The organism is Cypionkella sp., from assembly GCF_030652235.1.
Taxonomy (GTDB): domain Bacteria; phylum Pseudomonadota; class Alphaproteobacteria; order Rhodobacterales; family Rhodobacteraceae; genus Cypionkella.
The window spans coordinates 56,836-105,388 of record NZ_JAUSBA010000016.1 but is presented as its reverse complement, the minus strand read 5'-3'; the positions used below and the strand labels follow the sequence as shown (position 1 = coordinate 105,388).

Here is a 48,553-nt window from a genome sequence, read left to right as displayed (position 1 = left end):
AGATCGACTTGGTGCTGACCCCAAGCCTCTCGGCAACCTCGCGCACAGGATAGCCCCGATCCTCGACTTGGGCCACTGCATCGCGCTTGAACTCGTCTGTGAATTTGTTTGCGGACATCTCGTCCTCCTTGCTTCCAAAATTACCAAGCAAGGCGTCTACAAATCTAGGGGCTATTCAGAATGCCGAAGCGAATAGAGGCTATGGGCGGGCGTCTCACGCAGGTTGTTCGCTGTCATGTAGTCGCTTTATGCCCTTCGATAGCCCTTCGCTTTCCCGGTAGTGCGGGAAGCCCTCTGCGAAGCCACGTATGGCCTCTAGGCTGGCACCCACAAGCGGAATTTTCCGGCGCGCATGTTTGGTTTTCAGTTTTCGACCATCCGGTTCGATGCTGATGTGTGGAACATTGGATGTAAGGTGGATCGTGCTTTTTGTGAGGGCGCGTATCTCGGAAGGCCGCGCGCCGGTGTTCACCATGATCAGCAAAATCGCGCGCGCTTCGGCGTCCAACCCATCCAATGCACCCTGCTTCAAGAGTTCGTTCTTGATCCAGTCCTCCGAGAAGGGCGGGCGAGTGTTCTTTTCGCCTTCCTCTAAGCGCAGCCCGCCAAGGGGCAGCACCAGTTCAAGGCGCTTTTCCTCATTCACCAGTTTCAGCACCTTGCCGAAGTGATCCATATTCTTGTTCACGTTGGACGGGTTCAGGTCTTCCGTTTCGATGCGTTCAAGCCACCAGTCGCGGAACGACCGAACGTCATCGCGGGTTATTTCATGCAACGCCTTATCGCCAATCACGGCGATGAAGTCGCGGATCGCCTGCTTGATCGGGCTTTTCCATTTCTTAACCTGCGCCTCTGACTTCCCGAGAGTCTTGGCCTTAGCCAGCGTCCAGAACAATTCTAGCGCACGGGAAACGGTGATCGCAGGTTCTGCCACCATGCCCAAGATCGCAGCCGCTTCGGTCTTTACAGGTGCATCGCCCGAGGTCTGGACGGCTTCTATGCGCTGCAACAGTTCTTCCCGAGGCAGCTTTGCCACGCGGGCAGCGGGCAGGTAGCGAAAGCCCCGCATCGCCGCGAGTTCTTTGGCCGCTTCAAGCGAGATTCTGCATCGGGGGAATCGCCAGCTAACCGCGCTTCCCATGCCTCAATCATCTGCGCCCAAGCTAAAGGCGCTTTGACCTTGGCAGCGGTTTCGCTGTCGGTGTGCAGGCTGATCCAAACGGTTTCGCGCGCCTCTACCGGCTGGTAGCGCCGGGGGACACGTTGAACGAGTTGGTATATATTGCCGCGTTTCTTGATTTCCGTGTGCAAGAAATGCACAGGAATCGCCAAATAATCAAGGGAGGGTGTTTAGAAGGGTGTGCAGCAAAACACTCAGCACTTTTGGCTTCGATGGCCGGCTGGTTCTTGCGAACCAGCCGTAGGCCATTGATTTTAGATGGTGGGCGATCTTGGAATCGAACCAAGCATGAGTCGCCTCGGCGGAGTTACAGTCCGCTGCCGCACCTTGCAGCATATCGCCCACTGCGGCGGTGATTACCCAAGGGCCGCGGGGGCGTCAAGGGCGGAAAGCGGGATTTCTGAAAGCTTTCACCTTGCGCCCAAACCCCGCAGCCCGCATTGTCGCGTCCGGATGTACGGGGGCTGAAACGCGATGTCGGGCGACAAAAAACCAACTTGGGTGGTGGATAAAGAACGCAACCGCCGCGCGGAAGCGCGCGAAACCGTCTGGCTGTTTGGTCTGCATGCGGTGCGCGATGCCCTGATGAACCCCGCGCGCGAAAAAATCCGTCTGGTTGTCACCAAGAACGCCCTCGACAAGTTGGAAGAGGCCGTGGCCTTCGCCAAGATGGAACCAGAACTTTCCGATCCGCGCAGTTTCTCGGTGCCGATCGACGAAGGCTCGGTCCATCAAGGCGCGGCACTTGAAGTCAAGGCGCTGAACTGGGGCAAGCTGGCCGATGTCGCAATTTCGGGCGCGGGTGAGCCGCTGATCGTGCTTTTGGACCGCGTCACCGACCCGCACAACGTCGGCGCGATCCTGCGCTCGGCCGAGGTGTTTGGCGCGCGGGCTGTCGTTGCCCCCCGCCACCATTCCGCCCCCGAAACCGGGGCTTTGGCCAAAACCGCCAGCGGCGCATTAGAGCGGCAACCCTACCTGAAAGTCACCAACTTGGCCGAGGCGATGCTGGAGTTGAAAGCCATGGGCTACACCCTGATCGGCCTTGATGGCGACGGCACGGTGGAGCTGTCCGAAGCGATGGTCAGCGTCGGCAAGCGCCCGGTTGCTTTGGTCTTGGGCGCCGAAGGCCCCGGCCTGCGCGAAAAAACCCGCGAAACCTGCGATATGATCGCCCGCATCCCGTTCGTGGGCGAATTTGGCAGCCTCAACGTGTCGAACGCCGCCGCCGTGGGCCTCTACGCTGCCGCCACGCGCTGAACTATATCTAAATCTGTTATCTTTTGCGCGCAGATATCCTTGGGTGGTCGTTGGTTTCGTCAATGGTTCGAGAAACCAACGGCGTGGGTGGCTAGCCCCCAAGGCTTTGCCGCAACTGCATCATCACAAATGCGCGACCGCCTCTTAAATTCGCTGCTGTGGTATCCATATCATAACTACGCGAGCCGGAACTCTCGCGGTGCCTGTTTACTGTCCCTCGTTCCACACCTTGACGTCCGGCCCACGGGTTGATCCTGTGACCCGGACGTCTTTTTATCCGCAGCCTACATTCTGGAGCCTGCCATGCTGCACAGCACCGATGCCGAAATCCGCGATATCTTAAGCGCAGTGCAGACCATCGCCGTTGTTGGCTGGTCGCCAAACCCAGACCGCCCAAGCCACGGCGTGGCGCGGTTTCTGGCGCAGCAGGGTTATCGGGTGATCCCGGTCAATCCGGGGCAGGCGGGTCAGATCGCCTTGGGGGAAGTGGTGCGCGCCAGCCTGTCCGAGATTGAAGACGGGGTTGATATGGTGGATATTTTCCGCCGATCTGAGGAAGCGGGTGCCGTGGTGGATCAGGCTTTGGCGGCTTTCCCGAACCTGAAAGCCGTCTGGATGCAGCTGGGCGTGACAGATGTCGAGGCTGCCAAGCGCGCGGAAGCCCGTGGGGTAACGGCGATCATGAACCGCTGCCCCGCCATCGAAATTCCCCGTCTCGGCACTGTGCGTAAATCTTAACAAGCGGTAAACGTCGCACCCGTAACCTGTTGTTTTTATCAAGGTGAAACCTCTGTCCACGCGGGGACACCTCGACGCGCACAGCGCCTACACCGCCGATAGCCAGCCGCCTCGGCCTGCTCTGCGGCTGCAAAAATCCGCAAATTCTTCCGCAACGGCGTGCGCGACGGGCAGCCGAAATCGCAATAAATCCCGGTGCTTGCCACCCCATAAACCCCCGCCCGCGCGACCTTACCCAGCACGTCCAGCCAGTCCTGATCCCCGGCCTCGCGCCCGTCTGTCAAAGCCATTTCAAGACCCGCCCATCCAGTGCCACCAACCCCGCCGCGATCAACCCAAACCCTGCCAACTGCCGCCCCGATATCGCATCCCCCAGAAACACCGCCCCCAGCAGGCAAGCCGACACCGGCACCAGAAATGTCACCAACAGCAGATTGGTTGGCCCGGCTGACGCCAGCAGCCGAAAATAGATCAGATAAGCCAGTGCCGTGGAAAACGCCGCAATCGCCAGCACCGCCCCGATGATGAGAAGCCCCGGCACGGCAAGGCTCCACGGCCGATCTACCAGCAGCCAAATCGGCAGCAACATCACCGCAGCCGACATCACCTGCCCAAAGGCGGTGGCAAGCGGCGGCACCCCCAAGCTTCGAAACCGCCGCCCCCAGATCCCCGCCAGCCCATAAGAAAACGCTGCCCCCAGACAGGCAAGGCTGGCCCAGATATCCGCCAAAGCAGCCCCGCCCATCATCACCACCACGCCCGCAAAGCCACAGGTCAGCCCAGCCGCCTTCGGGATGGTGATCTTTTCCTCGGTCAACAGATGCGCCAGCAGCACGCCCCAAAGCGGTGTCGTCGCGTTCAGGATCGAGGCCATGCCGCCAGAAATTCGTCCCTGCGCCAACACAAACAGCGTGAAGGGCACCGCGTTGTTCAAAAGCCCCATCACCGCCAGCGCGCGCCACACCGGAATGCCTTTCGGAAATGCCGTGCCACTGACCCACAAAGCCAGCGCCAGAAACCCGGCACCAAGCCCAACGCGCGCCCAAACCACGCTCAGCGTCGGCAGGCCTTGTAGTGCCACCGCCACAAAGAAGAACGACCCGCCCCACAGCAGGGACAGGATCGCCAGACGAGTCCAATCTTTAGCAGACATCAGCGGCTCCTATTCTGGCCGCCAGATAATCCGGGTCGCCCGACAAAGGCGACCCGGTTTATGCTATTTCACCCGGCTCCAGGTGCCACCATCGCGGCAAATCCCGAACACACAACCCCGCACCGACAGCTTGTTACCCGCCAGAGTCATGTCCGAGTTATAGATCTTGTCGCGATCCGGCGACCAGATCTGGCCATCGTCGTAAAGCCCATCCGAATAGGCGACCATATCCCAGACAATCTTCTTGCTAATATTTTCGCTAGGTTTTTCCTTGCCTGCGGAATCAAACGCCTTGATCAGCGTGCCACAAAAGGCAGCGCCACAGGGCTTGATCTGCACATAGCCGAAATTGCCATTGTCATCGGGCTTGGTCTTCCAAATCCCCTCTACCGGGTCGGCGAAAGCCGCGCCGGCGCCAAGGGCCAGCGTGGCGGCGAGTATCAGTGTCTTCAGCATGGTTTCCTCCCTCAAAGTCTGTCACAGGTTTGCGCGCAATTTTGGGCAAATCAACACTGACGTCGGGTCGCGCGGGTCTTGGCAATCGCGCCGCAGCACCCTAAAGCCTGCGGCAGAGATACGGAGGCTGCGATGATCCTATACCCGGCGATTGATCTGAAAGACGGCCAGTGCGTGCGGCTGTTGCGTGGCGAGATGTCAGCGGCCACGGTGTTCGGCGATGATCCTGCGGCGCAAGCGCTGAAGTTTCAGGACGCGGGTTGTGCTTGGCTGCATCTGGTCGATCTGAATGGGGCCTTCGCGGGTGTGCCGGTCAATGCGGCGGCGGTTGAGGCGATTTTGGCCCGCCTGCGCGTGCCTGCTCAGTTGGGCGGCGGTATCCGCGACATGGCGACGATTGCGATGTGGCTGGAGAAGGGCCTGTCGCGGGTGATTTTGGGAACGGTGGCGGTGGAGAACCCGGATCTGGTGCGCGAGGCGGCGAAGGCGTTTCCCGGCAAGGTCGCCGTCGGCATCGACGCCCGCAAAGGTTTCGTCGCGACCAAAGGCTGGGCGGTGGAAACCACGGTGAAAGTCACCGATCTGGCGCGCAGCTTTGAAGATGCAGGGGTGGCCGCGATTATCTACACCGACATCGACCGCGATGGTGCGATGCAGGGGCCGAACATCGATGCGACCGAGGCCCTCGCGCGGGCGGTGACGATCCCGGTGATCGCCTCGGGCGGGGTTTCGCGGATGGAAGACCTGATCGCGCTGCGCGACACCGGTGTGATTGCCGGGGCGATCTCGGGGCGCGCGCTGTATGATGGCGCGATTGATCTCAGCGCGGCGCTGAAAGCCCTGAGCCTCTAGGTCATCCTCTGTGCTCAAATATCCTCAGGGGGTGAGGCGAAGCCGAGGGGGCGGGAACGCCCCCTTTCCACCGAACAGCCGCCGCGCTAAGGTTCCAAAATGCTCAAAACCCGCCTGATCCCCTGCCTTGATGTTGCCGATGGCCGTGTGGTCAAGGGCGTGAACTTCGTATCTTTGCGCGATGCCGGTGATCCGGTGGAAGCCGCGCGGGCCTATGATGCGGCGGGGGCGGATGAGTTGTGTTTTCTCGACATTCACGCCACCCACGAAAACCGCGGCACGATGTTTGATCTGGTGACGCGGACCGCCGAGGCTTGTTTCATGCCGCTGACGGTGGGTGGTGGGGTGCGCACGCATGAAGACGTGCGGGCGCTGTTGTTGGCGGGGGCGGACAAGGTGTCGTTCAATTCGGCGGCGGTGGCGAACCCGGATGTGGTGGCGGAAGCTGCGGATCGGTTTGGGTCGCAGTGCATTGTGGTGGCGATTGATGCCAAGACCGTCAGCCCCGGCAAGTGGGAGATTTTCACCCATGGCGGGCGGAAAGCCACCGGGATTGATGCGGTGGAATTTGCGCGGCTTGTGGTGGCCAAGGGGGCAGGGGAGATTCTGCTCACCTCGATGGACCGCGACGGCACGCGGGCGGGATTCAATCTGGGCCTGACGCGGGCGGTGTCGGATGCGGTGTCGGTGCCGGTGATTGCGAGCGGAGGCGTGGGCACGTTGGAGCATCTGGTGGAGGGCGTCACCAAGGGTGGCGCGTCTGCGGTACTGGCGGCGTCGATCTTTCATTTCGGCGAGTTTTCGATTGGCGAGGCCAAGCAGCACATGGCGGCGGCGGGTATTCCGATGAGGTTGACATGAGCGCTTTGGAACGCTTGAGCGAGACGATTTTGGCCCGCAGATCGGCAGATCCGGAAAGTTCCTGGACAGCGAAACTGCTGGCCAAAGGGCCGGAGAAATGTGCGGAGAAGTTCGGGGAAGAAGCCATTGAGGCGATCATCGAGGCAGTGAAGGGGGACCGCGTCAAGCTGACCTCGGAGGCGGCGGATGTGGTCTATCATTTGCTGGTGATGTTGGCGTCTCGGGATGTATCTCTGGAGGATGTTCTGGCGGAACTGGAGCGGCGCGAGGGGGTCTCGGGGATTGCCGAGAAGGCGGCGCGGTAGGGTCCCGAGTTGGGACCTTGGGGCGTAGCGAACAATAACAATGGGTTGTGATCTCGATTTAAGAGATTTTTAACGATTGCGCGGACTGATGCGGCGAAGCCTCCGGCGGGAGTATTTAGGCCAAGATGAAATTGTGAGGGACGTTCGGGTTTTAACCAAACACCGACCAGCCCATGCCGCGTGCCAGTTTTTCCACGGCGATCGAGCCGAGTTTGGAATTGCCATACTCATTGAGACCCGGCGACCAGACCGCAATCGAGGCTTTGCCGGGGGCGATGGCGAGGATGCCACCGCCGACGCCGGATTTGCCGGGCAGGCCGACGCGGTAAGCGAATTCGCCGGAGGCATCGTAGTGGCCGCAGGTCATCATCAGCGCGTTGATGCGGCGGATGCGGGCGATGGACACCAGTTTCGGGCAACCGGGGGCGCCGAGCAGAAAGCGGCCAGCGCGGGCGAGCTGGCTGGTGGTCATTTCAACCGCGCATTGGTGGACATAGGTGCCGATGGCGAGGGCTGTGGGGTTGCGCAGGTTGCCCATCGCGGCCATGAACTCGGCCAAAGCGATGTTGCGGTGGGCGGTGGCTTGTTCGGATTTTGCCACGGCTTGGTTGATGGTGATGGTGTCATCCTCGGCGGCGGCTTGGATGAAGCGCAACAGTTCGGCCAGTACTTCGCGCGGTTGGCGACCTTGCAGGATGGCATCGGTGACGGCGATCGCGCCCGCATTGACGAAGGGATTGCGCGGGATGCCGTTTTCTTGTTCCAGCTGCAGGATCGAGTTGAACGCAAGGCCAGAGGGTTCGCGGCCCACACGCGCCCAGATCTGATCGCCCAAGCGGCCCAAGGCGATGGCGAGGGTGAAGACTTTCGAGATCGACTGGATCGAGAATGGTGTGGCGGCATCGCCTGCGGTGAGGGTCTCGCCGGAGGGTAGCGCGACCGCGATGCCGAAGTGCTGCGGGTCGACTTTCGCCAATTCTGGGATGTAGTTGGCGACTTTGCCGCGATCTGTGGCTTGCGCCATCTCGGCCGCGATCTGGTCGAGCAGGTCCTGCATCTATGGCTTCCAGCGCAGGAAATTGCCGATCAGGCGCAGGCCGGTGGCTTGGGATTTCTCGGGGTGGAACTGCATCCCCAGCATGGTGTCGCGGCCAATGATCGCGGTGATCTCGCCCGCGTAATCGACATGGGCAAGGCGTTCGGCGGGGTTTTGCACGCGGAAATGGTAGGAATGCACGAAATAGGCGTGGTCACCGGTTTTGAGGCCTGCGAGCACGGGGTGCGGGTGGTCGATTATGAGGTCGTTCCAGCCCATGTGGGGGACTTTTAAGCTGGGGTCAGCGGGGGTGATCTTCACCACCTCGCCGGGAATCCACGCAAAGCCTTTGGTGTCTTCATATTCGCGGCCCCATGTCGCCATCATCTGCATGCCGACGCAGATGCCAAGGAAGGGGCGGGCGCGGGTGGTGACGGCTTCCTCAATGGCCTCAAACAGCCCGCCGTAGGTGCCCAAGGCGCGGCGGCAGGCCGGGAAGGCGCCGTCACCGGGCAGCACGATGCGGTCGGCGCGGGCGACATCCTCGGGGCGCGAGGAGACCAGCACTTCGCCCGCATCGGACTCCGTAGCCATGCGTTGGAACGCCTTTTCAGCCGAGTGCAGGTTGCCGGAATCGTAGTCTACGAGGACGGTGAGCATTTTGACGGGCCTGTTCTGCCGGAAGCGTGGGGTGCTTCCGGCGAGGATATTTGAGCAGAGAGGATGACCTGAAGGGCAGAAAACAGGAGTTAGAGTGCGCCTTTGGTGGAGGGCAGGACGCCTGCCATGCGGGGGTCAGGCTCCACCGCTTCGCGCAAGGCTCGCGCGACGGCTTTGAACGCGGCTTCGGCGATGTGGTGGCTGTTGAGGCCGTGGATCAGATCGACATGCAGGGTGACGCCGCCATGGGTGGCCAGTGCCTGAAAGAATTCACGCACCAGTTCGGTGTCGAACGTGCCGATTTTGGCGGCGGTGAAGGGGACGTGCCATGCGAGGAAGGGCCGCGCGGACAGATCCAGCGCGCAGGCGACCTGCGTGTCATCCATCGCCAGCCGGAAATGGCCGTAGCGGCGGATGCCTTTCTTGTCGCCCAAGGCGCGGGTCAGGGCTTGGCCCAAGGCGATGCCGGTATCCTCAACCGTGTGGTGATCGTCGATGTGCAGATCGCCCTGCGCCTGAACGGTGAGGTCGATCAGCGAATGGCGGGCGAGTTGATCGAGCATATGGTCGAAGAAGCCGATGCCGGTTTTGATCTTGGCTTGGCCGGTGCCGTCAAGGTTGATGGCCACGGCGATGCGGGTCTCATTGGTATTGCGGGTGATCTCGGCTGTGCGCATCGCGGGCTCCGGTGTCAGGGTTGCGGCCTTATAGGGCGGGGGGGGCGGTTTGGAAAGGCTTTGGCTGCTGGACCTTTGCCACAAGGTGCCTATTGTGGCGCGGATATTTGGCGGCAATTTGGTGTGATATGACAGCGTATACCTGCTTCAAGGCCTATGACATTCGCGGCAAATTGGGGGAGGAGTTGACCGGCGATATTGCGCGGCGCATCGGACGGGCGTTTGCTGAGGGGCTGGGCGCAAAGCGCGTGGTGCTGGGGCAGGATTGTCGGGCCTCGTCGGCGGAGCTGGCGACGGCAGTGGCCGAAGGGCTGGTCGCGGCGGGGGTTGAGGTGATGGACCTTGGCCTTTGCGGCACCGAGGAGATGTATTTTGCCACCACGGCGCTGGACGCGGATGGTGGCATTGAGGTGACGGCCTCGCACAATCCGATGGATTACAACGGCATGAAGCTGGTGCGGCGGGGGTCGGCTCCGTTGGACGCGGGCACGGGGCTGGCGCGGATCAAGGCTTTGGCGGAGAGCGGTGCATTTGCTGAGGCGTTGCCGGGGGGCTCGGTGGTGGATGCCTCTGCGGTGCGGGCGGAGTTTGTCGCACGGGTGTTGTCGCTTGTCGATCTGGGCGCGCTGCGGCCTTTGAAGATCGTGGTGAACGCGGGCAATGGCGCGGCGGGGCCGACGTTTGATGCGATTGCCAAGGCTTTGGCTTTGGCGGGGGCTCCGCTGGAGTTTGTGCGGATGCACCATCAGCCGGACGGCAGTTTTCCGAACGGCATCCCGAATCCACTGCTGCCGGAAAACCAGCCGGTGACGGCTGCGGCGGTGGTTGCGGCAGGCGCGGATATGGGCGTGGCTTGGGATGGTGATTTCGACCGCTGCTTCTTGTTCGATGCGAGCGGTGGTTTTGTGGCCGGGGAATATTTGGTGGGGTTGTTGGCGGAAGTGTTTTTGGCGAAAGAGCCGGGGGCTACGATTGTCCACGATCCGCGGGTGATCTGGAACACGCAGGATGTGGTGGGCCGCGCGGGGGGACGAACGGTTGCGGCGCAGACGGGCCATGCGTTTTTGAAGCAGGCGTTGCGCGACACCGGCGCGATCTATGGCGGCGAGATGTCGGCGCATCATTATTTCCGCGATTTCATGGCCTGCGATTCCGGCATGATCCCGTGGCTGTTGGTGGCGGAGTTGATGGGGCGCTCGGGGCTTTCGCTGGCCGATCTGCTGGCGGCGCGGCGGGCGGCATTTCCGTCTTCGGGTGAGATCAACTTTCGGGTGAAGGATGCCAAGGCTACGGTGGCGCGGATTGAAGCGGATTATGCACCGAAAGCGCTGGCGCGCGATGATCTGGACGGGCTGTCACTGGAGTTTGGCGCGTGGCGGTTCAATTTGCGCGCATCAAACACCGAGCCGTTGCTGCGGTTGAATGTGGAATCGCGCGGGCGGGTGGATTTGGTGGAAAAGGCCGTGGCAGAGATTTCGGCTTTGATCGGGGCAGTCGGCTAAGGGGGCGGATGCCTCCGGCGGGGATATTTGAGCCAATGTGAAAGCCCCGAAGGGTTTTGCTCTTTTTGAAATACTCCCGCCGGAGGCTTCCGGCATTTGCGGCCTAAGCAGGGTTTGGACGCTTACATCACCGCCCCGATTTGCCACGGCACGAACTCGGCGCCGCCAAAGCCGAGGTCTTCGGAGAAGGTGCGCGCACCGGAAGCCACGGCGATGACTTTCTCAAGGATTTCAGCACCTTTCGCGGCGATGCTCACCCCGTTTGTGAGGATATCACCGCAGTTGATGTCCATGTCTTCCGACATCCGGGCATACATTTCACTGTTGGTCGCAAGCTTAATACAGGGGCTGGGTTTGTAGCCGGACACCGATCCACGCCCGGTGGTGAAGATGATCATCGTCGCCCCCGAAGCGATCTGGCCTGTGACGGAACAGGGATCGTAGCCGGGGCTGTCCATGTAGGTGAAGCCGGGGGTGGTGATGGGCTCTGCGAATTTATACACACCAACCAACGGCGCGGTGCCGCCCTTCGCCACAGCGCCCAGTGACTTTTCAAGGATGGTGGTCAGGCCACCCTTCTTGTTGCCGGGGGAGGGGTTGTTGTCCATCTCGCCGCCGTTGCGGGCGGTGTAGTCTTCCCACCATTGGATGCGCTCCAGCAGTTTTTCGCCGACCTCGCGCGACACCGCGCGGCGGGTCAGCAGGTGTTCGGCGCCGTAGATTTCAGGGGTTTCCGACAGAATCGTGGTGCCGCCCATCTGCACCAGCAAGTCGGACATGTGCCCCAGTGCCGGATTGGCGGTGATGCCCGAATAGCCGTCCGATCCGCCGCATTGCAGACCGATTATCAGCTTGGAGACAGGGGCGGGCGCGCGGGCGGTGTGGCTCGCGACCTCAGCCATTTCGCGCAGAACCTTTAGCCCTGCCGCGATGGTGGCGCGGGTGCCGCCGGTTTGCTGGATGGTCATGTAGCGGAAATTGCCATCCGGGCGCAAACGGCCTTGGCCGACCAGGTCCGGCACTTGCATGACTTCGCAACCCAGACCCACCAGCAGGATGCCGCCAAAATTGGCGTTTCGCGCATAGCCTTTCAGGGTGCGCATCAGGGTGTCGTACCCCTCATTCACCCCCGACATGCCGCAGCCGGTGTTGTGCACGATCGGCACAAAGCCGTCGATATTCGGCATCGCCGACAGGACGGGGTCTTTCTCGGCCGCCTCGGCGATGAAGCGGGCGACCGAGCCCGAGCAGTTCACCGAGGTGAGAATGCCGATGTAATTGCGGGTGCCGACTTGGCCGTCGGCGCGGTGGTAGCCCATGAATTCACGCGGCGGCAGACTGGGCAAAGCATGGCTTTCGCTGCCGATGGCGTAATCGTCGGTATGTGGACCCATGCCAAGATTGTGGCCATGGATATGCGCGCCGGGGGCAATATCAACCAAAGCTTGACCGATGATCTGGCCGTAGCGGATCACCTGTTCGCCCGCCGCAATCGGCCGGGTGGCTATTTTATGACCACGGGGAATCGGTTGGGTGGTCGGGGTGTCCAGACCGCCCGGTTGTGCGCCCGCAGGCAGATCGACCAAGGCGATCACCAGATTATCGGCTGGATTCAACCGTATCACACTTTGATTGCTTTGTAACATTTCGCTGTCACCTTTGCTTGATCCCGAGGCCTGGCTCGGCTAACATGTTAGCATGTTACAGTCCGATGATACCCTCTCACAAGACCCGATCGCGGAAAATCACCGCTTGCAACCGCTTGAAGCGTTCTCGGGATCGCTGGGCGCGAGGGTCTATCAGACCTTGCGGCAGGCGATTTTATCGCTGAGTTACCGCCCCGGTGAAATCCTGCGCAAGCCCGAGATTTGTGCCGAATTGGGCGTCTCACGCAGCCCGGTGTCGGATGCGGTGGCGCGGCTGGCGGTTGAAGGGCTGGTCGATGTGGTGCCACAAGCCGGCACCTATGTGGCGCGGTTCTCGATGGCCGAAATTCGCGAAGGCGCGTTTCTGCGCGAGGCGATCGAGTTGCAGGCGATAGAGATGGTCGCGGGCAATATCAGCGATGAGCAGTTGGTGACGTTGCGGCGCAACATCACGGTGCAGGCGGCGCTGCTGGCCGATGGCGATTTTCCGGGATTTTATCAGTTGGACGGCGAGATGCACGAGTTGATCCGCAGCTTTACCGGCTATCGCAAGCTGTCGGCGGTGGCGGAAACCGCTTGGGTGCATGTCGAGCGGGCGCGGCGATTGGTGCTGCCGGTCGATGGCCGGGTGCAGGCGACATTGGAGGAACATCGCGCGATTGTGACGGCGCTGGAGGCGCGTGATCCAGCGGCTGCTCGGGCGGCGATGCGGCTGCATTTGCGCAAATTGGTGACGTATTTGGAGCCGTTGGAGCGCAGCCACCCGGAGTTGTTTAATCCTTGAGAGGGCGGTCTGCTGAGAGCGAAACACGGGGTTTTCACACCCCCGCGCCGCATTGCTGAAGCAGCAATGCAGCTTCCCCCGTGGAGTATTTTCGCCAAGATGAAGGCAAATTTTAATCAAAGTTTAGTCAGTTGGCGCGTCGGAATGCAGCAGGCCTTGGGCCTTCAGATCGGCCCAGAGACTGGGCGCAATCTCGGTCTGTGCCGCTATCACGTTGCTGTCCATTTCGGCCACGCCCTGACCGCCGGGGATCATCGAGACCACAGCCGGATGGCGCAAAGGGAACTGGAAGGCGGCATCGACAAGGCGGACGCCATGGGCTGCGCAGGCGGTTTGCAGGGCGGTGACGCGGGCGAGGATGTGTTCTGGCGCGGGGTCGTAATTGTAGAATGCGCCGGGTTTTGGCCCGGTGGCGAGGATGCCGGAGTTGTAGGGGCCGCCGATGACGATGCCGACCCCGCGCTTTTGGGCCAGCGGCAGGAAGCTGGTCAGCGGCGCTTGTTCCAGCAGGGTGTAGCGGCCTGCGAGCAGGAACAGATCGAAATCGCCGCGCTCCAGCAGCCATTGGCAGGGTTGCCATTCGTTCACCCCGGCACCGAAGGCTTTGATCACGCCTTGGTCGCGCAGCTCTAGCAGGGCGCGGTAGCCGCCGGACATGAACTCGGACAGTTTGGCATCCAGCCCCGCTTGCGAGCGGTGGTTGGCGACATCCAGATCATGGGCGTAAAGGATGTCGATGCGGTCAAGACCGGTGCGTTCGAGCGACGATGCCAGCGAACGCATCACGCCGTCATAGCTGTAGTCATAGACTTCATTCCGGGCGGGCACCTCGAACCATTTTCCGATGCCGTCGCGCTGATCGGGCGGGCAGGCGCGCAGATGGCGGCCGATTTTGGTAGAGACAATGTAGGTGTCGCGGGGTTTGCCGCGCAGGAAATGGTTCAGCCGGGTTTCCGACAGGCCCAGCCCATAGAGGGGGGCGGTGTCGAAATAGCGCACGCCTGCCTTCCAAGCGCGGGTCAGGATGGCTTGGGCGTCTGCCTCGGAAATTGCGCGATAGAGGTTGCCGATGGGTGCTGCCCCAAAGCCCAGTTCGGTGAAATCCAAGCCGCCATTGCCCAAACGATCCCAGTGTCTGATCCGCATCTTCGCCCCCTGATTTTAACTGACATGCTAGTATGTTTTGCCTTTTCGGCCAATGGCTTTCGCGCTAGCCTTTGCAAAACGGGAGGGTTTTTATGACACGCTTTGCGCAGGTGTTTGGGGCGAAGAAGCCGGTGATTGCGATGGTGCATCTGGGGGCGATGCCGGGGACGCCGTTGCATGATCCGCTGGCCGGGGTAGAGGGGATTATTGCGGGGGCCTTGGCGGATTTGGCGGCGCTGCAGGCGGCGGGCTTTGATGCGGTGATGTTTGGCAATGAGAATGACCGACCCTATGAGTTGAAGGTGGACCCCGCCAGCACCGTGACGATGGGTTATGTGATTGGGCGGTTGCGGGGGCAGATTGCTGTGCCGTTTGGCGTCAATGTGCTGTGGGACCCGATGGCGACGATGGCTTTGGCAGCCGCGACCGGGGCGGCGTTTGTGCGCGAGATTTTCACCGGAACCTATGCCAGCGATATGGGGGTCTGGGCACCCGACGCGGGGGCGGCTTTGCGCTATGGTCAGCGGATTGGCGCGGGCGGTGTGGCGAAATTGTATAACGTTTCGGCAGAGTTCGCCGGATCTTTGGACCCACGGTCTTTGCCGGATCGGGCGCGTTCTGCGGTGTTTTCCTCGATCCCCGATGCGGTGTTGGTGTCAGGGGCGATCACGGGTGAGGCGGCTAAGATGGTCGATCTGGAGGCGGTGAAGCGGGTGCTGCCCCATACGCCCGTGCTGGCGAATACCGGGGTGAAGCATGACACGGTGGCAGAAGTGCTGCGGGTGGCGGATGGCTGCATTGTCGGCTCGGCGTTGAAGCACGGCGGCGATACTTGGGCAGCGGTGGACGCAGGCCGTGCGCGCGATTTCATGGACCGCGTGCGCGCGGTGCGGGGAGTATGATGCGCGCGCTTTTGACCGAATTGATGCTGATCCCCGGCCTGTCGGGGTATGAGGAGCGGGTGGCGGGCTGCATCGCGCGGCATCTTGACGGCTTGGGCCTTGCGCATCGCAGCGACCGTCTGGGCAATCTGATTGCGACCTTGCCGGGTGACCCTGCGGCGCCTTCGGTGATGGTGTTCACCCATATGGACCAGTTGGGCTTTATCATTCGCAAGGTGGAAGATTCTGGCCTGATCCGGCTGGAACGGCTGGGCGGGGTGCCAGAACGGGCCTTGGCGGCGCAGGCGGTGCTGATCTGCACCGAACAGGGTGATCTGCCGGGACTGATCGCCAACAAAAGCCACCACGCCACCACGCCGGAGGAGAAATATCGGGTGGTGCCTTATGCCGAGCTTTATGTCGATGCGGGGTTTGCCAACCGCGCCGAGGCCGAAGCGGCGGGGGTAAAAATTGGCTGCCCGGTGGTCTATCTTCCCCGCGTGATAAATCTGGCGGGCGATCGGTTGGCGGGCACTTCGGTGGATGATCGGGCGGGCTGCGCGGCGCTGATTGATCTCGGGCGGCGGCTGGTGGGGCGGAGATCTGGCCCGACGGTGCATCTGGTCTGGTCGGTGCAAGAGGAATATAACCTGCGCGGCATCCTCCCTGCGGCGACCGCTTGCGCACCCGATATTGCTTTGCAGATTGACCTGCTGCTGGCCTGCGACACGCCGGATATGACCCAGCGCGGCGATGTGACATTGGGCGGCGGGCCGGGGATTTCGTTGTATTCGTTCCACGGGCGCGGCACGTTGAACGGGGTTATTCCGCATCCCGCCCTGGTTAAGCTGTTCGAGACTGCCGCAGTGGCGCGGGGGCTGCCGCTGCAACGTTCCGCCCATACCGGGGCGCTGACCGATCTGTCTTACATCCAGTTCATGGGGGCCGAGGGGGTTGCGTGTTTGGACGTGGGTTTCCCGATGCGCTACAGTCACTCTGCCTTGGAAGTGCTGGATATGGCTGATCTTTCGGGGATGGTCGATTTATTGGAACAAGCTTTGTCGCAGATTGGCCCCGGCTTTGATCTAAGCCGGAGGCCGCGATGAGCTACACCCTTGGCGTTGACATTGGCACGTTCGAGACCAAAGGCGTGCTGGTGGATGCCTCGGGTGCCATCATCGCACAAGCCACGCGGTCGCATAAAATGCTGGTGCCGCAATCGGGCTGGGCCGAGCATCGCGCCGAAGAAGATTGGTGGGGTGATTTTGTCTTTGTTACCAGAGTATTGCTGCGTGATGCTCAAGTAAACTCTGAGGAGATCGCAGCGGTTGCCTGTTCGGCCATTGGCCCCTGTATGCTGCCCGTGAATGCGGCGGGCAAACCGCTGATGAATGGCGTGCTCTATGGCGTGGACACGCGGGCGGCGGCACAGATCACCGAGCTGACCGACCGGATTGGTGCTGATCTGATCATGGCGCGCTGCGGCAATGCGCTGACTTCGCAATCGGTGGGGCCAAAGATTCTGTGGCTGCGGCAGCAGCGCCCCGAGATTTACGCGCAGACGGCTATGGTGTTGTCGGCCACACCGTATCTGACGTGGAAGCTGACCGGGGACTATGTGATCGACCACTACACGGCGGCGAATTTCTCGCCCCTGTATGATGTGAACCGCTTGGCTTGGACGGATGAACTGGCCCCCGAGATCATCCCGTTGAACCGCCTGCCGCGCCTTGCCTGGAGCACGGAAATTGCGGGCCATGTGACAGCGCAAGCGGCGGCGGAAACGGGGCTGGCGGTGGGCACTCCGGTGACGGTTGGCACGATTGATGCGGCGGCAGAGGCGGTTTCGGTGGGGGTGAAAGACCCCGGCGAGATGATGATGATGTATGGCTCGACCATCTTCATCATCCAACTTACAGCGCTTCCGGTACGCGACCCCCGGATGTGGTATGCGCCTTGGCTTTATCCCGGCCAACATGCCTCGATGGCGGGGCTGGCGACGTCGGGGACGCTGACACATTGGTTCCGTGACCAGTTTGCGCGCGAATTGGGTGAAGGCGCGTTTGGGGTTTTGGCACGCGAGGCGGCTGATAGCCCGAAGGGGGCGAGGGCCCTGCTGTGCCTGCCGTATTTCTCGGGGGAACGCACGCCGATCCATGATCCGCAGGCGGTGGGGGCGTTCTTTGGGCTGAACCTGACGCACAGCCGGGGCGACCTGTTTCGCGCGGTTCTGGAGGGCATCGCCTCGGGCACGGCGCATGTGATGGAGGTGTGCCGCGAACTCGGGGCGCAGCCTGTGCGGGTGTTGGCGGTGGGCGGGGGGACGCAGAACGCGGTCTGGATGCAGGCCACCTCGGATATCGGTGGCGTGCCGCAGATCGTGGCAGAGAAAACCATCGGCGCGAGTTATGGCGATGCGTTTCTGGCGGCGGTGGCAGTGGGGCGGGTGTTGCCGGAGCAGATCAGCGAATGGAATCCGGTGGCGCGGGTGGTGCAGCCTGTGGCCGAAGCGGTCTACGCGCGACAATATCCGCTGTGGAAGCGGCTTTATCAGCAAAGCCGCGATATTGCGCAGGAATTGGGGGGCGGGGTGTGAAGGATCGGATGCGAGGGGCGCTGGCGGAGCTGGGCGCGGTGGCTGACCTTATCGATGCGGTGGCGGTGGAGGCGGCTTGCGCGCGGATTTTGGGCGCGCGCCGGGTGATGCTGTATGGCTGCGGGCGTGAGGGGTTGATGATGCGCGCATTTGCGATGCGGCTTTATCATCTTGGGGTTGCGGTTTCGATGCAGGGCGATCTGGCAGCACCCCCGCTGGGGGTGGGGGATTTGTTTTTCGTGGCCTGTGGGCCGGGGGAGTTATCGACCGTCACGGCTTTGGCGGGGGTGGCACGGGCTGCGGGGGCGGGGGTTTTGATGGTGACGGCGGAGGGTTCGGGGGCCTCGCTGGCGCTGGCGGATCAGGTTTTGGTTATTCCGGCGCAGACGATGGCCAGTGATCTGGGGGCGCGGGATGTGCGCGGGAAATCGGTGCTGCCGATGGGGTCGCTGTTTGAGGGAGCGATGTTTTTGGTGTTTGAAATTATGGTTCTGCGGCTGCGGGACATGAAGGGCGAGCCTGCGGAAGCGATGCGGGCGCGGCATACTAATATGGAGTGATGTTCACGCGTGGACAGAGGCGGTATCTTAGGGAAATCAAGCCGTTAGAGTGCAGAGATCTACACTTTGTTAACCTGTGCTCGGGGGAGAAGATTTCAAATCGGATCGGCGTTGGCAGGGGGTGAACCCTCCGGGGGGAGTATTTTGGAAAGAGCAAATATGGGTTCTTTGCATTGCTCTTTTTGAAATACTCCCGCGCGGCGCGCTCCTGCGCCAGCCTAGGGCTCAGGCGTTTTTCGCCAGCAGCGCGTCGATCTCGGCGCGGGATGGCATCGAGGGGGCTGTGCCTGCGCGGGTGACCGAAATCCCTGCTGTGGCGCAGCCGAACCGCACCGCTTCCACCACGTCGCGGCCTTCCGACAGCGCCACCGCAAAGCCGCCGTTGAAGGCGTCGCCTGCGCCGGTGGTTTCCACGACTTTGCCTGCCGACATGACGGGAACATGCACCGAGCGGGTGCGGTCGTGGTAGAGCGCGCCTTTGTCGCCAAGCGTCATCACCACGGCGCCGACGCCGCGAGCCAGCAAAGCTTCGGCCGCGATTTCCGCTTGCGCAATCGTTGTCACCGGCAGACCCGTCAGGGCCTCGGTTTCGGTCTCATTCGGGGTGACGTAATCGCAGAGGGCCAAGATATCGTCGCCCAAAGTGGCGGCGGGGGCGGGGTTTAGGATTGTCGTCACTCCTGCGGCGCGGGCGATTTCCAGCGCGCGTTTGGCGGCGGGAATCGGTTGTTCCAGTTGTGTGACGAAGATCGCGGCAGAGCGGATCAGGTCGGCTTTTTCTTCAACATCTTGCACCGAGACGCGGCCAGCGGCGCCCGGTGAGACGATGATGGCGTTGTTGCCGGTGGCTTCTTCGATAAAGATATAGGCGGCCCCCGTGTAGCTTTCGGCGTCTATTTTGACTTCCGGGATCACGCCCGCCTTGGCCCAAGTCGAGCGGGCGATTTCGGCGAAGGCGTCATCGCCTAGGCGGGTGATGAAATGGGTTTTACCGCCTGCCATCGCAGCGGCAACGGCTTGGTTCGAGCCTTTGCCGCCCGGCCCCAGCACAAAGGAATTGCCCAAGATCGTCTCACCCATTTTGGGCTGACGGGCGGCGCGGTAAGCGGTGTCGGCGACGAAGATGCCAAGGATGACAATGGGTTTTGCGGGGTTGCTCATGTTATTGCGCCTCTGGCGGGATCACGCCTTTGCGGAACATGAAGCAGCCGTAGAAGCGGCGCTCGCCGGTTTGGATCACGGCATAGGCTTGTTTCGCCATGTCATAGAAGGCAAAACGTTCGATGGATTGCATCGGGCGAATGGATCCTTCGGCGGCATTGATTTCGGCTTGCACCTCGGCCTGCACTGCGGGGATTTCATCGGGTGCGCCCACGACTTCCATGCGGCCTGCGAAGTCTGGCACGAAGGTGTCGAGCGGGTAGACCGACAGGATCGCTTGCGCGGCTTCGGCGCAGGTCAGGTTTTCCATCCGCAGCAGTTTGCCCGTCACCGTGGCGCGGGCCACCGAATCCGACGGGAAGTTGGTATCGGCGAGGATCAGCACATCGCCATGGCCCATCGCCCGCAGGCAATGCAGCACTTCCGCGTTCAAGCGCGGGTCAATTCCTTTGAGCATGCTGCCCTCCCATTTTGCGCAAATTGCGCCGGATTTTATGCGGTGGTCAAGGCGCGATCAGGCCAGCCTTTGCCCGCTGGCTTTGTCGAAGATATGCGATTGCGTCGCGTCTGGGGCGAGGGTGATGGTCTCGCCGGGGCGGAAGCTGACGCGTTCGCGGAACACGGCGGTGACTTCGCGGCCTGCGATGCGCACGACGACATGGGTTTCAGACCCTGTCGGTTCGACGACTGCGATGGTGCCTGCAAGGCCGTCATTTCCGGCGGTGAAGGTTTCCGGGCGCACGCCGTAGACGACTTGCTGGCCCTCGGTGGCGGTGGAGCCGGGCGGCAGCGCAAGCCGCGCGCCGTCAACGTCAACCATGCCATCTTTCACCACGCCGTCGATCAGGTTCATTGAGGGCGAGCCGATGAAAGAGGCGACAAAGATATTGGCGGGGCGGTCGTAAAGTTCCAAGGGTGCGCCGACTTGTTCGATGCGGCCACCCTGCATGACGACGATTTTATCGGCCATGGTCATCGCCTCGATCTGGTCATGGGTGACATAGACCGTGGTGGTTTTCAGGCGTTGGTGCAGTTCCTTGATCTCGGTCCGCATCTGGACGCGCAGTTTGGCGTCAAGGTTCGAGAGCGGCTCGTCGAACAGGAACACCTTTGGGTCACGCACGATGGCGCGGCCCATGGCGACGCGCTGGCGCTGGCCACCCGACAAAGCGCGCGGGAAGCGGTCGAGATAGGGGGTCAGGCCAAGGATTTCGGCAGCGCGTTCGACTTTGCTGCGAATCGCCCCGGCCTCCATGCCGCGCATTTTCAGCGCAAAGCCCATGTTGGCGGCGACGGTTTTATGCGGGTAGAGGGCGTAATTCTGGAACACCATGGCGATGTCGCGCTCGGAGGGTGGCAGGTTGTTGACGCGGGCGGTGCCGATGCTGATATCGCCTGCCGAAATCTCTTCCAGCCCCGCCAACATGCGCAAAAGCGTGGATTTGCCGCAGCCGGAAGGCCCGACCAGCACGACAAACTCGCCATCCTTGATATCCAAGTTAAGGCCGTGAATCACCTGAACCCCGCCATAAGCCTTGCGCAGATCGCGGATTGTGACTTCGGCCATGTGGTTCCCCCCAGTTGTTGCTGCAAGAATAGTCATACCGGGCGGCGCTGTCTATCTGCTGATCATACTAACATGTTAGAATCTTGACAGGCGGATTGGGGCAGGCCAAGCTAAGGCCAAGGAAAGTGTTTGCGGTGGGAGGGGAGGCCTGCGTGCAGGGTGTGCCAAACGGGCCACCGAGTTTCCATAAGTACCGGGTTCCAAAGTTTCGACAGATAACAGCTCGGCGGTCTTTGGCCGTGAAGAGCAAAAAGGGAGGAGACGTCTTGAAAGTAGAACTTTATCAGGCCGCTGTTCAGGCCACACTTAGCCGTCGTCGCATGTTGCAGGGGGCGACCGCGCTGACCGCACTCGCGGTGATGCCGAAGGTGATGGGTTACGGCCCCGCCATGGCACAAGACTCGGTGCGCGCACAGATCTTGCAGATCCCTGGTGTGGGCAAAGGCTCGCCCACCGATGCGGATTGGCAAAAGGTTGGCGAGATGTGTCTCGACAGCACCAAGACCAACGTCGCCGAGGGCGAGTTTGCCGGCGTTGAGTTGAGCTTCTTTGGCATCAACAACAACGGCTTGCACAACATCCTGTTCCGGGGCTTGCTGAAAGGCTGGGAGGCTTACACTGGCGCCAAGATCAACTGGATTGACCTTGCACAGGCTGATTACAACCCGCGCTTGCAGCAAAGCATTGCCACAGGCACCGTCGATTTCGACATTCTGGCGATGGGTGCGCCGCTGGAGGGTGATACCGCCAGCAAGGGCTTGCTGGATGAGATGCCGGATTGGGTCAAGACCCAGATCGACATGGATGATTATGTGAACTACCTGAAAGCCCCGGTTGGGACATGGGATGGCAAGACCTACCGCATCTCCATCGACGGCGATTGCCACACCTTCGCCTATCGCACGGATTACTTCGGTGAGGGTGCGATTTCTGGCATGGCAGAGCCGCCGAAGACCTGGCAAGAGGTCAACACCTATTCCAAGGCTATTGTCGGCAAGACCGATCCGCTGACCGGGCAGCCGGCGATTGGCTATCTGGACCCGTTGAAGGGCTGGGGCGGTTTTGGCTTCTACTTCCTGGAAAACCGGGCTGCGGCGTATGTGAAGCATCCGTCCGATCCAGCTTGGCTGTTCGATCCTGAAACGATGAAACCGCGCGTCAACAATCCGGGTTGGGTGCAGGCCATTCAAGACGTGATGGACCTGATCGCAACCCCGGGGGCTTATCCGGCAGACCAGATCAACGCCGATCCGGGCACCACGGCGTTCTCGCAGTTTCTCGCGGGCACCGGATCCAGCCTGATGTGGTGGGGCGACGTGGGCTCGAACGCGCGCACCTCTGATACCTCGGTGGTCGGCGACGTGGTGGGCTTTGGCATCAACCGCGGCTCGGACAAGGTGTACAACGCCCAGACCTCGGCATGGGAGGAAACCTACAACGAGTCGCCGAACATGGCCTTCCTTGGCTGGGGCGTCTATGTGACCAACCGCGTCTCGGCGGATGAGAAAAAGCGCAAAGCGGCTTGGTCTGCGGCGGCGCATCTGGGCGGCAAGGACATTTCCTTGTGGATGGCCGCTTATCCTTCGGGCTTCCAACCCTACCGCAACAGCCAGTTCAACTATGACGAATGGGTGGCCGCAGGCTATGACAAGGCGTTCATCGAGGATTATCTCGGTTCCAACCTTGACAGCTACAACCACCCCAACGCCGCGATTGAACCGCGTATCCCCGGCATCTTCCAATACTATTCGGTTGCCGAGGATGAATTGGCCAAGGGCTATTCCGGCCAATACAAATCGGCCCAAGAAACCGCCGATGCGATTGCGGCGGCTTGGGAGAAGATCACCGATCAGATCGGCCGCGACAGCCAGATTGCGCTGTATAAGGCCAGCTTGGGGATGTGAGTTCGGCGTAGCGGTGGGTTGAAACCCCACCCTACGATCATCGCATAGGGGACTTTTAACCTTATGCTGGCATGACGGTGGGTGCGCATGGTTTGCGCACCCTAATTTTCCCAAGCGGGGCGATGCGGTGAGCGGATCAGGCGATCTTTTACACGTTGTCAGCAATGACAATATCTCGAACAGCCGAAAGGCGTGGGGCCGCGGCATCATCTGGGGCTCGGGCCTGCTGATGGCGCTTGTGGCTCTGGCCCAACTGATGCAGGTGCAGGGTCTGCATGACTTTGGCCTGACGAGTTGGCGGCCGACGCTGTATGCTTATATCTTCTGGGCGATTTGTCTCAGCTGGGGGCAGGTTTTGCTGTATGGTGAGCAGGGCAAGCGCACCTTATTCGTGCTGCCTGCGGCGCTGTTTGTGATTTCGTTGACCGTGTTTCCGCTGCTGTTCGGGCTGGTGATCGCGTTTTCGGATTGGAACCTGTCCAGCCCGGATGGCCGGCAATTCAACGGGCTGGCCAATGTGCGGCAGATGTGGGCCGATCCATTCTACTGGAACGCATTGTTGAACATGGTCTGGTATGTGCTTGCAATTCTTGTGGAATATACCATTGCCTTCGGTCTGGCTTTGGCGTTGAACGCTGAAATCCGGGCGCGGAAGTTCTTCCGGGTGGCGTTTCTGCTGCCACTGATGCTGTCGCCCGTGGCGGTCAGTTGGATGATCGGCAAGTCGATGCTAGAGGCGCGTTTTGGCCCGGTGGCACGGCTGGCCAAGTTTCTAGGCTGGGAGACGCCTTCGTTCTTTGGCACGCCGGGAGTGGCCAAAGCGACGATCATGCTGATGGACGCCTGGACCTTCATTCCGTTTATGATGATCATGATTTTGGCGGGGTTGCAGGCGATCCCGAAGGAATTGAATGAGGCCGCCAAGGTCGATGGCGCGAATGGCTGGCGGGCGTTTTGGGAGGTGACTTTCCCAATGATGCTGCCGGTGTCGATCACCGCGATATTGATCCGGATTATCTTTAAGTTGAAGCTGGCCGATATTGTGATTGCGGTGACGTCTGGCGGGCCGGGCGGCGCGACCGATACGGTGACCTCGTTCATTTTCCGCGAGTATCGCGATCGCTCGAATGTCGGTTACGGCACGCTGCTGGCGATGTTCTATTTGGTGCTGATCATCATTGTGATGACGATTTTGATGAAGCTTGCGGATCGGTTTGCGAGGCCTAGAACATGAGAAAAGCTGGTATGAGTGACGTGCAGATTTTCAAGGATTCTGCGGCAGATCGCAGCTTTCGCCCGAAATGGTTTACGGGGCGGCTTTTTGTCTATGGCCTGCTGATCTTGTGGGCATTTATTTGTTTGTTTCCAATATATTGGACCCTGACCACCAGTTTCAAAATGGCCCCCGATGTGATGAAGGGCAATCTGATCCCGTGGTGGGATTTCACCCCGAAATGGTTGGGTTGGAAATCTTTGGGCCTGTCGCCTGATACGATTGGCGCAGATAGCACGGTGCGCGACGAGTTTATGAAGCGCTTCACAAATTCGGCGATCACCTCGGTCATATCCTCGGTGCTGGCAGTGATGCTGGGGTCACTTGCGGCCTATGGGTTAAGCCGTTTCAGTTATAAATTCCTGTGGATGGGCAACAGCGACATTTCGTTTTTCTTCCTCAGCCAACTGATTCTGCCGCCTGTGGTTTTGGCTTTGCCGATGCTGGTGCTGTATAAGGAACTGGCGCTGCTCGACACCCGTATCGGATTGATTTTGCTGTATACTCTATCGGTGCTGCCGATTGTGATCTGGATCATGCGCGATCAGTTTTCCTCGATTCCGACGGAATTAGAAGAGGCGGCTTTGGTCGATGGCTTGTCGATCTGGGGGGCGTTTATCACCATTATCCTGCCGATTGCGCTGCCGGGCATGGTGGCTGCGTTCATTCTGTCTTTGGTGCTGACGTGGAATGAGTATTTCTTCGCAGCGCTGCTGACCTCGACCCATGCCAACACTTTGCCGGTGATGGTGGCCTCACAAACCGGCTCGCAGGGGATCTCTTGGTGGTCGATGGCTGCACTGTCTTGGGCCGCGATCCTGCCGCTGATCGTGATCGGTGTGGTGTTGGAACGCTATATTATCAAGGGCATGGCGGCGGGGGCGATTAAGTAATGCTCAAAGGTATTGATCGGCATCTGTCGGCGGAGGTTGTGCATGTGCTGATGCGGATGGGGCATGGCGATACCCTGGTGATCTGCGATGTGAACCATCCAGCGGCGACGATTGCGGCGAAAACCACGCATGGCCGGGTGGTTGACATGGTGGGCTGCGATATTCCCACTGGTCTGGCCGCGATTTTGACCCTGCTGCCGCTGGATACATTTGTGGATGCGCCCGTAAGCCGGATGCAGGTGGTGGGCGATCCGGGGGCGGATATGCCGGTGTTTGGGTTGGTGCAGGGCGTGATTGACGCCGCCGAAGGGTGGGCGGTGCCGATGCAAGCGCTGGAGCGGTTTGCGTTTTATGAGGCGGCAGGCTGCGCCTTTGCCATCGTGCGCACCTCTGATCCGGGGCCGTATGGTTGCTTCATTCTGAAAAAGGGCGTGGTGGATTTGGCGAGGCTTTAGGGGGAAAGTCTGCGCCTTGCCCCCTGGGCGGAGCCTCCGGCGGGAGTATTTTTGCCAAGATGAAACTGTTTATACCCAAACTTGGTTCGGGTCGGGCAGCGGGATCGCATCGAGCAACTCACGGGTATAGGCAGCTTGCGGGTTGGCGAACACCTCAGCGGTGGCAGCGTTCTCGACGATTTGGCCTTGGTGCAGCACAAGGATGCGGGTGCAGAGGCGGCGGATCACAGAAAGGTCATGGCTGATAAAAGCCAGAGTCAACCCAAGGTCTTTCACCAAAGATTCCAGCAGGTTGAGGATTTGCGCTTGGCTTGAGACGTCAAGGCCCGAGACGATCTCATCGGCGAGAATAAACGCGGGTTTCAAGGCAATGGCGCGGGCGATGCCGATACGCTGGCGCTGACCGCCCGAGAGTTCATGCGGGTAACGGGTAGCGAAACTGCGGGGCAGGCCGACGTGATCAAGCGCCTCTAAAACGCGGATATTAGGATTGCTCAGGCCGTGCAAAGACAGCGGGGCGGCGATGATTTGGCCAATACGGTGGCGCGGATTGAGGCTGCTCATCGGGTCTTGGAAGATCATCTGAAAGCGGCGCCGCAGCGGGCGTAACTCACGTTCGGCGAGGTGGGTGATATCTTGGCCGTCGAATTTTATCGACCCACCAGAGGGCTCTAGCAGACGCACCAAGGCGCGACCAAGCGTGGATTTTCCGGAACCTGAGCCGCCGACGATGCCAAGGATTTCGCCCTTTGGGATGCTGAAGCTGAGCCCCTTCAGGATTTCCAAGCGCGGTGCTGCCCCAATCAGCGGTTTTTGCGTCATGTCGGCCAAGGACAGCCGCAAGTTATCAATTTGGTAAAGCTTTGCGGCGTAGAGTTCAGACATGCGCGCTCCGATCTGCGGCTTCGACTTCGGCGCGGGTGGCTGCGATCACGGCATCGGACACCGGGGTTAGGCTGCCGTCAGGGTCGGTGTATTTCGGGGTCGCCGCCAGCAATGCGCGGGAATAGGGGTGTTTGGGCGTATGAAAGAAATCAGGTATCGTGCTGTCTTCCAGCACATAGCCCGCATAAAGCACCGACAGGCTTTGGCAGACCTTGGATACCACGCCCAGATCGTGGGTGACAAACAGCAAAGCCGTGCCGTGGCGGGCCTGCATCGCCGCGATCAGCTTGAGGATTTGCTTTTGCACGGTGACGTCCAGCGCCGTGGTCGGCTCATCTGCGATGATCAGCTTGGGTTCAGCGGCAAAGGCAGATGCGATCAGGATACGTTGCCGCATGCCGCCGGAAAGTTCATGCGGATAGCTGCGCATCACCCGCTCAGGATCGGGGATTTGCACCTCGGCCAAAAGGTCGCGGGCGCGTTTTTCGGCATCGGCGCGGGTCCAGTGCAGAATATCGACCAGACGGTTGGTGATCTGGGGCCCAATACGTCGCGACGGGTTCAGCGCTGTCAGCGGATCTTGCGGTATCAGCGCGCATTTCGCTCCGATCAAAGTGCGGCGCTGTGCGGTGGGCAGGCTGAGCAGATCGGTGCCGTCGAGGATGATCTGCCCGCCGGTGATCTCAACCGATTGCGGCAAGGTTCCCAGAATAGCCTTGCCGATCATCGACTTACCCGCGCCGGATTCGCCGACCAGACCGCGCACTTCGCCAGCGGCGACCTCCAGCGACACCCGGCGCAGGATTTGATCAGGCCGACCTTTCAGACGGGCCGACAGATTGCGGATCGAAAGGAAGCTCATCGCAGCACCGGATCGAAGCGGTCTTTCAACCCTTCACCCAGTTGCGAAAAGCTTAAAACGGTCAGGAAAAGCGTGATCAGTGGAAACACCAACACCCACCAGGCTTGGTGGATGCTCGCGCGGCCTTCCGCGATCATGCCGCCCCATGTGGGATCATCGGTGGAGATTGACAGGTTGACGAAAGACAGGATGGCTTCAACGATGATGGAAATTCCCATTTCAAGCGTAAGGAGAACGACGATGGTGGGCAGCACATTGGGCAGAATCTCGGTTATCATGGTGGATAGCCGGGTGCGGCCCGCGACTTGCGCCGAGGCGACGTAGTCCATTGCCCCTTGGGTCATCGCCTCGGCCCGGATGACGCGGGCGAAGCGCGTCCAGTCGATCACCACGATGGCGATGATGATCGAGGTCAAGCTGGGGCCCAGCACGGCGATCAGCAGGATTGAAAATAGCACGGGCGGGAAGGCCATCCAAATATCTATCGCCCGGCTGATCAGGATATCGACCCAACCGCGCAGAAACCCGGCAAGCAGGCCCATGGTGGCGCCGATGATGCAGGTGATTGTTCCGGCTGTCAGAGCCACGGTCAGGGCCAATCGCGCACCGTAAAGGATGCGGCTGAGCACGTCGCGGCCCAGCGAGTCGGTGCCGAGCAGATAGCCGGGCTCGTGACCCTGGACCCAGAACGGCGGCAACTGACCAAGGAACAGGTCTTGGGCGAGGGGGTCTTTTGGCGCGATCAGGGGCGCAAACACGGCGGCAAGCGTCAGCAGGGTCAGCCATGTGGCCGACAAAACCAGCCGCGTCGGCAATTTGCGCTTGATCGCGCTGCGTCCGTCAAGCATGGCGCAACCTCGGGTTCAGGGCGGCATAAGTCAGGTCCACCAACAGGTTAACCCCGGTGAAAATCACCGCGAACAGGATCACAATGCCTTGGATCAGCGGCAAATCGCGGTTGATCACCGCATCAATCGCCATGTTGCCAAGGCCCTCGTAGGAAAACAGCCGCTCGATGATCACCGTGCCGCCGATCAGAAAGGTGAACTGCACGCCAACCAAGGTCAGCGTCGGCAGGATGGCATTCGGCAGCGCCTCGCGCAGGATGACATGGGTTTCTGAATAGCCCTTGGTGCGCGCAAGGGTGACGTAATCCAGATGCATGGTCTCTTTAAGCGATTGTTTAAGAAGTTGGCCGATGATGGCCGCAAGGGGGATCGCAAGGGCAAGGGCTGGCATGAACATATGGGCGGCGATATCCAACCACAGATCAAAGCGCAGGCGCAGCACGGATTCGGTCAGGTAGAAATTCGTGGTGAACGGCAGCGGAAGGGAGGGGGTGACGCGGCCCGAGATGTGAAAGATCGGGATCAAAACGCCAAACGTCAGGATCAGGATCAACCCCCAGAGGAAATCGGGCACCGACAGCGCCATGCCGTTGCCTACGTCTATCGCGGCTTCGGTCTTGCTGCCGCGCAGGCGGGTGCCGGTCAGCGCCATGAAACCACCGAGGATGACAGCGATGATCAGCGCCATCACCGACAACTCTAACGTGGCGGGCAGGCGGCTGAGCACCAGTTGCAACACTGGTTGTTTGGTGGTGATCGAGGTGCCGAAATCGCCCTGCAGCACGCCGGAAACCCAGATCAAAAACTGCTGCGGGATAGATTTATCAAGCCCGTACAGCGCTGTCAGCCGGGCGACATCAGCCTCGGTTGCGCCGGGGGGCAGCATCATGGCGATCGGGTTGCCCGGCACCACGCGGATGACGAAAAACACGATCACCGCCACGCCTGCCAGCGTGATCAGGGTGGTGCATAATCGAAGAAGCACCGATTGAAGAAATTGCATAGGCGGGGGGCTTCCTTGGGGGCGAGGCAACGGTTCAGGCGGCTGCCCGTTTGGCAGGACGATGCCGAAGGGGGGCTGGGGGACCAAAGTCCCCCAGGTATTTACCGGTAAATGAAGTTAAGCCCGCTTCATCAGATGCGGCAGCAGCGCACCCGAAGCATGCGGCGTCACCACCACGCCCTTCGCCGACAAGATCGGCTGCACATATTGCAACAGCGGGATCACCAAAGCATTTTCGGCGATGAAAGCGTCGACCTTTTTCCAGCCGTCGATGCGTTTCGCTTCGTCCTTTTCACCCCAGAGCGGCCCGATCATGTCGATCAGGTCCTTGCCGTCCCAGACCGAATGTGGGCTTGGACCAAACATTGCAAATCCGGTCGAAGTGGTCGGATCGCCCACCGAATTGCCCCAGTTGTAGAAGGCGGCGGGGGCGAGTTGGTCGGCGGCGCGCAACTCGTAATGCTTGGCGATCTCGTAGACTTCGATCTCGGCCTCAATGCCAACCTTGCGCCACAACCCGACGATGGCTTGGATCATCTCATAGTCTTTTGGCTTAAAACCCTTGGTGGTCTGGATTTTGAATTTCACCGGGTTATCAATGGAATATCCCGAGTCCGCCAACAGTTTCACCGCCAGATCAGGATCGTAAGGCACCTTGATGCTGGCGTCATAGGCGTCGTATTGCGGGGTTTCCAGCGTATCTATCGCCACGCCATAGCCCTTGAGCAGACGGTCGATGATGGTTTGTTTGTCGATGGCATGCGCTGCGGCTTTGCGCACATTCGGGTCCAGCATCACCTCGATATCATTCAGGAAAATCATGCCGATGTCGGAAATAGGTGTCGCGGTTCCGGTCAGCGTGGCTTTCAGGCGGTCATATTCTTCGTAAGGCACCTCCAAAGTGACGTGCGAGTTGCCGGATTCGACCTCGGCCACGCGGGCAGCGGCGTCGGTGACGAATTTGATGGTGACGGTTTCAAATTCCGGTTTGCCACCCCAGTAATTCGCGTTGGCTTTCAAGCGCACGAAGGCGTCACGCTCAAATTTCTCGACCATATAGGGGCCAGAGCCGATCGGGGCGGCCTCAAAGCCTTCGGCGCCGACCGATGTGTAATAGGCTTTCGGCAGCACATAACCGGTCAGGAAATACATCCATTTGAAGATCGTGGGGTCAAATTGCGCGACATCGGCCAGCACTTTGTTGCCCTCAACCCGGTGGTTTGTCAGGGTTCCCCAGACGAATTGAATCGGGCTGCCCGTGGCGGGATCGGCGACGCGGGCAAGGCTCCACGCGACATCTTCCGCCGTCAGGGGCGAGCCATCATGCCAAGTGACGCCCTCGCGAACGGTCATCCACACTTGGGTTTTGTCGTCGTTCCAGCCCCATTCGGTCAGAATGCCGGGGGCGGGCTTCAGATCGGGTTGTTGCAGGATGTATTGGTCAAACACCGATTGGTAGATGCCCTGAATCGTCGGATTGACCGCCGATGGCCCGGTGGTCGGGTCCCAAGCGGGCAGGTTGACGTTATAGGCGATCACCAGTTCTTCGATGGCTTGCGCGCGAGCGGGCAGGCTGAAAGCCGCAAGCGACACACTGGCAGCGGAGAGTTGTAAAAGCGCACGACGGTTGAGTTTCATAGCAATTCCCTGTGGTTATGGATGAAGCCGAGGTTATTTCCCGGTCAGTTTTTGGGCAAGAAGGAAGCCTGACCCGGCCCCCAGCCCCGCGCCGGGCCAAACGGCGGCCCCGGTCAGGTGCAGGTTTTGGAGCGGGGTTGAGCCGTCAGCATGGCCGCGCACCGGGCGGAACAGAAAGTTCTGCGCAAGGTGATGGCTTCCGCAAATCTGATCGCCGCCGACCAGATTGGGGTTGTCGGATTCAAGTTCGCTCGGCGGCACGATACGCAGGCCAAGGATTTTGGTCCGGGTGCCGGGGGCGTAGGTCTCCAGAATATCCAGCGCGCGTTGGGCGAAGGGTTCGGCGGCCTGCGGCCAATCCGTAGCGCTGATTTCGCCTTTGGCGTCACCATTGATTGCGCCCGGCGCCATGCGAATTTGCAACCAAAGCGTGTGCTTGCCTTCAGGCGCGCGGCTGGGGTCAACGCTGGTGGGTTGGCCGACAACGACAATCGGCTCGTCCGGCAACAGGCCCGCTTTGGCCTGCTGATAGGTGCGCGCCATCTGATCAAGGCTGGGGGAAAGATGCACATAAGCGAATGATTTCAGATCATTGCCCGCTGTCCAATCGGGTAGATCGGACAAAGCCAGATGGATCATCATCGTGCCGGGGGCATGGGTGAAGGCGGTCAGTTTGGCGTCAAAATCGCTGGTGGTCCCGGTCAGACGGGGCAAAGCACGCGGCGCGACATTGGCGATCACGGCGCGACGGGCGGTGATTTCGCGGCCATCCGCCAGCAGGATTGCGGTGGCTTTGCCGTTGGTGTGCAGGATGCGGTTGACAGTTTGATTGGTTTCAATATGCCCGCCGCGCGCTTTAATCGCGGCAACCAGCGCGCGGATGATGGTATCCGCGCCGCCTTTGCCCAAAACCATGCCAAACGCCTGGCCTGCCATGCCCTCCAGATAAGGAAACAGCGCGCCGCCAGCGGTATCGGGGGCGAAATCGAGATGCATGCCCCATGCGCCCAGCATCGCTTGCACTTTCGGGGATTCGAAGGTTTGCGTTAGCCATTGGCGCGGCGATTGCAGCAGAAAGCGGGTCATGTCCAACGTGCCGCCCAGACCCTTGCTGCGAAGTGTTTTGAACACGAAATATGCAAGCGCATGTAATTTCATGCGTGCGCCAAGCAGGCCAAACAGCTGCGGGGCCTCAGACGCGAAATCCTCCGTCAGCCGCGCCCAAGTCGCAGCATCCGCCAGGGATAGCTTTGCAACACGCGCGCATGTGGCGCTTGCGTCAGTCGAGACGCCGCACCATGTGCCATCGGGGAACACAGAGGCGAAGGGATTGGAAACAGGCGCAAATTCCAGCCCATGTTGTGCCAATTCCGCGCCATAGACCTTCATAAACGGCGATCCGGCGAACAATGACAGGTTCATCGCCGCCCAGTCATGCTGAAATCCCGGCAGCGTATAGGCACCAGATTTCACCGCGCCGCCTGCAACCGCAGCCTGTTCGAACACGGCCACTTTCCAGCCGGAAGCGGCCAGATGCAGGGCAGAGGCAAGGCTGTTATGGCCCGCACCGATGAAGACCGCGTCGTAGCTTTCGGACATATTTCGCTCCGGTTGACCTAAGGATATTTGCAAATGCATTTAATTCTGTCTAGTCTTATTCCATAAGGCGGGGCAGCCGCCGCAATCAGGGAGATAGCGATGAGTTCAGCTGATGTTTTGGCCGGTCTGGCCGGAATGCTCGCCTCGGGCGGGGTCGAAGTGGTCGATTGCACTGGGGTGCTGGGGCCCAAGACGCCGCTGTTAAAGTTACCGCCGGATTTCGCCAAAGACACGCCCGCGGTCGAGATTCACCGGATTTCGGAATACGACGCCGATGGCCCGTTCTGGGCGTGGAACTGGCTGAAAGTGGGCGAGCATTCCGGCACGCATTTTGATGCGCCGCACCACTGGATCACCGGCAAGGATTATGCTGACGGTTATACCGACACGCTGCCTGTGCAACGCTTGGTCGCCCCTGTTAACGTTTTGGACTTTGCCGCAGAATGTGGTGCTGACCCGGATTTCCTTCTGACGATTGAACATGTGAAGGCTTGGGAAGCCAAGCATGGCGCGATTGGTGCGGGGGAATGGGTGGTTTTGCGCAGCGACTGGGACCAGCGCAGCCATGACGAGGCGCTGTTCCTGAACGCCAATGAAACCGGGCCACATACGCCGGGGCCGACTGCCGAGGTCATTGAGTATTTGATTTCAAAGGGAATTGTCGGTTGGGGCAGCCAGTGCATTGGCACCGATGCGGGGCAGGCCGGCGGGATGACACCGCCGTTCCCGGCGCATAACCTGCTGCATAAGAACAACTGCTACGGCTTGGCTTCCCTTGCCAATCTGGACCGTCTGCCCGCAAAGGGCGCAATCCTGATCGCGGCCCCGTTGAAGATTGAGAATGGCACCGGCTCGCCCATTCGGGCCTTGGCGCTGGTGGCGCGTTAACCTATGGCCACCAGCCTGGAGACATTTGATCACGTCATCATCGGGTCGGGGATCAACGGGCTGGTGGCGGCCAGCATGCTGGCGCTGAAAGGCGCGCGCGTGCTGGTGTTAGAGCGTGAGGATCGGATCGGCGGCTGTCTTTTGACCGAAGACGTGACTCTGCCGGGGTTCCGGCATGACGTGATGGCGGCGACCTTTGTGCTGTTCATGACCTCGCCTGCCGGGGCTGCTTTGGGGCCGCATCTGGCGCGGCACGGCTTTGAATATTGCCATGCGCCGCATCCGACGGCGGTGCTGCGGCCGGATGGCACTTCATTGGTTTTGACGATGGATGCGGCGCAGAATGTACGAATTTTCAATGGCTTGTCGGCAGGAGATGGCGATCAGCATGCGCGCGATGTGGGTGGCATTGCAGCCGATGCGCCGTTCCTGTTCGCGTTGTTGGGTGGGAATCTGTGGGCTTGGACCACAGTGAAGCTGTTGTTCGGGCAGGTGCGTAAGCGCGGCTTGCGCGGCCTTGCCGCCTGGATGGGGAGTGCTTTGACCCCGGCGCGGGGGTGGTTGCAGAGCAATTATCAAAGCCCGCTGGTGCAGGCGTTGTGGGCACCTTGGGTGCTGCATTGTGGGTTAACGCCAGAGTCCAGCTATTCGGCGCAGATGTGCAAAGTGATTGCTTTCGCGCTGGAAGCGGCGGGTGCGCCGATCTCGAAAGGCGGGGCGGGGCAAGCGGCGCTGGCGTTTCGGCGGTTGATTGAGGCGCATGGTGGGGTGATCCGCACGGGCGCCGAGGTTGCGAAAATCACGACGCGGGACGGTCGGGTGACGGGCGTGCGGATGGCAGGCGGCGCGGAAATTGCTTGCGGATCGGTGCTGGCTTCGGTCGCGCCGGGTCAGCTTTATGGGCACTTGCTAGATGTGACTCTGCCCCAAGAACAGGCGGCGGTGCGGCAGTTCCGGCATGGGCGTGGCAACTTTCAGTTGCATTATGCGCTGGATCGTCACCCAGAATGGTTAACCGCTGGCTTGGAGGATGTGGCGCTGATCCATCTGGCGGATGGCGTGGATTCGGTGTCGAAATCCGCCAATGAGGCCGAGCGGGGGATGTTGCCTGCAACGCCCACGATCTGCGTTGGTCAACCTAGCCGCTTGGACCCCAGCCGCTGTCCAGACGGCAAAGCAATCTTGTGGTTGCAAATCCCCGATGCGCCGCGCGTGATCAAGGGCGATGCAGGCGGCGAGATTGTGGCGCAGGATTGGGACGGTGCGCGGGAAGCGTTTGCAGACCGGATCGAGGCGATTTTAGGGTGCCATATCAAGGATTTCGACCAGATCAAATTGGCGCGGAAAGCCTATTCCCCGGCTGATTTGGAGCGGATGAATTGCAACCTTGTCGGCGGCGATCCCTATGGCGGGGCCTGCAGCATAGACCAGTTTTTCATCTGGCGACCCTTCGCGCATTCGACCAACGGCACGGGTGCTGTGCGCGGGTTGATCCATATTGGTGCCTCGACGCATCCGGGGCCGGGGCTTGGTGGCGGCTCGGGCTATAACGCGGCAAAGAGGCTGGGCGCATGAACGATGAAACCCCCGCAGTGCCGCGTTTGGGTGAGATTGGGTTAACCAACTTCGCCCCCTATCTGATGAACCGCATCATGGGGCGCTACAACGCCAGCTTGCGTGAGGAAATGGCGGATTTGGGGCTTTCCACGCCGAAGATGCGCGCTTTGGCGGTGCTTTCGGTGATCGAAGGCCCGCTGATCCGCGAACTCGCGATCTATACGGTCGTTGATCCGTCCACCCTTAGCCGCAGTTTGGACCAGTTGCAGGCTGACGGGCTGATCCGGCGTGAGGCCGATAGCGCCGACAGCCGCGCGGTGCGGGTGTTCATCACAGAGGCCGGGCGCGCGACGTTTGAGTCGCTGTGGCCACATATGGCGAAAGCGCAGGCGCGGATGTTTCGCGGTATCCCCGAGGACGAACGGCTGGCTTTCACCGCTACCCTTCAGAAAATGCTAACAAATATCAGAAAGCACGAGATTTAGATGGCAGAGCGTTCTTTCAAAGCCGAAGTCGAAGATCTGCGTTTGGGCGCAGGCGAAACCTTCACCGGCGAGGGGATTTTGGCACTGACCAAGGCGCTGTTGGAAAACGGCGTCGCCTATGTCGGCGGCTATCAGGGCGCGCCGATCTCGCATCTGATGGACGTTTTGGCTGATGCGCAGGACCTGTTGGGCGAGTTGGGCGTGCGGTTTGAGGCCAACGCCAACGAAGCGGCGGCGGCGGCGATGCTGGCGGCAAGCGTGCATTATCCGATGCGCGGGGCTGTGACGTTCAAAGGCTCGGTCGGGGTGAATGTGGCCTCGGACGCGCTGGCGAATTTGGCCTCATCGGGCGTCACCGGCGGCGCTTTGGTGATTGTGGGCGAGGATTACGGCGAGGGGTCCAGCATTATGCAGGAGCGCACCCATGCTTTTGCGATGAAATCGCAGTTCTGGCTGCTTGATCCGCGGCCGAATCTGCCCTCGATTGTGCAGGCGGTGTCGGATGGGTTTGAGCTGTCGGAGGTGTCGAATACCCCGGTGATGCTGATGGTGCGGATCCGGTCTTGCCATGTCACAGGGTCGTTTCAGACGCGCGATAACCAACGCCCGAAACTGACGGTAAAAGACGCACTATCGAACCCACGCAGCGATTTCGCGCGGGTGGTTTTGCCGCCGATGTCCTTCGCGCATGAGCAGGATAAGGTCAAAAACCGCTGGCCTGCGGCGGAGAAATTCATCCGCGAGCGGGGCTTGAATGAGGTGTTCGGGCCGAAATCTGACTTCGGTATCGTGGTGCAAGGCGGGATGTATAACGGGCTGATCCGGGCGTTGCAGCGGCTTGGCTTGGCGGATATTTACGGTGAATCCGCCGTGCCGATCTATGTGCTGAACGTGACTTACCCGTTGATATCGGCTGAGTTTCTAGAATTCTGTGCAGGCAAGGATCATGTATTGGTGATCGAGGAAGGCCAGCCGGAGTTTATCGAAACCCAGCTGGGCAGCTTCCTCTATCGTGCGGAATCGGCGGTGAAGCTGCACGGCAAGGGGCTGTTTCCGCTGGCCGGGGAGTACACGGGTGCAGTGATGCTTGAGGCGGTGACGGGGTTTCTGAAAACCGCAGCGCCTCAGATGCTGGCGGCGGCGGTGCGAAGCCCGAATATCGACCGTCCCGCCATTCCTGATCTTTCAAAAACTGTGCCGATCCGTCCGCCGGGGTTCTGCACCGGCTGCCCGGAACGGCCAATTTTCTCGGCGATGAAACTGGTGGAAAAGGAACTCGGCAAGCATCAGATTGCGGCGGATATTGGCTGCCATTTGTTCGCCAGTCTGCCGCCGTTTGAAATTGGCGGGGCGACGATGGGCTATGGTTTGGGTCCTGCGGCGAATGCGGCGTTTGATGGCGGTGGAGAGCGTCGGCCGATTGCGATCATCGGCGATGGCGGGTTTTGGCACAACGGGTTAAGCTCGTCGTTCACCAATATGGCGTTCAATAAATCCGATGGCGTGGCGATTGTGGTCGACAATTTCTACTCGGCGGCGACGGGCGGGCAGGATGTGATGTCAAGCCGCGCCGACAACGCCACCAAGGCCACCAAGAACCCTATTTCCAAGGCGCTAAACGGCATCGGGATTGATTGGGTGCGCCAGATTGACCACACCTATGACGTCAAAAAGATGCGCGACACCATCCGCGAGGCGCTGACCACCGATGCGCCGGGGCCGAAGGTGATTGTGGCCTCAAGCGAGTGTATGCTGAACAAACAGCGCCGCGAAAAGCCGTTGCGCGCGGCGGCGATCAAGCAAGGTCGTCGCGTGGATATACCGCGCTTTGGCATTGACGAGGCGGTTTGCACCGGCGATCACGCCTGTATCCGGTTGTCGGGCTGCCCGTCCTTGTCGTTGAAAAAGCTGGATGATCCGTTGCGCGATGATCCGGTGGCGTCGATTGACCAATCCTGCGTCGGCTGCGGCAACTGTGGTGAGGTTGCCGATGCGGCGGTGCTCTGCCCCAGCTTTTACCGCGCCGATGTGGTGCATAACCCGTCCGGGTTTGAAGTGCGTTTAGCCGGATTTCGTGCCCGTGTGATCGGCTGGCTGCAACGCCGGCGCGATGCAAAACGTTTGGTGTTCGGGGGCGCGGTATGAGTTTGCATCAGGCGATTCCGGCGGGCGGCAAGGGTATGGACGGCGTGATCAAACTCGCGCTTTTGGCGGTGGGCGGGCAGGGCGGCGGCGTGCTGACCGGGTGGATTGAGGCGGTGGCGCGGGCGAATGGCTATGTCTGTCAGGCCACTTCGGTCGCGGGGGTGGCGCAGCGCACCGGGGCTACGGTTTACTATGTTGAAATGGCACCCGTTGGTCCGCGCGCGCCCGTATTCTCGCTGATGCCCGCAGCGGGCGATGTCGACATCATGGTGACGGCGGAAATGATGGAGGCCGGGCGCTCGATCATGCGGGGCTTTGTGACGCCGGATCGCACCACGCTGATCACCTCGACGCATCGCGCGCTGGCGGTCAGCGAAAAGATGGTGCCAGGCGATGGGATTGCCTCATCCGAGGAGGTGATTGCGGCGGCGGAAGTGGCGTCGCGCAGGTTCATCGCGGCGGATTTCGATGCGCTGGCGATTGCGCAAGGCTCGGTGATTTCGGCGAGTTTGTTTGGGGCGTTGGCGGGGGCCGAGGTGCTGCCCTTCCCACGTGAGGCGTTTGAGGCGGCGATAAAATCGGGCGGCAAGGGGGCCGAGGCCTCGTTGCGGGCGTTTGCGGCGGGCTATGCTGCGGCGCAGGGGCCGGTGAGTTTGCCGAAAGTGGCAGTGGCCGAGGTGGCTGCACCGCGCGGGTCGGCGCGGCTGCTGGCGGAATGGCAGGCGCTGGCGGATCGGGCGGGGCGCATGCCTATGGCGGTGGCCGAGATGGCGGTGCTGGGCTTGCGCAAGGTGGTGGAATTTCAGGATCTGGCCTACGGAGCGGCGTATCTTGATCGGGTGGAGGTGGTGCTGACACAGGATAGCGGCACCTTTGAATTGTCTAGGCAAGCGGCGAAATACATCGCCAATGCGATGGCCTATGATGATGTGATCCGGGTGGCGGATCTGAAAACCCGCGCGGGGCGGGCGGAGCGGATTGCGCTTGAGATGGGGGCGAAGGCTGGCAATGTGGTGCAACTGACCGAGTTTCTGCATCCGCGTGCAGAAGAAATTGTCGGGCTGTTTCCGGCGCGTTTGGGCGCCAAGCTGGAGGCCAGCCCGGTTTGGATGGCGCGCTTCGATCGATGGTTCAACAAGGGGCGGCGGATGCGGACGGACAGTCTGCGGGCCTATCTGATGCTGTATGTTTTGGGCGGGATGAAGCGGCGGCGGTTGGGGTCGCTGCGGCACGCGCAGGAAGTGGCGCATCTGAAGCTCTGGCTGGGGGTCGCGTTGGGATATTTGCCCGGCAATTATGATCTCGCGGTCGAGGTGACCCGGTGCAGACGGCTGGTGAAAGGCTATTCTGACACCCACGCACGCGGGCTTTCCAAGTTTGATCGGGTGCTGGCTGGCATCGCTTTGGTGGCGGGCAGACCCGATGCGGCGGATTGGGCGCGGCGGTTGCGGGAGGCGGCTTTGATGGATGAAGAGGGCAAGGCTTTGGATGGCGCTTTGGCGACGGTGCGGAGCTTTGTTTGATGCGGTCCCAACGTGGGACCTTATTTTTATTAGTAATTACAATGTGTTGATGGTGTGCAGTTAAGAGACTTTTAACGTTCTGGCGGCTGAAAGCTATAAAGCCTCCGGCGGGAGTATCTTGCAAAGAGCACCTTGTAAGGGGAGACTTTTGGGTATTACTTTTTGCAAAATACTCCCGTCAGAGGCCTCTGGATTGAATGCAGCATAGCATCGGCTCAGAGTGAAATAATTTTTCAAAGCTCCAAAATCTCACGGCTTTCGGTTATTCTCTTCTTCGCTTCATCCATGGCACTTGCCCCTGTCGCTGCGTTGCTGCGGGAAAATCCTGCCGGATGCGCCCATGCATCGGTCACTCAAGGCCGTGTGATTTCGCAATGGCTCAGCTTCGCCATTTGCCGTCAATATCAGCAAAAATCTCCTTTAAACTTCGCATTTTACTTATGGTATTATTTTTAGCCTTATCTCGGGCCGGTGAGGCAAGACACCTGCCAAAAAATCCTAGGGAGGGATCAAGTTGGAGTTTTTCGTCGCCGATTAGGGCTTTTGCAGGCGATAGGCGGCGTCGGCGTTAACCATTTCCCACGCGCCTGTCGTGCCGTCGGGCCAGATCACCCGGACCTCGGCCTGCGCCAGATCGCCCAGACCGAAATGACTGGGGCCAAGATTGCCGCCCGCCTGACCGCCGCCGATGGTGATCTCGCGGCGCTGGATGTGATCGGGCATTTTCACCTCGACCCAAGCGCCGAGGGCGTCGGTGTTGGGAGCGGTTTGGGCGAGGGTGAGGCTTAGCCAATGGTTCGGGCTTTGGGTGGTGTTGCGCCAGATCTGCGCAGGCTCGCGGCGGTTGACCACGATGAGATCGACAAGACCATCGGCGTTCAGATCGGCGAGGCCTGCCCCGCGCGACAGGCCGGTGGCGGCGACGCCTGCGCGGTCACCAGATTCTTCAAAGGTGCCATCGCTGCGTTGCAAAAGCAGGTTATTGGGGTCTTTGAGCGCGAAATCCGGCATCGCATCGACGTTGCCTTTGGCGATGAAAAGGTCGGCGAGGCCGTCGTTGTTCACATCTTCAAACTGCGCGTGCCAGCCGGTGGAGGGGTTCAGATCGTCTCCGGTATAGGGACGTTGGGCGATTGCGTGTTTGGCAAACGCCACGTCTTTAAAACCTGCTTTTGCCGCGCCGTCAGCGGGCAATTCTGCCAATGTTTGCAGTTTGTTATCGGCCATCGAGGTGACAAAATACTCAGGAAACCCATCAAAATCAAGATCATAGCTGGCAAGCCCCATGCCCCAGATGCGCAGGCGTTTCCAGCCTTCTTTCTCGGTGTAAAGCGCGGGGTCTTTGCCCGGGTCGATGTGCCAAAGTTGTTCTTGCCCGCCTTTGTAGTATTCGCGGTCGTTGGCGATGCGCAGGCTTGGCGTGCCAGAGCGGTTCCAATCGGAGAACAGCATCGACAGGGCGCAGAAACTGGGCTTTAGCGGGGTGGGTGGGGCGAATTTTACCCCATCGGGGCGGTGCAGCCAGTTGTCGGTGCAAGATCCCCAAGGGAACATGTCTTGGGTGACGTCGATGTAATTGCCAAGGGCCAAGGTGGGCCAGTTTTGGCCTTTTTCCCAAGTGGCGGCGAAGGCGACGGACCAGGCTTTGCCGCCGTCAAAGCCCCAAGCCTCATTCGCGCGCTCAAATTTGCAGTTTCCAAGGCCGCGCATGACTTCGTTTTCGCCTTGGCGCAGCAGCACGATGTCGGGGATGGTGTCGCTGTCGATGTCGATCGGGTAGGCCCCGAGGACGCCCGCGCGTTCTAAGCCACTTTCGGTTTCCCTGAACGCCAGATCACCGCCCTGTTCGCTTTGATTGACGAACAATTTCGCTGGATTGGTGCCGCCTGCGATGATCAGATCGGGGCGAGCATCGGCGTTGCAATCGAAGGTCGAGACACCGCCGCCGACCATAAACTCCCAGTCGCCGGCGTAGATCTGATTGACGCCAGAGGTCGCGGTTTGTTCGGTGAAGCTAGGCACCAAGGCTGCTGCTGGGGTGGTTTCGGCGTAAGCTGCGAGGGGCAGCAGGGCGAGGCTAAGGCTGAGGATTTTCATCGTTTATGCCAGTGTTTTCAGCGCGGTGATGAAGGTGCCGACTTCGGCACCTTGGCGCAGGCCGTTCTCATTTGCGGCGCGGAAATGGATGCCGCCGTAAAGGCGCGACAGCGCGGCCTCGGCGGCGGCGGTTTGGAAATCGCTGAAATGAAGCGGTTTGATGCCATCGTCGGCATGGGTCGCATCATCGAACGCAAAGTTTTCGCCGAATATCGCCGCCAGCACCGCCGCCGCCGCCCCCGATTGGGTCGAGTGGCCCGAGGGATATTCAGCGAAGGGCGGGGTGATCAGCAAAGGCTCCCATGTTTTGTCAATCACCCGCTTGATATAGGTGACCGGGCGCAGGCGGTTGTAGTGGATTTTATCGCCCCAGCAGGCGATGAAAGCGTCGTTCACCGCCATGCCAACCCGCGCCAACGCGTCGGCTGCGTGCAAAGCGTCGGTGCCGTCGCGGTGCAGGATTTGCAGGGTGATCGAAATCCAATGGCCGGGCGGGGTGGGCGACAGCATCGGGTCATCCGACCAGAACCGCGCGATGGCTTTCTGCTCATCAGTCAGGGTTTTGGAGACCTCATAGACCTCCATCGCCTGTTTGTAGAATTCAGAAGTCGGGTCTTCGGAATAGGCGGGCGGATCGCCTGCGGTGCAGGGCGCGTCCGCGGGCATCGCGAAGGGGCGATTTTTGCCCCATTCGGGCAGCAGGGGGGCTTGTTGCTGGACGATCACGCTGGTCGGCACCCAGAATTCGGGGCCTTTTTGCAGAGTCCATTGCATCGGGAAGCCCATGTTTTTCACATCATGGCCACCGTCGGATGTGCTATATTTTTCAATATGTTGGGCGACAGCTAGGCCATAGGCGGCGGAACGGGCGGCCACATCCTTGGCCACACCTTCGGAAAGCTTCGCGCCCAGTTTATTGCGCATCGCGGCCATCGCGCGTTGGCCGGTGGGGCCGGTGTTGCCGAAGAAGGTCTCGACGGCTTCGGACATCACAGCATGCACGACGAGGGAGTCGTCGTAGGTGCCCGACACGCGCGCGGGCAGGGCGGTGAGGCCGTTGATCTGGCCTGCAAGGCTGGTGGCCCCGGTGGCCGAGGCGAGGGATTCGTAAGCCGCCAGCCCAAGATAACCAAAGGCGCGGGCGGCGACCGGCGGGGTGTAGGTGGCGGTGTGGCGGACCAGTTCCAAAACCAGTTTATACCATGTCAGCAGGGTATCGCTGGGATTGGTGGCCGCGTGCAAAGGCAGAGCGGGAAGGGCGAAAGCGGCCCCGGTCAGGGCGAGGAAATGACGGCGCTGCATGGGGGCTCCTGATCCGGGATCGTGAAGGGGCGTAAGAAAGATGGGGCGCAAGGCTACCCCCGCGCCCTGATCTTACACAGCTTGCGGCGGTTTTTTGCCCATGATGATCATGCCAAGAATGTCTTCATCGGTGACTTCATTGACGTTCACTGTCCCGACGCGATGGCCGTTCTTCATCACCACAGCGCGGTCGCACAGATCCATCACGGCGTGAATATCGTGTTCGATCAAGAATATGCCAAGACCTTGCTTTTTCAGCTCTTGGATCAGCTCGGCCACCATCTGGGTTTCTTGCGGACCCAAGGCGGCGGTCGGTTCGTCCATGATCAGGATTTTGGCGTTGAAATACACCGCCCGGGCGATGGCGACGGATTGACGCTGCCCCCCCGAAAGCGCCGACACCGGCACGTTGAACTTGCGGAAGTTCGGGTTCAGCCGGGCCATGATCTTGCGGGTTTCGGCCTCCATCGCCGAATCGTCGAGGAAGCCGCCCGCGCTGACAATTTCGCGACCCAGAAACAGGTTCGAGGCGGCGTTGAGGTTATCGGCCAGCGCCAGGGTTTGGTAGATCGTCTCGATGTTATATTCGCGCGCGTCGCGGGGGTTATTGATATCGACCTTCGCGCCGTTGATGTAGATCTCGCCCGCATCTGCTTTATACGCGCCGGAAAGACATTTGATCAGCGTCGATTTGCCCGCGCCGTTGTGGCCCAAGAGCCCGACGACTTCACCGGGATGCAGATCAATGCTGACATGATCAACGGCCTTGATGCCGCCGAACGCGATGGAAATGTCGCGCATCTCGACCAGAGGAGTGCCTGTGTTTGCCATGGTGTCACCCCTCACTTGGTTTTCTGACGGTAAAGGTTGTCAAGATAGACGGCCAGCACCAGCGCCACGCCAACGGCGATCATCCGGTACGATCCATCGCCATAACCGATCAGCACCATGCCGGTTTGCAAGCTTTGCATCACCAAAGCGCCGATGATCGCGCCGTAAATGGTGCCGACACCGCCCGCAAGCGACGTGCCGCCGACGACCGCCGAGGCGATGACATACAATTCATCCAGCGTTCCAAGCGCGTTGGTCGCGGCGTTCAGGCGGGCAGAGGCGACGACAGCGGCAAGACCCGACAGCAGGCCCATCAGCGCGAAGATTTTCAGCGTCATCCATTTGGTGTTGATGCCGGACAAAGCTGCGGCCTCGGGGTTGCCACCGATGGCAAAGACATAGCGGCCAAAACGGGTGCGGGTCATCAGGATGGTCATCAGGATGCCGACGACGATCAGGATCAGCACCGGGATCGCAAAGCCGGTCGAGATTTGCAGACCGCCTTCGGGGACGACGACGTCGGGGTTGGCCTTGACATAGGCATCGACGATGCCCTTCGGCCAAGTATAGGCATTAACCACCAGAACCGCACCAATCAGCACGCCGCAACCGAGGATCGCCAACACGGTTTCGGCCCACATCGGGCGCTGCGGGAAGCCGTGTTTGGTGCGGGATTTGCGGCCCGCTTGCATAATCCACAGCACTGCGATGCAGCCAAGCAAGCCTACGATCCAGCTGCCAACCGCGCCGACCGATCCGGTTGGACCGCCGCCAAGCAAAGCGAAGGTGGTGTCCATCGGCGCGATGGTTTTGCCGTCTGCGGTCAGAAAGGCAGCCCCGCGCCAGACCAACATACCGCCCAAGGTGACGATGAACGACGGGATCGCGCGATAGGCGATCAGCCAGCCGTGCAGGGCGCCGATCATTGCCCCCAGAATGATGCCGATGATCGCGGTGATGATCCAGATCACCGGGCTGCCAAGGCCCAGCATGGGCGGCAGGATGTTGACCTGCACGATGCCCATCACCATGCCCGTGACGCCAACAATCGAGCCGACCGAGAGATCAATATTGCGGGTGATGATCACCAGCACCATCCCCGTCGCCATGATCCCGGTCATCGAGGTTTGCACCGACAGGTTCCACAGGTTGCGCGGGGTGATGAACAAGCCCGCGCCCATGTTCAGGCCGTTGCCGCTGAACAGGCCCGCGATAATCGGATAAAAGTGAAACGCTGACCAGATCAGCAGCAGCGCGCCGACCATGCCAAGCATCCTGGTGTCAAGTTCGGTGTCGCGGATAAAACGCGCGATGGGGCCAAGTTTGGCATCGCTGCCCTGAGGGGCGTGGGTGGGGGTGTCTGTCATATCCTCGTCCGGCTTGTAAGAGGGGGGCGACGCGGGCTGCCAAATCTGGCTTTGACCCTATGCGAACAGGCCTTTGATCAGGCTGATGCCTTGCGTCTTGGGAAAAGCCCGACGTCAGCACAAAATCTGACGCCGGACCATTGGTTTCTTGCGTTGGCAGACCCGCGCGGGGCAGGTCTGCCTGCTGTGCCGATTATTGGCAGGCAGCAACGCCTTCCATAGCGCCTTCGCAGGCTTCTTCTTTGCTGATGTGGCCGCCGTCGATGGCGAGGTTCAGCGTGTCTTTGGTGATCGCGGTGGGCGTCAGCAGGATTGCGTTCATTTCAACGCCTTTTTCGCCATCGCTGAACTTGGTCGCGCCAGCAATCGCGTCAATCGCGGTGCCTGCTGCCAGTTGTGCCGCGATTTCGCCAGCCGCTTTGCCAAGTTGACGCGAGTCTTTCCACACCGAAACGGTCTGGGTGCCACGTGCCACACGGTTGATTGCCGCCAAATCGCCGTCTTGGCCGCCAAGCGGAACCACAATGCCCTGAGCCGACAAAGCTGCCGAAGCACCGCCCGCCATACCGTCGTTTTCAGCCAGAACGGCGTCCACGGCGTTGTTGTTGGCGGTCAGGATCTGCTCCATGTTCTTCTGAGCATTCTCCGGCTTCCAACCATCGGTGTAGACTTCGCCGACGATCTTGATGGTGCCGGCTTTCACAGCCTCACCAATGACCTGCTCCATCCCTGCGCGCAGGAAGTCAGCGTTCGGATCACCGGGGTCGCCCTTGATGATGGCGTAGTTGCCATCGGGTTTGGCCTTCATGACTTCTTCCGCGATGATCTTGCCAACGCCAACGTTGTCGAAGGTCAGGTAGAAGGCGCGGGCGTCTTCGATCAGACGGTCGTAGCCTACAACCGGGATGCCTTCGGCCACGGCTTTCTCGATGGCCGGACCAATCGCGTCTTTGTCCCACGCGTTGATGATCAGAACATTGGCGCCCTGAGCGATCAGCGCGTCAACGTCCGACAGTTGTTTTTCCGACGACGATTGCGCGTCCGCCGAAATATATTCGTCGCCAGCGGCTTCGATCGCGGCCTTCATTGCGGCTTCGTCGATCTTCCAACGCTCTTCTTGGAACTGCGCCCAAGACACGCCAATTTTCTTGCCTTCTGCCAAAGCAGCCGACGAGAAACCCGCTGCGGCGATGACCGCAAGCATAATGACCTTACGCATTTTTATCCTCCCTATGGATTCGGCCAGCGTATGACCTGTTCCGCAGATTCGCTAGAACTGACGGAAAATTGCCGCGAATAAATTCAGTTGTCAAAATAAAACTGATGCGCGAGAACGGAACGGCCGGAATATCTTGCAAATCTGCGCTGCATTGCAGCAATAATAGATCGTGTGAGAACAATTTCGCCTTGTTTTTGTTCGGAGATCAAATAAATGGCTGGTTTTGGCGGTGCAGCAGAGCCGGATATGGCGAGCATGGGCTGTGGCCCATTGATTCCGCCCTTGTCCGAATCGATGCGGCCTTTGCGCCAGCAGGTGTTTGAACGGGTGCGGGCCTCGGGGCTGATTGCGCGGGTGCAGGTGGCGAAGGATCTTGGCGTCTCGCCTGCTTCGGTGACCACGATCACCTCGGAATTGATCGAGGCTGGCTTGATCGAAGAGGTCAGCGCGCCGCGTGATCCTGAACTGGGGCGCGGGCGGCCTGCGGTGGCTTTGGGGGTGCGGGCCGGGGCGCATCTGGTGGCGGGGATGAAGATGTCCGACCGCGAGCATTCGGCGGTGGTGGTGGATTTCGCGGGCAATCTGTTGGCGAATGAGGTGGTGCCGCGCGGGCCGGGCCCGATGCCGTTGTCAGACATGCTCAACGCGATAGAGGCACTGCTGGACCGGGTCTGCCAGAAGGCCGGGATCGCGCGCGCAGGTCTGGCCGGGGTTGGCATTGGCCTGCCGGGTTTTGTCGATCAGACCGAGGGGGTGGTGCTGTGGTCATCGACCCTGACCGAGCGGGCGGTGCCTTTGGCCGAGGCCGCGCAGGCGCGGCTGGGCCTGCCCGTCAGCATCGACAATGACGCCAATCTGGTGGCATTGGCCGAATTGTGGTTCGGCGCGGGGCGCAGTTTGGCCGATTTCGCGGTGGTGACGTTTGAGCACGGCGTCGGCATGGGCTTTGTGATGAACCACCGGATCTATCGCGGATCGCAGCGCTTGGGCATGGAATTGGGCCATACCAAGGTGCAGTTGGATGGTGCCTTGTGCCGCTGCGGCCAAAGGGGGTGTTTGGAGGCTTATGTCGCTGACTATGCTTTGGCGCGCGAGGCGACCACGGCGCTGAATTGGGGGCATCGTGATGGGCAGTCGATTTCGGTGCTGCTGGAGAGTCTCTATGATCACGCGCAGGCCGGCGATGCCACGGCACGCAGCATTTTTCGCCGTGCCGGGCGGTATCTGGCGGTGGGCTTGGCGAATGTGGTCAATTTGTTTGATCCGGCGCTGATCATTCTGTCCGGTGAGCGGCTGAAGTTTGACTACCTTTATGCCGCCGAAACCTTGGCCGAGATGGACAATTTGGTGATCAACACCGGGCGTCCGCGTCCGCCGATTGAGATCCACGCTTGGGGCGATCTTTTGTGGGCGCATGGCGCGGCTGCCTTGGCATTGTCTGCGGTGACCGAGCGGATTTTGACCGCGCCGCGCGAGATGGCCGCGCAGTAATTTTTAACGGGCGACAAGATTTAGCCACAACATGTTGTGGAAAACCCCAACAAAGTGATCCAAAACCACAAATGCATCCCAGCTGGGAGAACCAATTTGACTACAATTCATCAACGGCACCGCTCACAATATCGCACGTCATTCTGTTCAGATTTTATGACCCGCCATTCAGCTTGGCGGTGAAATCCGCCAGATGCGGCACATAATCCTCTGCGCCATCACCGCCATTCGCCATCGCATAGGCAAAGGCGTTTTTCGCAGCCGACGACATGCTGGTGACGACCTTGGCATCATTCGCCATCGACTCCAGATACCGCAGGTCTTTGTAGGCATTGCTGATGGTAAAGCGGTGCGCTTCGCGGTTGCCCTCTAACGCGCAGGCCATGAAGGTTTGGTAAAACCCGCAATCCATCCGCCCGCCGCGAATAACGCTGTCAAACTTGGCAATCGGGATGCCAACCTTTTCCGACAGCGCAATCGCTTCGGCATAGATTGCCGCATAGCCCAGCGAGATAAAATTGTTCAGAAGTTTCATGCGATGGCCATCACCTACGCCGCCGATATGCACGATCTTGCCCGCCCAAGTCGCGATGATCGGTTGGACGCGCTCGAACACCTTCGCGTCGGCCCCTACCATGCAATCCAGCGTCCCTGCCCAAGCCTCTTTCGGCGTGCGCGACAGCGGCGCGTCGGCAAAATCAACCCCAATGGCGGCCAATTCGCGCGCCAACCGTTCCGTCACCACCGGATCAGAGGTTGAGCAATCCACAATCACCGCGCCGCGCGAAAGCCCCGGTTTCAACGCAGCCACCACTTCCTCCACCTGCGGCGAGCCGGACAGACACAGAAAAATCACATCAGATCCACTGGCCAGATCGCCCAGCGATGCTGCCTCAGCAGCCCCGCGCCCAACCAAATCCTCAACCGGGGCACGGTTGCGATGCGCGTAGACCGACAGCGGATAGCCCTTGGCCACGATATTCGCCGCCATGCCCTGACCCATCAGCCCCAACCCAACAAATCCCACTCGCGCCTGTGCCATACTCGCCCCCAATGTTTGGGGCAGAGTTGCATCGCGGCGGCGGAGTTTCAAGCGGGGTCATTGTTTTAGCCAGAGCGTCAAGCGGGCCCAGAACGCAAAAGGCAGGCCGCGTTGGCCTGCCTTTCGTGATGGATCAGCTTATTTGGCCTGCTCTGCCGACATCAGCGGGTTGCGGCTTGAAAGGCTGCCTTCGGGGGCAAAAATGATCACCATAACCCCGATATA

At 60.5% G+C, this 48,553-nt stretch carries 48 protein-coding genes and 1 tRNA gene (1 of these 49 cut by a window edge); 21 read left to right on the top strand and 28 right to left on the bottom strand.

Going from position 1 to position 48,553, the window contains the following annotated elements; translation table 11 throughout:
- The 4 genes from Q7V03_RS04385 to Q7V03_RS04375 form a co-directional block, all read right to left on the bottom strand.
- Positions 1-118, bottom strand: a 118-nt coding sequence (locus Q7V03_RS04385; protein WP_304924392.1) for a transposase, incomplete at its 3' end; no start/stop codon positions are given.
- Positions 119-214: 96 nt separating this feature from the next.
- Positions 215-1,069: a tyrosine-type recombinase/integrase gene (locus tag Q7V03_RS04380; RefSeq protein WP_304924390.1), complete on the bottom strand. Its 855-nt coding sequence runs from the start codon at positions 1,067-1,069 to the stop codon at positions 215-217.
- Positions 997-1,320 (bottom strand): DUF6538 domain-containing protein, encoded by a 324-nt coding sequence (locus Q7V03_RS23790; protein WP_370651073.1) that lies wholly within the window; start codon positions 1,318-1,320, stop codon positions 997-999. The genes Q7V03_RS04380 and Q7V03_RS23790 overlap by 73 nt, the downstream gene beginning before the upstream one ends.
- Before the next feature lie 119 nt (positions 1,321-1,439).
- Positions 1,440-1,523, bottom strand: a tRNA-Tyr gene (locus Q7V03_RS04375).
- 131 nt (positions 1,524-1,654) lie between these two features.
- Between Q7V03_RS04375 and rlmB the strand changes: the two genes are divergently transcribed.
- Complete coding sequence (gene rlmB / locus Q7V03_RS04370) at positions 1,655-2,440, top strand: 23S rRNA (guanosine(2251)-2'-O)-methyltransferase RlmB (protein ID WP_304924389.1); 786 nt, start codon at positions 1,655-1,657, stop codon at positions 2,438-2,440.
- Positions 2,441-2,743: 303 nt separating this feature from the next.
- Positions 2,744-3,178: a CoA-binding protein gene (locus tag Q7V03_RS04365; protein ID WP_304924388.1), complete on the top strand. Its 435-nt coding sequence runs from the start codon at positions 2,744-2,746 to the stop codon at positions 3,176-3,178.
- A 38-nt stretch (positions 3,179-3,216) separates the two neighbouring features.
- On the opposite strand, the gene Q7V03_RS04360 is transcribed toward Q7V03_RS04365, so the two are convergent.
- The 3 genes from Q7V03_RS04360 to Q7V03_RS04350 all read right to left on the bottom strand — a co-directional run bounded on the left by Q7V03_RS04360 (position 3,217) and on the right by Q7V03_RS04350 (position 4,787).
- Positions 3,217-3,468 carry an Ada metal-binding domain-containing protein gene (locus tag Q7V03_RS04360; protein WP_304924387.1) on the bottom strand — a complete coding sequence of 84 codons (252 nt, stop codon included), beginning with the start codon at positions 3,466-3,468 and terminating at the stop codon, positions 3,217-3,219.
- Positions 3,459-4,331, bottom strand: coding sequence for a DMT family transporter (locus tag Q7V03_RS04355; protein WP_304924386.1), 873 nt, complete (start codon positions 4,329-4,331; stop codon positions 3,459-3,461). Before Q7V03_RS04355 ends, Q7V03_RS04360 begins: the two co-directional genes overlap by 10 nt.
- Positions 4,332-4,394: 63 nt before the next feature.
- A complete protein-coding gene (locus Q7V03_RS04350) occupies positions 4,395-4,787 on the bottom strand; it encodes a DUF2147 domain-containing protein (protein ID WP_304924385.1) in 393 nt (130 codons plus the stop codon).
- A 132-nt stretch (positions 4,788-4,919) separates the two neighbouring features.
- Between Q7V03_RS04350 and hisA the strand changes: the two genes are divergently transcribed.
- The 3 genes from hisA to Q7V03_RS04335 all read left to right on the top strand — a co-directional run bounded on the left by hisA (position 4,920) and on the right by Q7V03_RS04335 (position 6,805).
- On the top strand, positions 4,920-5,639 hold the full coding sequence (gene hisA, locus Q7V03_RS04345) for a 1-(5-phosphoribosyl)-5-[(5-phosphoribosylamino)methylideneamino]imidazole-4-carboxamide isomerase (RefSeq protein WP_304924384.1): 720 nt from the start codon (positions 4,920-4,922) through the stop codon (positions 5,637-5,639).
- 99 nt (positions 5,640-5,738) lie between these two features.
- Entirely contained in the window at positions 5,739-6,500 is a 762-nt protein-coding gene (gene hisF, locus Q7V03_RS04340) for an imidazole glycerol phosphate synthase subunit HisF (protein WP_304924383.1), read from the top strand.
- Positions 6,497-6,805: a phosphoribosyl-ATP diphosphatase gene (locus Q7V03_RS04335; protein WP_304924382.1), complete on the top strand. Its 309-nt coding sequence runs from the start codon at positions 6,497-6,499 to the stop codon at positions 6,803-6,805. Before hisF ends, Q7V03_RS04335 begins: the two co-directional genes overlap by 4 nt.
- A gap of 151 nt (positions 6,806-6,956) precedes the next feature.
- Here Q7V03_RS04335 and Q7V03_RS04330 read toward each other — a convergent pair whose 3' ends face one another.
- The 3 genes from Q7V03_RS04330 to hisB form a co-directional block, all read right to left on the bottom strand.
- Complete coding sequence (locus Q7V03_RS04330; protein ID WP_304924381.1) at positions 6,957-7,862, bottom strand: glutaminase; 906 nt, start codon at positions 7,860-7,862, stop codon at positions 6,957-6,959.
- Entirely contained in the window at positions 7,863-8,501 is a 639-nt protein-coding gene (gene hisH, locus Q7V03_RS04325) for an imidazole glycerol phosphate synthase subunit HisH (RefSeq protein ID WP_304924380.1), read from the bottom strand.
- Between the two features lie 89 nt (positions 8,502-8,590).
- Positions 8,591-9,178 (bottom strand): imidazoleglycerol-phosphate dehydratase HisB, encoded by a 588-nt coding sequence (hisB, locus tag Q7V03_RS04320; protein ID WP_304924379.1) that lies wholly within the window; start codon positions 9,176-9,178, stop codon positions 8,591-8,593.
- Positions 9,179-9,306: 128 nt separating this feature from the next.
- Between hisB and Q7V03_RS04315 the strand changes: the two genes are divergently transcribed.
- Positions 9,307-10,680 carry a phosphomannomutase gene (locus tag Q7V03_RS04315; RefSeq protein WP_304924378.1) on the top strand — a complete coding sequence of 458 codons (1,374 nt, stop codon included), beginning with the start codon at positions 9,307-9,309 and terminating at the stop codon, positions 10,678-10,680.
- 122 nt (positions 10,681-10,802) lie between these two features.
- Here Q7V03_RS04315 and Q7V03_RS04310 read toward each other — a convergent pair whose 3' ends face one another.
- Positions 10,803-12,326: a UxaA family hydrolase gene (locus tag Q7V03_RS04310; protein ID WP_304924377.1), complete on the bottom strand. Its 1,524-nt coding sequence runs from the start codon at positions 12,324-12,326 to the stop codon at positions 10,803-10,805.
- Between the two features lie 52 nt (positions 12,327-12,378).
- Here Q7V03_RS04310 and Q7V03_RS04305 point away from each other — a divergent pair, with 52 nt between their 5' ends.
- Entirely contained in the window at positions 12,379-13,110 is a 732-nt protein-coding gene (locus Q7V03_RS04305) for a GntR family transcriptional regulator (protein WP_304924376.1), read from the top strand.
- A gap of 123 nt (positions 13,111-13,233) precedes the next feature.
- On the opposite strand, the gene Q7V03_RS04300 is transcribed toward Q7V03_RS04305, so the two are convergent.
- The gene (locus Q7V03_RS04300; RefSeq protein ID WP_304924375.1) at positions 13,234-14,256 is read right to left on the bottom strand and encodes an aldo/keto reductase; all 1,023 of its coding nucleotides are present in this window, start codon (positions 14,254-14,256) and stop codon (positions 13,234-13,236) included.
- Between the two features lie 92 nt (positions 14,257-14,348).
- Between Q7V03_RS04300 and Q7V03_RS04295 the strand changes: the two genes are divergently transcribed.
- Genes Q7V03_RS04295 through Q7V03_RS04280 form a run of 4 tightly spaced genes read left to right on the top strand, consistent with a single transcriptional unit; the run spans position 14,349 to position 18,293 of the window.
- The gene (locus Q7V03_RS04295; RefSeq protein WP_304924374.1) at positions 14,349-15,158 is read left to right on the top strand and encodes a BtpA/SgcQ family protein; all 810 of its coding nucleotides are present in this window, start codon (positions 14,349-14,351) and stop codon (positions 15,156-15,158) included.
- Positions 15,158-16,243, top strand: a complete 1,086-nt coding sequence (locus Q7V03_RS04290; RefSeq protein ID WP_304924373.1) for a M42 family metallopeptidase — start codon at positions 15,158-15,160, stop codon at positions 16,241-16,243. The genes Q7V03_RS04295 and Q7V03_RS04290 overlap by 1 nt, the downstream gene beginning before the upstream one ends.
- A complete protein-coding gene (locus tag Q7V03_RS04285; protein ID WP_304924372.1) occupies positions 16,240-17,733 on the top strand; it encodes an FGGY-family carbohydrate kinase in 1,494 nt (497 codons plus the stop codon). The genes Q7V03_RS04290 and Q7V03_RS04285 overlap by 4 nt, the downstream gene beginning before the upstream one ends.
- A gap of 38 nt (positions 17,734-17,771) precedes the next feature.
- Complete coding sequence (locus Q7V03_RS04280; protein ID WP_304924371.1) at positions 17,772-18,293, top strand: 6-phospho-3-hexuloisomerase; 522 nt, start codon at positions 17,772-17,774, stop codon at positions 18,291-18,293.
- A 225-nt stretch (positions 18,294-18,518) separates the two neighbouring features.
- On the opposite strand, the gene rbsK is transcribed toward Q7V03_RS04280, so the two are convergent.
- Genes rbsK through Q7V03_RS04265 form a run of 3 tightly spaced genes read right to left on the bottom strand, consistent with a single transcriptional unit; the run spans position 18,519 to position 21,021 of the window.
- Positions 18,519-19,454, bottom strand: a complete 936-nt coding sequence (rbsK, locus tag Q7V03_RS04275) for a ribokinase (RefSeq protein WP_304924370.1) — start codon at positions 19,452-19,454, stop codon at positions 18,519-18,521.
- 1 nt (position 19,455) lies between these two features.
- Positions 19,456-19,911 (bottom strand): RbsD/FucU family protein, encoded by a 456-nt coding sequence (locus tag Q7V03_RS04270; RefSeq protein WP_304924369.1) that lies wholly within the window; start codon positions 19,909-19,911, stop codon positions 19,456-19,458.
- Positions 19,912-19,968: 57 nt separating this feature from the next.
- Positions 19,969-21,021, bottom strand: coding sequence for an ABC transporter ATP-binding protein (locus Q7V03_RS04265; protein ID WP_304924368.1), 1,053 nt, complete (start codon positions 21,019-21,021; stop codon positions 19,969-19,971).
- Between the two features lie 266 nt (positions 21,022-21,287).
- Between Q7V03_RS04265 and Q7V03_RS04260 the strand changes: the two genes are divergently transcribed.
- The 4 genes from Q7V03_RS04260 to Q7V03_RS04245 all read left to right on the top strand — a co-directional run bounded on the left by Q7V03_RS04260 (position 21,288) and on the right by Q7V03_RS04245 (position 25,546).
- A complete protein-coding gene (locus Q7V03_RS04260) occupies positions 21,288-22,925 on the top strand; it encodes an extracellular solute-binding protein (RefSeq protein ID WP_304924367.1) in 1,638 nt (545 codons plus the stop codon).
- 127 nt (positions 22,926-23,052) lie between these two features.
- Entirely contained in the window at positions 23,053-24,159 is a 1,107-nt protein-coding gene (locus Q7V03_RS04255; RefSeq protein ID WP_304924366.1) for a carbohydrate ABC transporter permease, read from the top strand.
- Positions 24,160-24,170: 11 nt separating this feature from the next.
- The gene (locus Q7V03_RS04250; RefSeq protein ID WP_304924365.1) at positions 24,171-25,091 is read left to right on the top strand and encodes a carbohydrate ABC transporter permease; all 921 of its coding nucleotides are present in this window, start codon (positions 24,171-24,173) and stop codon (positions 25,089-25,091) included.
- Complete coding sequence (locus tag Q7V03_RS04245; protein WP_304924364.1) at positions 25,091-25,546, top strand: RbsD/FucU family protein; 456 nt, start codon at positions 25,091-25,093, stop codon at positions 25,544-25,546. The genes Q7V03_RS04250 and Q7V03_RS04245 overlap by 1 nt, the downstream gene beginning before the upstream one ends.
- 69 nt (positions 25,547-25,615) lie before the next feature.
- Here the strand turns inward: Q7V03_RS04245 and Q7V03_RS04240 are convergent, their stop codons facing one another.
- The 6 genes from Q7V03_RS04240 to Q7V03_RS04215 form a co-directional block, all read right to left on the bottom strand.
- Entirely contained in the window at positions 25,616-26,431 is an 816-nt protein-coding gene (locus Q7V03_RS04240; protein ID WP_304924363.1) for an ABC transporter ATP-binding protein, read from the bottom strand.
- Positions 26,424-27,293 carry an ABC transporter ATP-binding protein gene (locus tag Q7V03_RS04235; protein WP_304924362.1) on the bottom strand — a complete coding sequence of 290 codons (870 nt, stop codon included), beginning with the start codon at positions 27,291-27,293 and terminating at the stop codon, positions 26,424-26,426. Before Q7V03_RS04235 ends, Q7V03_RS04240 begins: the two co-directional genes overlap by 8 nt.
- Positions 27,290-28,141, bottom strand: a complete 852-nt coding sequence (locus tag Q7V03_RS04230) for an ABC transporter permease (protein WP_304924361.1) — start codon at positions 28,139-28,141, stop codon at positions 27,290-27,292. Before Q7V03_RS04230 ends, Q7V03_RS04235 begins: the two co-directional genes overlap by 4 nt.
- Complete coding sequence (locus tag Q7V03_RS04225; RefSeq protein WP_304924360.1) at positions 28,134-29,144, bottom strand: ABC transporter permease; 1,011 nt, start codon at positions 29,142-29,144, stop codon at positions 28,134-28,136. The genes Q7V03_RS04230 and Q7V03_RS04225 overlap by 8 nt, the downstream gene beginning before the upstream one ends.
- Positions 29,145-29,261: 117 nt before the next feature.
- On the bottom strand, positions 29,262-30,782 hold the full coding sequence (locus tag Q7V03_RS04220; RefSeq protein WP_304924359.1) for an ABC transporter substrate-binding protein: 1,521 nt from the start codon (positions 30,780-30,782) through the stop codon (positions 29,262-29,264).
- 33 nt (positions 30,783-30,815) lie between these two features.
- Positions 30,816-32,381, bottom strand: a complete 1,566-nt coding sequence (locus Q7V03_RS04215) for an NAD(P)/FAD-dependent oxidoreductase (protein WP_304924358.1) — start codon at positions 32,379-32,381, stop codon at positions 30,816-30,818.
- Between the two features lie 99 nt (positions 32,382-32,480).
- Between Q7V03_RS04215 and Q7V03_RS04210 the strand changes: the two genes are divergently transcribed.
- From Q7V03_RS04210 to Q7V03_RS04190, 5 genes are read left to right on the top strand one after another with little or no spacing between them, the layout of a single operon-like run.
- Complete coding sequence (locus Q7V03_RS04210; RefSeq protein ID WP_304924357.1) at positions 32,481-33,269, top strand: cyclase family protein; 789 nt, start codon at positions 32,481-32,483, stop codon at positions 33,267-33,269.
- Between the two features lie 3 nt (positions 33,270-33,272).
- A complete protein-coding gene (locus tag Q7V03_RS04205; protein ID WP_304924356.1) occupies positions 33,273-34,844 on the top strand; it encodes an NAD(P)/FAD-dependent oxidoreductase in 1,572 nt (523 codons plus the stop codon).
- A complete protein-coding gene (locus Q7V03_RS04200; protein ID WP_304924355.1) occupies positions 34,841-35,311 on the top strand; it encodes a MarR family winged helix-turn-helix transcriptional regulator in 471 nt (156 codons plus the stop codon). Before Q7V03_RS04205 ends, Q7V03_RS04200 begins: the two co-directional genes overlap by 4 nt.
- Positions 35,312-37,456 (top strand): indolepyruvate ferredoxin oxidoreductase subunit alpha, encoded by a 2,145-nt coding sequence (locus tag Q7V03_RS04195; protein ID WP_304924354.1) that lies wholly within the window; start codon positions 35,312-35,314, stop codon positions 37,454-37,456.
- Entirely contained in the window at positions 37,453-38,979 is a 1,527-nt protein-coding gene (locus tag Q7V03_RS04190) for an indolepyruvate oxidoreductase subunit beta family protein (protein WP_304924353.1), read from the top strand. The genes Q7V03_RS04195 and Q7V03_RS04190 overlap by 4 nt, the downstream gene beginning before the upstream one ends.
- Positions 38,980-39,513: 534 nt before the next feature.
- Here Q7V03_RS04190 and Q7V03_RS04185 read toward each other — a convergent pair.
- The 5 genes from Q7V03_RS04185 to Q7V03_RS04165 form a co-directional block, all read right to left on the bottom strand.
- Complete coding sequence (locus tag Q7V03_RS04185) at positions 39,514-41,076, bottom strand: CRTAC1 family protein (protein WP_304924352.1); 1,563 nt, start codon at positions 41,074-41,076, stop codon at positions 39,514-39,516.
- Between the two features lie 3 nt (positions 41,077-41,079).
- A complete protein-coding gene (locus Q7V03_RS04180; RefSeq protein WP_304924351.1) occupies positions 41,080-42,378 on the bottom strand; it encodes a vanadium-dependent haloperoxidase in 1,299 nt (432 codons plus the stop codon).
- A 72-nt stretch (positions 42,379-42,450) separates the two neighbouring features.
- Complete coding sequence (locus Q7V03_RS04175; RefSeq protein WP_304924350.1) at positions 42,451-43,209, bottom strand: ATP-binding cassette domain-containing protein; 759 nt, start codon at positions 43,207-43,209, stop codon at positions 42,451-42,453.
- 11 nt (positions 43,210-43,220) lie between these two features.
- Positions 43,221-44,576: a sugar ABC transporter permease gene (locus Q7V03_RS04170; RefSeq protein ID WP_304924349.1), complete on the bottom strand. Its 1,356-nt coding sequence runs from the start codon at positions 44,574-44,576 to the stop codon at positions 43,221-43,223.
- A 193-nt stretch (positions 44,577-44,769) separates the two neighbouring features.
- Positions 44,770-45,795, bottom strand: a complete 1,026-nt coding sequence (locus Q7V03_RS04165; protein ID WP_304924348.1) for a substrate-binding domain-containing protein — start codon at positions 45,793-45,795, stop codon at positions 44,770-44,772.
- Positions 45,796-46,008: 213 nt separating this feature from the next.
- Between Q7V03_RS04165 and Q7V03_RS04160 the strand changes: the two genes are divergently transcribed.
- Entirely contained in the window at positions 46,009-47,286 is a 1,278-nt protein-coding gene (locus tag Q7V03_RS04160) for an ROK family transcriptional regulator (protein ID WP_304924347.1), read from the top strand.
- Positions 47,287-47,440: 154 nt separating this feature from the next.
- On the opposite strand, the gene Q7V03_RS04155 is transcribed toward Q7V03_RS04160, so the two are convergent.
- Together Q7V03_RS04155 and Q7V03_RS04150 are read right to left on the bottom strand one after the other, a co-directional pair.
- Positions 47,441-48,340 carry an NAD(P)-dependent oxidoreductase gene (locus Q7V03_RS04155; protein ID WP_304924391.1) on the bottom strand — a complete coding sequence of 300 codons (900 nt, stop codon included), beginning with the start codon at positions 48,338-48,340 and terminating at the stop codon, positions 47,441-47,443.
- A gap of 126 nt (positions 48,341-48,466) precedes the next feature.
- A protein-coding gene (locus tag Q7V03_RS04150) for a hypothetical protein (protein ID WP_304924346.1) crosses the window boundary here: on the bottom strand, positions 48,467-48,553 show its 3' portion. It continues 72 nt past the right edge of the window; 87 of the gene's 159 nt are visible here — the last part of the coding sequence; the start codon falls outside the window, past its right edge — the gene reads right to left on this strand; the stop codon is at positions 48,467-48,469.

What these genes read in the sequence shown, in the direction of transcription:
- Q7V03_RS04380 (WP_304924390.1), bottom strand. Translation starts at nt 1,069, where the DNA reads ATGCGGGGCTTTCGCTACCTGCCCGCTGCCCGCGTGGCAAAGCTGCCT.
- rlmB (WP_304924389.1), top strand. Translation starts at nt 1,655, where the DNA reads ATGTCGGGCGACAAAAAACCAACTTGGGTGGTGGATAAAGAACGCAAC.
- Q7V03_RS04365 (WP_304924388.1), top strand. Translation starts at nt 2,744, where the DNA reads ATGCTGCACAGCACCGATGCCGAAATCCGCGATATCTTAAGCGCAGTG.
- Q7V03_RS04360 (WP_304924387.1), bottom strand. Translation starts at nt 3,468, where the DNA reads ATGGCTTTGACAGACGGGCGCGAGGCCGGGGATCAGGACTGGCTGGAC.
- Q7V03_RS04355 (WP_304924386.1), bottom strand. Translation starts at nt 4,331, where the DNA reads ATGTCTGCTAAAGATTGGACTCGTCTGGCGATCCTGTCCCTGCTGTGG.
- Q7V03_RS04350 (WP_304924385.1), bottom strand. Translation starts at nt 4,787, where the DNA reads ATGCTGAAGACACTGATACTCGCCGCCACGCTGGCCCTTGGCGCCGGC.
- hisA (WP_304924384.1), top strand. Translation starts at nt 4,920, where the DNA reads ATGATCCTATACCCGGCGATTGATCTGAAAGACGGCCAGTGCGTGCGG.
- hisF (WP_304924383.1), top strand. Translation starts at nt 5,739, where the DNA reads ATGCTCAAAACCCGCCTGATCCCCTGCCTTGATGTTGCCGATGGCCGT.
- Q7V03_RS04335 (WP_304924382.1), top strand. Translation starts at nt 6,497, where the DNA reads ATGAGCGCTTTGGAACGCTTGAGCGAGACGATTTTGGCCCGCAGATCG.
- Q7V03_RS04330 (WP_304924381.1), bottom strand. Translation starts at nt 7,862, where the DNA reads ATGCAGGACCTGCTCGACCAGATCGCGGCCGAGATGGCGCAAGCCACA.
- hisH (WP_304924380.1), bottom strand. Translation starts at nt 8,501, where the DNA reads ATGCTCACCGTCCTCGTAGACTACGATTCCGGCAACCTGCACTCGGCT.
- hisB (WP_304924379.1), bottom strand. Translation starts at nt 9,178, where the DNA reads ATGCGCACAGCCGAGATCACCCGCAATACCAATGAGACCCGCATCGCC.
- Q7V03_RS04315 (WP_304924378.1), top strand. Translation starts at nt 9,307, where the DNA reads ATGACAGCGTATACCTGCTTCAAGGCCTATGACATTCGCGGCAAATTG.
- Q7V03_RS04310 (WP_304924377.1), bottom strand. Translation starts at nt 12,326, where the DNA reads ATGTTACAAAGCAATCAAAGTGTGATACGGTTGAATCCAGCCGATAAT.
- Q7V03_RS04305 (WP_304924376.1), top strand. Translation starts at nt 12,379, where the DNA reads ATGTTACAGTCCGATGATACCCTCTCACAAGACCCGATCGCGGAAAAT.
- Q7V03_RS04300 (WP_304924375.1), bottom strand. Translation starts at nt 14,256, where the DNA reads ATGCGGATCAGACACTGGGATCGTTTGGGCAATGGCGGCTTGGATTTC.
- Q7V03_RS04295 (WP_304924374.1), top strand. Translation starts at nt 14,349, where the DNA reads ATGACACGCTTTGCGCAGGTGTTTGGGGCGAAGAAGCCGGTGATTGCG.
- Q7V03_RS04290 (WP_304924373.1), top strand. Translation starts at nt 15,158, where the DNA reads ATGCGCGCGCTTTTGACCGAATTGATGCTGATCCCCGGCCTGTCGGGG.
- Q7V03_RS04285 (WP_304924372.1), top strand. Translation starts at nt 16,240, where the DNA reads ATGAGCTACACCCTTGGCGTTGACATTGGCACGTTCGAGACCAAAGGC.
- rbsK (WP_304924370.1), bottom strand. Translation starts at nt 19,454, where the DNA reads ATGAGCAACCCCGCAAAACCCATTGTCATCCTTGGCATCTTCGTCGCC.
- Q7V03_RS04270 (WP_304924369.1), bottom strand. Translation starts at nt 19,911, where the DNA reads ATGCTCAAAGGAATTGACCCGCGCTTGAACGCGGAAGTGCTGCATTGC.
- Q7V03_RS04265 (WP_304924368.1), bottom strand. Translation starts at nt 21,021, where the DNA reads ATGGCCGAAGTCACAATCCGCGATCTGCGCAAGGCTTATGGCGGGGTT.
- Q7V03_RS04250 (WP_304924365.1), top strand. Translation starts at nt 24,171, where the DNA reads ATGAGTGACGTGCAGATTTTCAAGGATTCTGCGGCAGATCGCAGCTTT.
- Q7V03_RS04245 (WP_304924364.1), top strand. Translation starts at nt 25,091, where the DNA reads ATGCTCAAAGGTATTGATCGGCATCTGTCGGCGGAGGTTGTGCATGTG.
- Q7V03_RS04240 (WP_304924363.1), bottom strand. Translation starts at nt 26,431, where the DNA reads ATGTCTGAACTCTACGCCGCAAAGCTTTACCAAATTGATAACTTGCGG.
- Q7V03_RS04235 (WP_304924362.1), bottom strand. Translation starts at nt 27,293, where the DNA reads ATGAGCTTCCTTTCGATCCGCAATCTGTCGGCCCGTCTGAAAGGTCGG.
- Q7V03_RS04230 (WP_304924361.1), bottom strand. Translation starts at nt 28,141, where the DNA reads ATGCTTGACGGACGCAGCGCGATCAAGCGCAAATTGCCGACGCGGCTG.
- Q7V03_RS04225 (WP_304924360.1), bottom strand. Translation starts at nt 29,144, where the DNA reads ATGCAATTTCTTCAATCGGTGCTTCTTCGATTATGCACCACCCTGATC.
- Q7V03_RS04220 (WP_304924359.1), bottom strand. Translation starts at nt 30,782, where the DNA reads ATGAAACTCAACCGTCGTGCGCTTTTACAACTCTCCGCTGCCAGTGTG.
- Q7V03_RS04215 (WP_304924358.1), bottom strand. Translation starts at nt 32,381, where the DNA reads ATGTCCGAAAGCTACGACGCGGTCTTCATCGGTGCGGGCCATAACAGC.
- Q7V03_RS04210 (WP_304924357.1), top strand. Translation starts at nt 32,481, where the DNA reads ATGAGTTCAGCTGATGTTTTGGCCGGTCTGGCCGGAATGCTCGCCTCG.
- Q7V03_RS04205 (WP_304924356.1), top strand. Translation starts at nt 33,273, where the DNA reads ATGGCCACCAGCCTGGAGACATTTGATCACGTCATCATCGGGTCGGGG.
- Q7V03_RS04200 (WP_304924355.1), top strand. Translation starts at nt 34,841, where the DNA reads ATGAACGATGAAACCCCCGCAGTGCCGCGTTTGGGTGAGATTGGGTTA.
- Q7V03_RS04195 (WP_304924354.1), top strand. Translation starts at nt 35,312, where the DNA reads ATGGCAGAGCGTTCTTTCAAAGCCGAAGTCGAAGATCTGCGTTTGGGC.
- Q7V03_RS04190 (WP_304924353.1), top strand. Translation starts at nt 37,453, where the DNA reads ATGAGTTTGCATCAGGCGATTCCGGCGGGCGGCAAGGGTATGGACGGC.
- Q7V03_RS04185 (WP_304924352.1), bottom strand. Translation starts at nt 41,076, where the DNA reads ATGAAAATCCTCAGCCTTAGCCTCGCCCTGCTGCCCCTCGCAGCTTAC.
- Q7V03_RS04180 (WP_304924351.1), bottom strand. Translation starts at nt 42,378, where the DNA reads ATGCAGCGCCGTCATTTCCTCGCCCTGACCGGGGCCGCTTTCGCCCTT.
- Q7V03_RS04175 (WP_304924350.1), bottom strand. Translation starts at nt 43,209, where the DNA reads ATGGCAAACACAGGCACTCCTCTGGTCGAGATGCGCGACATTTCCATC.
- Q7V03_RS04170 (WP_304924349.1), bottom strand. Translation starts at nt 44,576, where the DNA reads ATGACAGACACCCCCACCCACGCCCCTCAGGGCAGCGATGCCAAACTT.
- Q7V03_RS04165 (WP_304924348.1), bottom strand. Translation starts at nt 45,795, where the DNA reads ATGCGTAAGGTCATTATGCTTGCGGTCATCGCCGCAGCGGGTTTCTCG.
- Q7V03_RS04160 (WP_304924347.1), top strand. Translation starts at nt 46,009, where the DNA reads ATGGCTGGTTTTGGCGGTGCAGCAGAGCCGGATATGGCGAGCATGGGC.